This window comes from Arthrobacter sp. NPDC056691, assembly GCF_042791415.1.
Lineage (GTDB): Bacteria > Actinomycetota > Actinomycetes > Actinomycetales > Micrococcaceae > Arthrobacter.
Map to the genome: position 1 here is coordinate 1 of NZ_JBHTXX010000023.1, position 57246 is coordinate 57246.

50 protein-coding genes and 1 tRNA gene (1 of these 51 only partly in view) are annotated in these 57246 nt (G+C 66.6%); 21 read left to right on the top strand and 30 right to left on the bottom strand.

Features of this window, described 5'->3' with window-relative positions; genetic code table 11:
* Window positions 1-53 precede the first annotated feature (53 nt).
* The 18 genes from ACFRAU_RS17070 to ACFRAU_RS17155 form a co-directional block, all read right to left on the bottom strand.
* Entirely contained in the window at window positions 54-791 is a 738-nt protein-coding gene (locus ACFRAU_RS17070; protein ID WP_377997033.1) for a polyprenol monophosphomannose synthase, read from the bottom strand.
* Window positions 792-1282: 491 nt separating this feature from the next.
* Window positions 1283-2944: an amidohydrolase gene (locus tag ACFRAU_RS17075; RefSeq protein ID WP_377997032.1), complete on the bottom strand. Its 1662-nt coding sequence runs from the start codon at window positions 2942-2944 to the stop codon at window positions 1283-1285.
* 78 nt (window positions 2945-3022) lie between these two features.
* Window positions 3023-5917, bottom strand: a complete 2895-nt coding sequence (locus ACFRAU_RS17080) for a DEAD/DEAH box helicase (RefSeq protein WP_378000829.1) — start codon at window positions 5915-5917, stop codon at window positions 3023-3025.
* A 24-nt stretch (window positions 5918-5941) separates the two neighbouring features.
* The gene (tatC, locus tag ACFRAU_RS17085; RefSeq protein WP_377997035.1) at window positions 5942-6736 is read right to left on the bottom strand and encodes a twin-arginine translocase subunit TatC; all 795 of its coding nucleotides are present in this window, start codon (window positions 6734-6736) and stop codon (window positions 5942-5944) included.
* A 48-nt stretch (window positions 6737-6784) separates the two neighbouring features.
* Window positions 6785-7054 carry a Sec-independent protein translocase subunit TatA gene (tatA, locus tag ACFRAU_RS17090; RefSeq protein WP_377951068.1) on the bottom strand — a complete coding sequence of 90 codons (270 nt, stop codon included), beginning with the start codon at window positions 7052-7054 and terminating at the stop codon, window positions 6785-6787.
* A 35-nt stretch (window positions 7055-7089) separates the two neighbouring features.
* On the bottom strand, window positions 7090-7458 hold the full coding sequence (locus ACFRAU_RS17095) for a hypothetical protein (RefSeq protein ID WP_377997030.1): 369 nt from the start codon (window positions 7456-7458) through the stop codon (window positions 7090-7092).
* Window positions 7459-7484: 26 nt separating this feature from the next.
* Window positions 7485-9518, bottom strand: coding sequence for a helix-turn-helix transcriptional regulator (locus ACFRAU_RS17100; RefSeq protein ID WP_377997029.1), 2034 nt, complete (start codon window positions 9516-9518; stop codon window positions 7485-7487).
* Window positions 9519-9720: 202 nt separating this feature from the next.
* Window positions 9721-10116, bottom strand: coding sequence for an FKBP-type peptidyl-prolyl cis-trans isomerase (locus ACFRAU_RS17105; RefSeq protein ID WP_307102959.1), 396 nt, complete (start codon window positions 10114-10116; stop codon window positions 9721-9723).
* 51 nt (window positions 10117-10167) lie between these two features.
* Window positions 10168-11097, bottom strand: coding sequence for an FKBP-type peptidyl-prolyl cis-trans isomerase (locus ACFRAU_RS17110; protein WP_377997028.1), 930 nt, complete (start codon window positions 11095-11097; stop codon window positions 10168-10170).
* Window positions 11098-11210: 113 nt separating this feature from the next.
* Window positions 11211-12575, bottom strand: coding sequence for a Pup--protein ligase (gene pafA, locus ACFRAU_RS17115; RefSeq protein WP_377997027.1), 1365 nt, complete (start codon window positions 12573-12575; stop codon window positions 11211-11213).
* 1 nt (window position 12576) lies between these two features.
* The gene (prcA, locus tag ACFRAU_RS17120; protein WP_377997026.1) at window positions 12577-13284 is read right to left on the bottom strand and encodes a proteasome subunit alpha; all 708 of its coding nucleotides are present in this window, start codon (window positions 13282-13284) and stop codon (window positions 12577-12579) included.
* Between the two features lies 1 nt (window position 13285).
* Window positions 13286-14107, bottom strand: coding sequence for a proteasome subunit beta (gene prcB / locus ACFRAU_RS17125; protein ID WP_377997025.1), 822 nt, complete (start codon window positions 14105-14107; stop codon window positions 13286-13288).
* A gap of 84 nt (window positions 14108-14191) precedes the next feature.
* On the bottom strand, window positions 14192-14392 hold the full coding sequence (locus ACFRAU_RS17130; RefSeq protein ID WP_331568735.1) for a ubiquitin-like protein Pup: 201 nt from the start codon (window positions 14390-14392) through the stop codon (window positions 14192-14194).
* An 85-nt stretch (window positions 14393-14477) separates the two neighbouring features.
* A complete protein-coding gene (dop, locus tag ACFRAU_RS17135; RefSeq protein ID WP_377997034.1) occupies window positions 14478-16097 on the bottom strand; it encodes a depupylase/deamidase Dop in 1620 nt (539 codons plus the stop codon).
* A gap of 50 nt (window positions 16098-16147) precedes the next feature.
* On the bottom strand, window positions 16148-17893 hold the full coding sequence (gene arc / locus ACFRAU_RS17140) for a proteasome ATPase (protein ID WP_378000830.1): 1746 nt from the start codon (window positions 17891-17893) through the stop codon (window positions 16148-16150).
* 81 nt (window positions 17894-17974) lie between these two features.
* Entirely contained in the window at window positions 17975-19042 is a 1068-nt protein-coding gene (locus ACFRAU_RS17145) for a tRNA (adenine-N1)-methyltransferase (RefSeq protein WP_377997023.1), read from the bottom strand.
* A 130-nt stretch (window positions 19043-19172) separates the two neighbouring features.
* The gene (locus ACFRAU_RS17150) at window positions 19173-20339 is read right to left on the bottom strand and encodes a site-2 protease family protein (RefSeq protein WP_378000831.1); all 1167 of its coding nucleotides are present in this window, start codon (window positions 20337-20339) and stop codon (window positions 19173-19175) included.
* Window positions 20340-20351: 12 nt separating this feature from the next.
* The gene (locus ACFRAU_RS17155; protein ID WP_377997021.1) at window positions 20352-21080 is read right to left on the bottom strand and encodes an HAD family hydrolase; all 729 of its coding nucleotides are present in this window, start codon (window positions 21078-21080) and stop codon (window positions 20352-20354) included.
* Between the two features lie 163 nt (window positions 21081-21243).
* Here ACFRAU_RS17155 and ACFRAU_RS17160 point away from each other — a divergent pair, with 163 nt between their 5' ends.
* Window positions 21244-22149, top strand: coding sequence for a PAC2 family protein (locus ACFRAU_RS17160; protein ID WP_377997020.1), 906 nt, complete (start codon window positions 21244-21246; stop codon window positions 22147-22149).
* A 95-nt stretch (window positions 22150-22244) separates the two neighbouring features.
* Here ACFRAU_RS17160 and mshC read toward each other — a convergent pair whose 3' ends face one another.
* Complete coding sequence (mshC, locus tag ACFRAU_RS17165; protein ID WP_378000832.1) at window positions 22245-23552, bottom strand: cysteine--1-D-myo-inosityl 2-amino-2-deoxy-alpha-D-glucopyranoside ligase; 1308 nt, start codon at window positions 23550-23552, stop codon at window positions 22245-22247.
* 15 nt (window positions 23553-23567) lie between these two features.
* Window positions 23568-24398 (bottom strand): undecaprenyl-diphosphate phosphatase, encoded by an 831-nt coding sequence (locus ACFRAU_RS17170; RefSeq protein ID WP_377997018.1) that lies wholly within the window; start codon window positions 24396-24398, stop codon window positions 23568-23570.
* A gap of 50 nt (window positions 24399-24448) precedes the next feature.
* Between ACFRAU_RS17170 and ACFRAU_RS17175 the strand changes: the two genes are divergently transcribed.
* Window positions 24449-25387, top strand: a complete 939-nt coding sequence (locus ACFRAU_RS17175; RefSeq protein ID WP_377997017.1) for an aldo/keto reductase — start codon at window positions 24449-24451, stop codon at window positions 25385-25387.
* 57 nt (window positions 25388-25444) lie between these two features.
* On the opposite strand, the gene ACFRAU_RS17180 is transcribed toward ACFRAU_RS17175, so the two are convergent.
* A complete protein-coding gene (locus tag ACFRAU_RS17180) occupies window positions 25445-25708 on the bottom strand; it encodes a hypothetical protein (protein ID WP_378000833.1) in 264 nt (87 codons plus the stop codon).
* Between the two features lie 39 nt (window positions 25709-25747).
* Here ACFRAU_RS17180 and ACFRAU_RS17185 point away from each other — a divergent pair, with 39 nt between their 5' ends.
* Entirely contained in the window at window positions 25748-25981 is a 234-nt protein-coding gene (locus ACFRAU_RS17185; protein ID WP_102973612.1) for a DUF5703 family protein, read from the top strand.
* Between the two features lie 62 nt (window positions 25982-26043).
* Here the strand turns inward: ACFRAU_RS17185 and ACFRAU_RS17190 are convergent, their stop codons facing one another.
* Both ACFRAU_RS17190 and ACFRAU_RS17195 read right to left on the bottom strand, forming a co-directional pair.
* Window positions 26044-27204 (bottom strand): acyl-CoA dehydrogenase family protein, encoded by a 1161-nt coding sequence (locus ACFRAU_RS17190; protein ID WP_378000834.1) that lies wholly within the window; start codon window positions 27202-27204, stop codon window positions 26044-26046.
* Window positions 27205-27212: 8 nt separating this feature from the next.
* Window positions 27213-28517: a M20/M25/M40 family metallo-hydrolase gene (locus ACFRAU_RS17195; protein WP_378000835.1), complete on the bottom strand. Its 1305-nt coding sequence runs from the start codon at window positions 28515-28517 to the stop codon at window positions 27213-27215.
* 192 nt (window positions 28518-28709) lie between these two features.
* Between ACFRAU_RS17195 and ACFRAU_RS17200 the strand changes: the two genes are divergently transcribed.
* The 7 genes from ACFRAU_RS17200 (at window position 28710) to ACFRAU_RS17230 (ending at window position 39424) form a co-directional block, all read left to right on the top strand.
* Window positions 28710-28792: transfer RNA gene (locus tag ACFRAU_RS17200), tRNA-Leu, on the top strand.
* A gap of 336 nt (window positions 28793-29128) precedes the next feature.
* Window positions 29129-29500: a DUF3311 domain-containing protein gene (locus ACFRAU_RS17205; RefSeq protein ID WP_378000836.1), complete on the top strand. Its 372-nt coding sequence runs from the start codon at window positions 29129-29131 to the stop codon at window positions 29498-29500.
* A complete protein-coding gene (gene mctP / locus ACFRAU_RS17210; RefSeq protein WP_378000837.1) occupies window positions 29497-31173 on the top strand; it encodes a monocarboxylate uptake permease MctP in 1677 nt (558 codons plus the stop codon). The genes ACFRAU_RS17205 and mctP overlap by 4 nt, the downstream gene beginning before the upstream one ends.
* An 18-nt stretch (window positions 31174-31191) precedes the next feature.
* Window positions 31192-32322 carry an aminotransferase class V-fold PLP-dependent enzyme gene (locus tag ACFRAU_RS17215; protein ID WP_378000838.1) on the top strand — a complete coding sequence of 377 codons (1131 nt, stop codon included), beginning with the start codon at window positions 31192-31194 and terminating at the stop codon, window positions 32320-32322.
* A gap of 327 nt (window positions 32323-32649) precedes the next feature.
* Entirely contained in the window at window positions 32650-35805 is a 3156-nt protein-coding gene (locus tag ACFRAU_RS17220) for an efflux RND transporter permease subunit (RefSeq protein WP_378000839.1), read from the top strand.
* Between the two features lie 15 nt (window positions 35806-35820).
* Complete coding sequence (locus tag ACFRAU_RS17225; protein ID WP_378000840.1) at window positions 35821-36276, top strand: hypothetical protein; 456 nt, start codon at window positions 35821-35823, stop codon at window positions 36274-36276.
* A 1-nt stretch (window position 36277) separates the two neighbouring features.
* Window positions 36278-39424 carry an efflux RND transporter permease subunit gene (locus tag ACFRAU_RS17230; RefSeq protein WP_378000841.1) on the top strand — a complete coding sequence of 1049 codons (3147 nt, stop codon included), beginning with the start codon at window positions 36278-36280 and terminating at the stop codon, window positions 39422-39424.
* A gap of 49 nt (window positions 39425-39473) precedes the next feature.
* Here ACFRAU_RS17230 and ACFRAU_RS17235 read toward each other — a convergent pair whose 3' ends face one another.
* On the bottom strand, window positions 39474-39929 hold the full coding sequence (locus tag ACFRAU_RS17235) for an SRPBCC family protein (protein ID WP_378000842.1): 456 nt from the start codon (window positions 39927-39929) through the stop codon (window positions 39474-39476).
* A gap of 175 nt (window positions 39930-40104) precedes the next feature.
* Between ACFRAU_RS17235 and ACFRAU_RS17240 the strand changes: the two genes are divergently transcribed.
* The 4 genes from ACFRAU_RS17240 to ACFRAU_RS17255 all read left to right on the top strand — a co-directional run bounded on the left by ACFRAU_RS17240 (window position 40105) and on the right by ACFRAU_RS17255 (window position 45027).
* Entirely contained in the window at window positions 40105-41016 is a 912-nt protein-coding gene (locus ACFRAU_RS17240; RefSeq protein ID WP_378000843.1) for a LysR family transcriptional regulator, read from the top strand.
* A gap of 116 nt (window positions 41017-41132) precedes the next feature.
* The gene (locus tag ACFRAU_RS17245; protein ID WP_377997005.1) at window positions 41133-42230 is read left to right on the top strand and encodes a tartrate dehydrogenase; all 1098 of its coding nucleotides are present in this window, start codon (window positions 41133-41135) and stop codon (window positions 42228-42230) included.
* Between the two features lie 177 nt (window positions 42231-42407).
* Complete coding sequence (gene dctA / locus ACFRAU_RS17250; protein WP_378000844.1) at window positions 42408-43865, top strand: C4-dicarboxylate transporter DctA; 1458 nt, start codon at window positions 42408-42410, stop codon at window positions 43863-43865.
* Window position 43866: 1 nt separating this feature from the next.
* Window positions 43867-45027: a glycerate kinase gene (locus tag ACFRAU_RS17255; RefSeq protein ID WP_378000845.1), complete on the top strand. Its 1161-nt coding sequence runs from the start codon at window positions 43867-43869 to the stop codon at window positions 45025-45027.
* 66 nt (window positions 45028-45093) lie between these two features.
* On the opposite strand, the gene ACFRAU_RS17260 is transcribed toward ACFRAU_RS17255, so the two are convergent.
* Both ACFRAU_RS17260 and ACFRAU_RS17265 read right to left on the bottom strand, forming a co-directional pair.
* A complete protein-coding gene (locus tag ACFRAU_RS17260) occupies window positions 45094-45291 on the bottom strand; it encodes a hypothetical protein (protein WP_378000846.1) in 198 nt (65 codons plus the stop codon).
* Window positions 45292-45374: 83 nt separating this feature from the next.
* Window positions 45375-45839, bottom strand: a complete 465-nt coding sequence (locus ACFRAU_RS17265; RefSeq protein WP_378000847.1) for a GatB/YqeY domain-containing protein — start codon at window positions 45837-45839, stop codon at window positions 45375-45377.
* A gap of 141 nt (window positions 45840-45980) precedes the next feature.
* Here ACFRAU_RS17265 and ACFRAU_RS17270 point away from each other — a divergent pair, with 141 nt between their 5' ends.
* From ACFRAU_RS17270 to ACFRAU_RS17285, 4 genes are read left to right on the top strand one after another with little or no spacing between them, the layout of a single operon-like run.
* Complete coding sequence (locus tag ACFRAU_RS17270; RefSeq protein ID WP_214854297.1) at window positions 45981-46139, top strand: hypothetical protein; 159 nt, start codon at window positions 45981-45983, stop codon at window positions 46137-46139.
* Between the two features lie 36 nt (window positions 46140-46175).
* Window positions 46176-46940 carry a M50 family metallopeptidase gene (locus tag ACFRAU_RS17275; protein ID WP_378000848.1) on the top strand — a complete coding sequence of 255 codons (765 nt, stop codon included), beginning with the start codon at window positions 46176-46178 and terminating at the stop codon, window positions 46938-46940.
* A 9-nt stretch (window positions 46941-46949) separates the two neighbouring features.
* Window positions 46950-48143, top strand: coding sequence for a glutathione S-transferase family protein (locus tag ACFRAU_RS17280; protein WP_378000849.1), 1194 nt, complete (start codon window positions 46950-46952; stop codon window positions 48141-48143).
* 17 nt (window positions 48144-48160) lie between these two features.
* Window positions 48161-49279: an aromatic acid exporter family protein gene (locus tag ACFRAU_RS17285; RefSeq protein WP_378000850.1), complete on the top strand. Its 1119-nt coding sequence runs from the start codon at window positions 48161-48163 to the stop codon at window positions 49277-49279.
* Between the two features lie 58 nt (window positions 49280-49337).
* Here ACFRAU_RS17285 and ACFRAU_RS17290 read toward each other — a convergent pair whose 3' ends face one another.
* From ACFRAU_RS17290 to ACFRAU_RS17300, 3 genes are read right to left on the bottom strand one after another with little or no spacing between them, the layout of a single operon-like run.
* A complete protein-coding gene (locus tag ACFRAU_RS17290) occupies window positions 49338-50249 on the bottom strand; it encodes a MaoC family dehydratase (RefSeq protein WP_378000851.1) in 912 nt (303 codons plus the stop codon).
* Window positions 50246-51580 (bottom strand): 3-oxoacyl-ACP reductase, encoded by a 1335-nt coding sequence (locus ACFRAU_RS17295; protein WP_378000852.1) that lies wholly within the window; start codon window positions 51578-51580, stop codon window positions 50246-50248. The genes ACFRAU_RS17290 and ACFRAU_RS17295 overlap by 4 nt, the downstream gene beginning before the upstream one ends.
* The gene (locus ACFRAU_RS17300) at window positions 51552-52925 is read right to left on the bottom strand and encodes an acetyl-CoA C-acetyltransferase (protein ID WP_378000853.1); all 1374 of its coding nucleotides are present in this window, start codon (window positions 52923-52925) and stop codon (window positions 51552-51554) included. Before ACFRAU_RS17300 ends, ACFRAU_RS17295 begins: the two co-directional genes overlap by 29 nt.
* A 61-nt stretch (window positions 52926-52986) precedes the next feature.
* Between ACFRAU_RS17300 and ACFRAU_RS17305 the strand changes: the two genes are divergently transcribed.
* The gene (locus tag ACFRAU_RS17305) at window positions 52987-53673 is read left to right on the top strand and encodes a TetR family transcriptional regulator (RefSeq protein ID WP_378000854.1); all 687 of its coding nucleotides are present in this window, start codon (window positions 52987-52989) and stop codon (window positions 53671-53673) included.
* Between the two features lie 35 nt (window positions 53674-53708).
* A complete protein-coding gene (locus ACFRAU_RS17310; protein WP_378000855.1) occupies window positions 53709-55817 on the top strand; it encodes an acyl-CoA dehydrogenase in 2109 nt (702 codons plus the stop codon).
* Between the two features lie 78 nt (window positions 55818-55895).
* Here the strand turns inward: ACFRAU_RS17310 and glgA are convergent, their stop codons facing one another.
* A complete protein-coding gene (gene glgA, locus ACFRAU_RS17315) occupies window positions 55896-57092 on the bottom strand; it encodes a glycogen synthase (RefSeq protein ID WP_377997173.1) in 1197 nt (398 codons plus the stop codon).
* A 99-nt stretch (window positions 57093-57191) separates the two neighbouring features.
* Here glgA and glgC point away from each other — a divergent pair, with 99 nt between their 5' ends.
* On the top strand, window positions 57192-57246 hold the beginning of the coding sequence (gene glgC, locus ACFRAU_RS17320) for a glucose-1-phosphate adenylyltransferase (protein ID WP_377997174.1). It continues 1361 nt past the right edge of the window; 55 of the gene's 1416 nt are visible here — the first part of the coding sequence; it begins with the start codon at window positions 57192-57194; its stop codon lies beyond the right edge, outside the window.

Genomic DNA, 57246 nt, shown 5'->3' on the forward strand with positions numbered 1-57246 from the left:
GCATCCATGGATGCAGCGGAACCGGCCTTTCGTGTTTTCGGCTTTATGTCCCGCTAGACGCGGGAGCTCCTGCCGGTCAGCTTCTTCCAGCGGGCGGTGAGGCCCCACTTCGTCACGTTAATCATGGCCTCCACCACGATGTTGCCGCTCATCTTGGAAGCCCCTAGTTCGCGCTCCACGAAGGTGATGGGCCGCTCCACGATGTTCAGCCCCATCTTCGCGACGCGCCATGCAAGGTCCACCTGGAAGCCGTAACCCACGGAATCGACCTGGTCCAGGTTCAGCTTCTCCAGCGTCGTCCGCCGGAACGCGCGATAACCGCCGGTCACGTCCTTGATCTTGAGGCCGAGCATGATGCGCGCGTACGTGCTTCCGGTCCGGGAAATCGCCTGCCGGTACAGTGGCCAGTTCACGACGCTTCCGCCCTTCACCCAGCGGGAACCCATGGCGAGGTCTGCGCCCTGGTCCACGGCCTCCAGGAGGGAGGGCAGCTGCTCGGGCTGGTGCGATCCGTCGGCGTCCATTTCCACCAGGACGTCGTAGCCCGCGTCCAGGCCCCACCTGAAGCCCGCGATGTAGGCGGCACCCAGGCCTTCCTTGCCCTTCCGGTGCAGGACGTGGACCTGGCTGTCCCCGGCAGCAATGCTGTCCGCCAGCTGCCCGGTGCCGTCAGGGCTGTTGTCGTCCACAACGAGGACGTCTGAAGCCGGCACGGCGGCGCGGAGGCGTCCCAGAGTCTTGGGAAGCGACTCCAGCTCGTTGTATGTGGGGATGATGGTGAGGACACGCACAGGGAGGCCTTTCCTGGATGGGAGCGGTCAGCACGCGGGAGCCTGACGAGAACGCCGGCTCGCAAAGCGCAACTCCCTATTATACGGGGCCCGCGGAGCGCTTGCGTCCGCGCAGCTTCCTCTCCGCGCAGCAGGCGGCGCGGACCCCAGTGCCGGGTCGGGCTGTGTTGCCCGGCGGCAGAGGCGGTGCCGGGGCCGCACATTTCCGTTCGCGCCTGGCTGGCGGCAAGCGGTGGCCGGGATCCGGCTCCGCCACGGGCGGGTCCACGCGCCACGGGCCAGTTCCTGATGCCGCGATAAGCGGATGGAGGAACTGTTTTCTGCTGCGCTTTGGACCCGCCCCCGGAAGCTCAATGCTACGGACTGGCTGGGGGCTGTCAACAGCCCCCTGACCTGCCCGTTCACGTATCGTCGCAGGTCAGGGGCGTGTTTTCGCACTTAATCCCGGCATGGCCGGGCGCTATGTGTCGCCGAATTAAGCCTGTTGAAGGTCAGGCCCGGAGGGCATCTGCGGAGAACAGCTCCAGCCCGTTCCTCACGGTCTGCAGGCACCGGGGATCATTGCCGGTGTCCAGCGCGGGCAGCAGCGGCGTGCGGGCTCGGGGGTCCGTGCTCCAGGACTGGACCCTGTTGTCGGCCACCTGGACCATGAGCTCATCCACCTCCCAGACGGCGAAGGTTGCGGGTGCGCCCGGTACCAGCTGGCCCGCCATGGGGTTTTCGTAGCGGGCGGCGCGCCAGCCGGCCCGCGTGTGTCCGAGGAATGCTGCGCGGGCAGAGATCCGCTGGTCAATATTGTGGTGCTCTAGGCACGCCCGCACGCTGGACCAGGGACGGAGCGGCGTCACCGGGCTGTCGCTGCCGAAACAGATGGGCACGCCGGCCGAATAGAACGAGGCAAACGGGTTCATGCCCCGGCTGCGGGAACCGAGGCGCTGCTCGTACAGCCGGCCCGGGCCGCCCCACGCGGCGTCGAACGCAGGCTGCGCGCTGACCGTCACTGAGTACTTCGCCAAGCGGGCGATGGCCTCGGCGTCGGCCATTTCTACGTGCTCCAAGCGGTGCCCGGCGGCCCGGACCCGCTGCTCCCCCACCTCAGCGGCCGCTTCCTCGAGGGCCTGCAGGGCCGCATCGAGGCCGGCGTCGCCAATGACGTGGAATCCGCCCTGGATGCCCAGCTCGGAGCACGCTGCCAGATGCGCGGCTGCCTCGGCTACGGAAAGATAGGCAGTGCCGGTTTCCCCCGGGGCATCCGCATAGGGTTCCCGCAGGGACGCCGTGCGCGAGCCGATCGATCCGTCAATGTTCAGGTCCCCGGCAAATCCGCGGACGCGGACCCCTAGCTCTGCGAGCAGCGCCTCGGCATCGGCGGCCGTCGGCGTCAATTGCCCCCAGTACGGCAACACCTCCGGCGCGGGGCGGGAGCCTGCCGCGTCATTCCATCCGGCGGCCAGCCGGAGGTCGTCGACGCTGCTGATTTTCGGGGCGCCCATTTCGGCCAGCGCCACATATCCGTTGGCCGCAGCCTCATCCAGCGCACGCCTCTGGTATTCCTTGAGCGCTCCGGCCGGCAGCCGGCGGGTGGCCTGCCGGGCAGCAGTGTGAGCCTGGCGCCTGACATGGCCGCCAGGCGCGTAGCCGTCCAGCTCCGCCAGCCCGGCACTGGCCACGAGTGACGGCGATACGAGGGCTGAATGCACATCAACCCGGGAAAGATATACCGGACGGCCGGCGGCTGCCCGCTCCAGCTCTCCGGCGTCCGGGAGCGTGGGATCGTCCCAGAGCGACTCATCCCAGCCGTGCCCCAGCACCGGGCCGCCTCCGCCCGAGGCCGCGACGGCGTCCAGCAGCTCGCGCGCCGACCGGACACCGCCCAGCTGCAGCGAGTCCAAGGCGATGCCGGTCTCGGTCAGGTGGGCGTGGGAATCAACAAAACCCGGGGCCACGAGGGCGCCGCGAAGGTCGATGACGTCCATGGAGCTGTCGGCGATCGAGGTGGCAGCCTGTTCCGAGCCAACCCACGCGATCGTGTCGCCGTCCACGAGCATGGCCGTGGCGAAGGGATCAGCCGCGGTGTAGACGGAACCGTTGCGGTACAGCGTGACCTTTGACGGTCGGGTTCCTTCCTGCGGGCGGGCGGGGGCATCGGCCATGGAGGCGCTCCTTGGAGATTTCAAACGGGGTATTGGGTACTGACATGTTCAATGCGGAGGGGCGTGGACGACGGGCGGTCAGCCCACGGTGGAGTAGGCGACGACGCCCCGCCTGATCAGCCTGATGGCTTCGGCGCAGAGCCGGGCCAGCCGGGGGTCCAGGCCGGGAATCTTGGCCAGCTGGTCCAGCAGGTCGATCACCTGCTTCACCCAGCGGACAAAGTCGCCAGCCGCAAGATCGGAACCGCTGAGCACCTCCTGCAGATGCCGGCCGCGGGCCCACTTGTACATGGGCCAGACCAGACCCAGCTCAGGCTCGCCGGTGAGCGGGAGCTTGTTCTGTTCCTCCACGTCCTCCAGTGCCGACCACTCGCGGACCACGATATCCACGGCGGTCTCCAGCGAAACGCTGGGCATGCGGGGCCGCAGGCCGCGGTCCTCCCGTTTGGCCTGGTACACCAGCACGCTGGCGAACGACGCCACCTCCACCGCATCCAGGTCATCGAAGGCGCCTTGCCGCAGGGCCTGCGAAATCAGCAGATCCTTCTCGCCGTAGATCCGGCGCAGCCGCTGGCCGTCGGTGCTGATGCGGTGCTGCCCGTCCTCCGTGGATTCAAGGTAGCCATAGGCCGAAAGGACATCGCAGACCCGGTCGAAGGTCTTGGCAATGGTGTTGGTGCGGCCCTGGATCTGGCGGACCAGACCATCGGTTTCCTTGCGGAGCTTCCACCAGCGTTCGGACCACCGGGCGTGGTCCTCGCGTTCGCTGCAGCCGTGGCAGGGGTGGGCTCGCAGGTCACGCCGCAGGTCGGCGATTTTCTTCTCCTGGTTTTGCGAGGCAGAGCCCAGCCCGAAGTCGTTGTTGCGGCTGCTTCCCCGCGCCGGCGGCCGGTTCTCCCGCAGTGCGTTCCGGACGGACGAAGCCAGGTCCCGCCGCGACTTGGGGACCTTGGCGTTGAAGGACTTGGGGATCCTGATCCGGGTCAGCGGCGCAATGGGCCCCTCAAGGTCGTCGACGCCTATCCGGCGCAGCTGGCTTTCCAGCGTCAGGACCGCAGGCCGGGGTTCGCGGGAGCTGTGGTCTGAGCTCAGCACCACGGCAAAACCAGGGGCCCTGCCTGCCGGGACATCCACAACGTCGCCCGGCAGGAGACGGCTCAGGGAGTCTTCGTTGAGCGACTTGCGGGCCCGTGACTTGCTGCGCGAACTGAAATTCTCGGCGTCGGAAAGTTCCCGCCGCAGCCGGGCGTACTCGGTGAAGTCGCCCAGATGGCACGTCATCGACGTGGCGTAGCCGGCCAGCGATTCCTCGCGGCCGCGGACCTGCCGGGCCAGCCCCACCACGGACCGGTCAGCCTGGAACTGGGCGAAGGAGGACTCCAGGATTTCCCGGGCCCTGGGCCGGCCGAACTGGGCGAGCAGGTTGATGCTCATGTTGTAGGTTGGCTGGAAGCTCGAATTCAGCGGATATGTCCGGCGGGAGGCCAGGCCGGCCACCGCAGCCGGATCCGTGCCCGGCTGCCACAGGACCACGGCATGGCCTTCGACGTCGATGCCGCGCCGGCCCGCCCTGCCGGTGAGCTGGGTGTACTCCCCCGCCGTGATATCCACGTGGGCTTCGCCGTTGAACTTGTCCAGCTTCTCCAGCACCACGGAACGGGCCGGCATGTTGACGCCGAGGGCCAGCGTCTCGGTGGCGAAGACCGCCTTCACCAGGCCGTCGGCAAAAAGCTTTTCAACCACTTCCTTGAACGTGGGAAGCATGCCGGCGTGGTGGGCAGCGATGCCGCGCAGGAGCCCGTCGCGCCAGGTCCAGAAGCCCAGTACTTCGAGGTCGTCGGACGGGATGTCCTGGCCCGCCTCGTCCACCCGCTGGGCGATGATGTGCTGCTCCCGCTCAGTGGTGAGCCATAGCCCGGACGCCACGCACTGGGCGACGGCGGCGTCACAGCCGGCCCGGGAGAAGATGAAAGTGATGGCGGGCAGCAGGTCCTGCCGGTCCAGGCTGGCAATGACCTGCGGCCTGCTTGCCCGCCGCACCGCGGTGCGGGTTTCCTGCTGTGGCCTGTCGCCGTAGCGCTGGCGCTGCTGCCGCCGCTGGCTCCGGCCGCCGTGGCCGAAGCGGCCCTGGAAATTGAGCTGGCTTTCTGACCTGGAGAGCGTCAGCAGCTCCGGGTTGACCTCGAAGCCCCGCTGGACGGCGTCCACCGGCGAAGGCGCAGATGGCACCGCCGAGGCCGTGGCGGAGTTGCCGGCCGGGGCGATTTCGTCGAAGGTGGTCTCGCCCGCGAACAGATCCACGATGTCCCTGCCCACCATGACGTGCTGCCAGAGCGGGACGGGACGGTGTTCGGAGACGATGACATCCGTGTCGCCGCGCACGGTGTCCAGCCAGGCGCCGAACTCCTCTGCGTTGGAGACTGTGGCGCTGAGGGACGCGACCTGCACCTCGCTGGGCAGGTGGATGATGACTTCCTCCCAGACTGCACCGCGGAAGCGGTCGGCCAGGTAGTGGACCTCGTCCATGACCACAAAACCCAGGTCGAACAGGGTGTCGGAGTCGGCGTAGAGCATGTTGCGCAGGACCTCGGTGGTCATGACCACCACGGGCGCGTCGCCGTTGATGCTGGTGTCGCCGGTCAGGAGTCCGACGTTCTGCTCGCCGTACTTCTCCGTCAACTCGGTGAATTTCTGGTTGCTGAGCGCCTTGATGGGCGTGGTGTAGAAGGCCTTCAGCCCGCGCTGAAGCGCCAGGTACACGGCGAACTCGCCCACGATGGTCTTACCGGCGCCGGTGGGCGCGGCCACCAGGACCCCGCGGCCCTCCTGGAGGGATTTGCACGCCTGGCGCTGGAAGTCATCCAGTTCAAAGCTCAGTGTGCGGGCGAATGCGCCCAGGTGGGTCTTTGCTTCCACGGCCCGTTCGGCGCTGGCGCGGTACCGTTCGGAGGGCGACGGAGTGGTGGTGGACATGCCTCAAGCCTAATGGGGGCGTAGCTAGAGATTCTTCAGCTCACTGCCCGGAGTCGCGATATCGGCTGTGGCCTCGGTCTCAGCGGCCCGCTTCTCTGCCCGGCGCGCACGGCGGCGGTCGTTCAGCACGCACAGGCCGATGGCCGCAAAGAAGAGCACCAGCATGGGAGTGGCGAGGTAGAACATGCTCATGGCGTCAGCGCCGGGGGCCGCCATGGCGGCAAACAGGCAGACGAGGAACACCGTGACGCGCCAGCTCTTGAGGAGCTGGTCCCCCCGCAGGAGCCCGGCGAGGTTCAGCCCGACCAGGACCACCGGGAGCAGGAAGGCGATGCCGAAGGCCAGCAGCAGCCGCAAGACAAAGGACAGGTAGACCTGGGCGCTGATGAAGTTGGACCCGCCGGACGGGGTGAATTCTGTGAGGACCCGGACGGCGTTGGGCAGGACGAGCCAGGCCATCGTGACGCCGCCGACAAAGAGCGGTACGGCGGCCGCCACGAAGGACAATGCCAGCCGGCGCTCCTTCTTGTGCAGGCCTGGCACGATGAAGGCCCAGAGCTGGTACAGCCACACCGGACTGGCCAGGATGACGCCCAGGAAGACGGACACCTGGATCATGAGGTCGAACGAGCTCGCCACGCCGTCGAAGTTGAGGGACGCCTGGCGGCCCGCATTGTTGTTCAGGTCCCGGATCGGCTTGATCAGGGCAGTGAGCATGGGCTGGTAGACCATGAAACCCGCAACGGTGGCGAGCACAACGGCAATAGCGGACTTGAACAGCCTGTTCCTGAGTTCGCGCAGATGGTCCAGCAGAGCCATCCGTCCCTCAGGATTGGAGCGACGACTCATGGTTAGTGCCACGTAATCTTAGGCGCGGTTGGGGGGCGGAACGTCGTTTCCGTCGGCAGGACGGTTTTCCGTCGTGGCGGAACGCGGGTGGTTGACGACGGTGCCTTCAACAGGATCGGAGCCGTCCTTGGCTTCCGGGGCGCCGTCCTTCTTCATCTCGCGGACCTCCGACTTGAAAATGCGCATCGACTGGCCGAGGCTCCGGGCCATGCCGGGGAGCTTCGGTGCAGCGAAGAGCACCAAAGCCAGGACGATGATGATGATGAGATGCCAGCCTTCAAGCCTCATGGTGGGTGTTCCTTTCGTTTAGTAACATCCTACGTTTATCTGAATTCGATGTCGCGCAGCGACTGGGGCTGGCCCCGTTCGGCCTTCCGGCGGACCCGGCGCTGACGCCGGGCCTCCCTGCGGGCCTCTTTGGATGCGTGGTAATCATGGCGCATCTGGTGCGGCGAGGCAAAAGGGGCCGTTCCCGGTGCAACCCCGACGACGGCGGAATGAGTCGCCGCCTCATGGGCGCCTGCGAACGCTGCAGCGGAAACCGGAAGGCTGGTGAGCTTGTCCCCCGCTTCACCGAGCTCCTTGACCGTCGCCATGAACTGGCGGAACAGGCGGACACCCATGAGCACGAAGAACAACAGGGACAGCGACACAAGTGCCACCCAAATAAGGATCCAGGACCACCAAGGCATGCTGAGTAGTCTAGCTGGCGTATTGGCTAGCCGTTGTACAGCGCCAGGGCCGCCTCGATCCAGTCCCGCGAGGCACGGGCCAGCCCCTCAGGTTCCAGGATCCGTGCCGTTCCGCCGTGCTGGGCAACAAACATGGGCAGCCATGCCGTATTGCCGAACCGGATATCCGCCACCAGGCCGCCGTCGGGCAGCGGTGCCGTCCGCTCGGCATAGTAGTCGTCCGCGAGCCCGGCACCGCGGGCGGTGAGCTGGACGGTGACCAGAGTGTCGTCGTCGTTGGCGGTGAACAGCTTTGCCGGGAACCCGCCGTCGGGCTTTATTGCGGACGAGACCGGCTTGCCGGTCGGGGTGAGGTCCTCGATCCGGTCCAGCCGGAAATTCCGGAGCCCGGCCGCCGAATGGCAGTAGGCCTCGAAGTACCACGTGTTGTCCATGGAATAGAGGCGGAGCGGATCCACGTCCCGCTCCGAATAGGTGTCCTTCTGCGCGGAAAGGTAGACGAGGTGCAGCTGGGACCCGGATTCAATCGCGTCGCGGATGACCTCGAGGTTGGCCGAGTTGGCAGGTCCCACCTCCGGCCCGGACAGGGCAGCGGCACGGAGCCCCTCCTCCCCCGCAGCAGCCATCAGCTTGAGCGTCACCGAGTCCAGGGCACTTCCCTCAGCCAGTTCCGGGAGGCCGTTCAGGGTCTCGAGGCCCGTGAGCAGGGCGCAGGCCTCGTCCACGGTGAAACGGACCGGCCGGTTCAGCTCCATGGACTGGCTGATGAAAACGTGGCCTTCCTCCCACTGGATGTCCAGCAGCTCGTCCGGGTACCCCTGCGGGAGGCCGGAACAGATCAGGATCAGCAGATCGCCCTCCAGCTCCTGCCGGGTCACCCCGAACCGGTCGGCGACCTCCTCGATGGGCAGGCCCTGGTTGCGGACCAGGAACGGCACCAGCTGCAGCATCCGCTTGAGCTGGTCCTCCGAGGTACGTTTCCGGGTCCGCTTTCCCGTCCCTGCATGCGCAAACGAATAGCGCGGCACCGGAGCGTCAACGAAGGCGGCGGCAGAAGCCAGGCGGCGCTGCACGGCAGCGGAAAGCTCCGCGGGGCCCACCACCCTGACGTTCGGCCCGTAGGAGGCGAGTTCCTCCCCGAGCACCTCGGCGTCACGGTAGGGAACGGTGAGCCGGTCCCAGCCGGCGTCGGCCTCCGCGGCCGTGTCTTCTTCCGAGTCCGTGGCCGGATCCGAGCCGGCGGACGTAGGGTCGGCCGTAGCGGCCCCGGCGGCGCGCTTGCGCAGCCCCAGCAGCTTGCCGCTGCGGACGTCCACGACGGCGGTGCTGAGCGGAAGCTCCGGCAGGCTGTTCAGCTCGGCACGGACGTTGAAGCCGGCGGGCGGCGTGAAGGGCTCCCTGTCCAGAATGGTGACGGCCGACGTGAAGCGTGACAGCCGGAAGAAGCGTTTGGCGCCGCGGCTCCGGTCGAACCCGACGAGGTACCACTGGCCGAAGCGGCTGCCCAGGCCCCACGGTTCAACGGTGCGTTCCTCTTCCCGGCCCGTGCTGCCGGCGAGGTAGTGGAAGCGGACGGCGTGCTCGGCGTGCATGGCGGCCACCAGGTCCTCAAACGCCTGGCCGGCGGGCTTGATGCGCGGCTGCACGCCGGCGGGAAGTTCGACGTCGGCCAGGCCGCCCGCCGCCTGGAGCTTGCGGAGTGCGTTGCCCGCGGCCGTGCCCAGTGCCGCCTGCTCCCAGAGCTGGGAAGCCAGCAGCAGGACTGTCCACTCGTCCGGGCTCAGCTCCACGTCCGGCAGGCGGTTGGATTCCTTGCCGATCCGGTACCGGGTGGTGCCGGGATCGTCCGAACTCCAGCCCAGGTCCGTGACCGTCTCGACGTCGAAACCGAAGTCGCGAAGGTCGTTCTTGTCACGTTCGAACATCCGGCCGAAGGCCGCGTCGCTGGCCGCACCGCCCGCGTAGATCTTTTCCCGCAGCTCACTGCGGCGCAGGCCGTACCGCGAGTTCAGCAGTGCGATCAGGAGGTTCAGCAGGCGTTCAGTACGTTGGGCGGACACCCTCGTTACGTTACTAAAGCCGTTCCGGCAAAAACGCGAAAGCGCGGCAACAATCCGGAAAATGCTTCCGATTGTTACCGCGCTTGCGCAGTTTTAGTGGCCGGGGCAGCCGGTGGTGGGCCCACGCCGGCGAGGGCCCCAGCCCGAGCTTGCGAGGGCAGGGAGCCGGTGCGGACTTGCGAGGGCAGGGAGCCGGTGGGGACTAGCGGACGCCCACCAGGTCCACGACGAAGATGAGTGCCTCGTTCGGGCCGATGGCCCCACCGGCACCGCGTGAGCCGTAGGCCAGCTCCGAGGGGATCTCCAGGCGGCGGCGTCCGCCCACCTTCATGCCGAGCAGCCCCTGGTCCCAGCCCTGGATGACCTGGCCGACGCCGACCCGGAAGTCCAGCGGTGCGCCGCGGCCCCAGGAGGCGTCGAACTCTTCGCCGGTGGACCAGGCCACGCCGACGTAGTGCGTGGACACGGTGTCGCCGGCCTTGGCCTCGGGGCCGTCGCCCTCAATGATGTCCGTGATAACGAGTTCCGTGGGCACCGGGCCTTCGGGGAAGTCGATTTCCGGCTTTTCGCGGTCGAGCTTGCGCTGGCCAAATGACATGGTTGCTCCTTCTGCTGGTGGAAACTCTGCTTTTGTGCGAATCAGGGGTTGTTACTTGGCGCCGAGGATGTCGACGACGAACACGAGGTCGCCCTTGGCGTCACCCTGGCCGGAGTCGCCATAAGCGAGGTCCTTGGGGATTACGAGCAGGACGCGCGATCCGACGGTCTTGCCCGTCAGGCCCTGGGTCCAGCCCTTGATGACCTGGTTCAGCGCGAACGATGCCGGCTCCTTGCGGTCAAAGCTGGAGTCGAACTTCTTGCCGCTGGCAAGGGCCACGCCGACGTAGTTGACGGTCAGGGTGTTGGTCGCCTTGACGGCGGCACCCTTGCCCTTAATCAGGTCCTGGGCAATGAGCTTCTTGGGGGCTGCAACGCCCTTCACCGAGATCTCCGGGATGCCGTCCTTCTCGGTGACGGTCGGCAGGCCTGCCGGCGGAGTGACGGGATCGCCTTCGGGCTTGTCCAGGGCCTTGGGTGCATCCTTGGCCGAAAGCACCTTGATGATCAGGAGCTGGGACGGCTGGGCGGCGGCACCTTGGGTGGCGGCTTGCCCCGGAGCGACCAGGGCGAGCTGGGAGCCCACCTTGGCGCCCACGAATGCGTTGTAAATTATGGGACTGCTGGTTTTGACTTCATCGCTCAGCTCGAAGGACTGTGGGTCCTTGGCGAAGCCGTCGTCGATGGTGGAGCCGTCCTTGGCATTTATTCTCAGAACCGAGATCTCGGCGATCTGGTTGGCCTTCACACGGTCGCCGCTGCCTTCGGTGACAACCTTGACGGTGGGTTCGGTAACCTCGAGGGGCTTGGTGAACTCGACGCCCGGGGCTTTCTTGTCCCCCTTGTCCGTCAGCTTGAGCGAGTCGAGCTTGGCGGTCTCACCCGCGGACTGGCTGGTCGGTTCCGGGGCTGCCGGCTCCTGGCCACCACAGGCGGTCAGCAGAAGCAGCGCGGGAAGAAGGATTGCTAGTAGTCGGCGCACGTAAGAACTTTCGTCGGGGCAAGATGGATGCCCTGCCGGTGGCGGTGCTGCACACGGCAAGGCAGTCAGGGCCGCAGAACGGCCTCTTCCAGAGTAACGCGAAAAGCTGGGTATCAGCCCATAGAGTCCAGCAGGGCATCAACCCGCTCGTCAACGTTGCGGAACGGGTCTTTGCACAGAATGGTCTGGTGGGCGCGGTCGTTGAGCTTGAGATGGACCCAGTCCACCGTGTAGTCACGGCCCAATTCCTGCGCCTTGCGGACGAAGTCGCCCCGCAGTTTGGCCCGGGTGGTCTGCGGCGGCGCGTCCACGGCGTCCTTGATGGCGGTCTCGTCGGTGACGCGGCGGACAGCGCCACGGGACTGGAGCAGGTAGTACAGGCCGCGGGAGCGGGAGATGTCGTGGTAGGTGAGGTCCAGCTGCGCGATCCGCGGGGCGTCCAGGCCCAGGCCGTGGCGCCTGCGGTAGCTGTCCATCAGCTTCTTCTTGATGGCCCAGTCAATCTCGGTGTCGATGGTGCTGGCGTCGCCGCTTTCGATGGCGCGCAGCGTCCGCCCCCACAGGTCCAGGATCAGCGGGACGTGCGGATTGTGGGCGCCGTTTTCCTCGACGAAGGCAGTGACTTTGGTCAGGTACTCCTGCTGGATCTCCAGCGCGGTGAGCTGGCGGCCGTTGGCGAGCCGGACCAGTGCGCGGCCGCTCAGGTCATGGGAGATCTCCCGGATGCTGCGGATGGGGTTCTCCATCCGCATGTCCCGCATGATCACGCCTGCCTCGATCATCCGCAGGATGAGGTCTACGGTGCCCACCTTGAGTAACGCCGTGGTCTCGGACATGTTCGAGTCGCCGACGATCACATGCAGCCGGCGGTAGAACTCGGCATCGGCATGCGGCTCGTCGCGGGTGTTGATGATGGGCCGGGAACGGGTGGTGGCCGAGGACACGCCTTCCCAGATGTGGTCCGCCCGCTGTGAAAACGCGTAGGTAGCCCCGTGCGGCGTCTTCAGGATCTTGCCCGCGCCGGCGATGAGCTGGCGTGTAACGAGGAACGGAATGAGGATCTCTGCCAGCCGGGTGAATTCGCCGCGGCGGGGAATGAGATAGTTCTCGTGGCTGCCGTAGGAGTTGCCGGCGGAGTCGGTGTTGTTCTTGAACAGGTACACCGTGCCGTTGAAGCCCTCGGCCGCGAGCCGGGACTGGGCCTCGTCCACGAGGTCATCGAGGATGAGCTCCCCGGCGCGGTCGTGGGCGATCAGCTGGGCGAGGTCGTCGCATTCCGCCGTGGCGTATTCCGGGTGCGAGCCCACGTCGAGGTACAGGCGGGACCCGTTGGTGAGGAACACGTTGGAGGACCGTCCCCAGCTGACCACCTTGCGGAACAGGTAGCGGGCTACTTCCTCCGGGGCGAGGGGCCGGGAGTCCGGGCTCGAATAGGAAATCCCGAATTCGGTTTCAATGCCGAAGATCCTCTTGTCCATGTCAGCTCTCCTCAGCCAGCAGTTCCACAACGTCCTGGTCGGACAATCTGCGGAAAGCCCTCCGCGTCCCCCTGTTGCTTTCCGAACTGCGGTCCAGCACCGCCACTTCCAAGGCCTTGGCGGGCAGGTCGGCTGCCTCGTTGTCGGTCACGAGTCCCCTGGCGGCGAGCCGGATCGCCGCCGCGAACGACAGGTCGCGCTGCCAGCCGCCTTCGATCGCCCCGGACACCTTGTCCGCCTGGCCGCCCATCACAATGAAGTTATGCTCGTCCGCGATCGAGCCGTCGAACGTGAGGCGGTAGAGGTGGTCGAGGTCCTGGCTGGCCCCGACTTCGGCCACAGCCAATTCCACCTCGAACGGCTTCTGCTCCGCGGTGAAGACGGCGCCCAGGCTCTGGGCGTACACGCTTGCCAGTCCCCTGGCCGTGACGTCCTCGCGGTCGTACGAGTAGCCGCGGACGTCGGCGTAGCGCACCCCGGCCTGGCGGAGGCTCTCGAATTCGTTGTACTTCCCGACGGCGGCGAAGGCGATCTTGTCGTAGATTTCGCCGATCTTGTGCAGCGACGGTGACGGGTTCTCCGCCACCAGCGCGATCCCGTCCTCGCAGCTGACCACAATCACGGACCGGCCGCGGGCGATGCCTTTCCGTGCGAAATCCGCACGGTCCTTCATCAGCTGTTCGGGAGAGACATAGAACTGCTGTGTCATATCAGGCCTCCCGCCGGGCAGCTGCCCTGGACTCGATGATGTTTCCGGCCATGGCGGCGAGTTCCCGTTCGGAGACCCGCCGGGCTCCTGCCCGGTTGACGGCGTACACCACGGGCCACAGCTGCCGCACGGGGTCGGGGCCGCCGGTGGCGGAGTCGTCGTCGGCTGCGTCATAGAGGGATTCGACGGCCACGGCTATGGCTTCGTCCTCGGGCAGGTTGGGCCGCCAAAGCTTCTTCAGTGCGCCGCGGGCGAACATTGACCCGGAGCCTACGGCATGGTGTTCCTGTTCCTCGTAGCGGCCGCCGGTCACATCGTAGGAGAAGAGCCGCCCCGCTCCGGCGGCAGCGTCAAAGCCTGCGAACAGCGGCACCACGGCCAGGCCCTGCAGTGCCATCGGCAGGTTGCCCCGGATCATGGCGCCGAGACGGTTCGCCTTGCCCTCCAGGCTCAGCGGGGTTCCCTCGATCTTCTCGTAGTGTTCCAGCTCCACCTGGAACAGGCGGGTCAGGTCAATCGCGATGCCTGCAGTGCCGGCGATGCCGACTACTGAGTACTGGTCGGCGGGAAAGACTTTTTCGATGTGCCGGCTGGCGATGATGTTGCCCATGGTGGCCCGGCGGTCACCGGCCATGACGATGCCGCCGGCGTAGGTCATGGCCACAATGGTGGTGGCGTGGGGCACGGCGGGCGGCTGGCCGGCGGACATGCCCGTAGCCAATGGCGCGTATTGGGGAAGCAGTTCCGGACGGTCGCGTTGGAGATGCTCAGTGAACGACGACGTCGCGTGGGCGGCTACCTTGTTGGCTGTTGTCTCCTGCACTGGTGCACTCCTTCAACGTGATAATTCAGCGGCTGTCCGGTACCTCTGGCCTCCGTGCCCGGTGCGGGTGGTGTCGCTGCCGGTCTACTGGCCGCCCTTTTGCACGAATGCCCGGACGAATTCCTCCGCGTTGGACTCCAGGACGCCGTCGATCTCGTCAAGGAGATCGTCAACACCCTGCGTCGAGGCGGATGCCTGACCATCTGCGGGCGCCGGCGGTACGGGGACCTCTTCCTCGACCTCGGTGTCGCGTGGCTGCGGCTGCTGCTGCTCCTGGCCTGCCATGTCCTTCTCCTTTATCCAGTCCCCCATTTCCGGGAGGACATCTTGTATGCCCATATTGCCACGCAAAGGGGCTTTGCGGGGTGCATTATGCCGGTGGCGGAGCCGGTGCCGATCCGAGGAGTTCGGCAAGGAAAGGTCCGGCGTCACGGTGCCTCTCAAACAGCCCTCCGGTCAGTGCCTTGGTGCCGCGCAGCGGCTCCCTGGTGGGGACGCGCTGCAGCCGTCCGTAGCCCGGCACGTCGAAGATCACCGAGTCCCAACTGGCCCCCACAACGTCCTTGCTGAAGCTGCTGACGCAGCGTCCGCGGAAGTACGCCCGGGTGTCCGACGGCGGTGCCGTCACCGCGGCGGCGATGTCGGCGTCGTCCACGATCCGCTGCATCCGGTTCCGGGACAGCAGCCGGTAGTAGAGCCCCTTTTCGGGCCGGAGGTCGGCCCACTGCAGATCCACCAGGCCGAGCCGGGCGTCATTCCACTGGAGCCCGTCGCGCTGGCGGTAGCCCTCCAGGATGGACAGCTTGGCCAGCCACTCCACCGAGGTTGCGGCGGCGGCCCGGTCGCTGTCCAGCTGGGTCAGGGTGGTGGCCCACCGCTCCAGCACGGCGTGGGTGTGGCCGTCGCCGTCAACGGCGTCCCCTACCCCGGTGTCCTGTGCCAGCTTGGCGGCGGCCTCGTGGTACATCCACTGCAGATCCAGGGCCGTCACCCGGCGGCCGTCCAGCAGCCTGACCTTGGCGGCCAGGGTGGTGTCGTGGCTGATGGCCTGCAGCGCGGCCACCGGTTCGTGGACCTCGATCCGCGGTGCGAGGCCCGCCTCGATCAGGCTCAGCACCATGGCGGTGGTCCCGAACTTCAGGTAGTTCGACACCTGGCTCAGGTTGGCGTCGCCGATGATGACGTGCAGCCGCCGGTACTTGTCCGCCGTCGCGTGCGGCTCGTCGCGGGTGTTGATGATGGGACGCCGGATGGTGGTCTCAAGTCCCACCTCCGCCTCGAAGAAGTCCGCCCGCTGGCTGATCTGGTAGCCGGACCGGGAGCTGTCCTGGCCCTGGCCCACCCGCCCCGAACCGCAGATGACCTGCCGCGACACGAAGAACGGGGTCAGCCCCCGAACGATGTCGCCGAACGGCACGGACCGCGGCATGAGGTAGTTCTCGTGCGACCCGTAGGACACGGACTTGTTGTCGGTGTTGTTCTTGTAGAGGTTGACGGCGGGCAGTTCCGTGTCGCTGGCGAGCCTGCGGACCGCAGCCAGGCCTACTAGGTCCCCGGCCGCGTCCCAGGCAACCGCCGCCGCGGGGTTGGTGACCTCCGGGCTCGAGTACTCGGGGTGGGCGTGGTCCACGTAGAGCCGTGCCCCGTTGCCGAGCACCATGTTCATCAGCAGCGAGCCCGACTCGTCCTCGCCGTCGAGCTCAAGCTCTTCCCGGCCGTAGGCAAGCGCCACGGCCTCGGCGTCCAGGACCGGCGGCTGGTCCGTCAGCTGGCTCGGGTGGGCCTGGCCGCGTTCAAGCGTCCAGCCCCGGGCGTCGTGCAGCGGTTCCTCGTCCGTGTAGTCCCAGCGGGTTTCGGCGCCGCCGGCGGCCCGGAGCCGGGTGACCTGGGCGTACGCCTGGACCACCCGGGCGGACATCATGGTGGCATTGGCGCCCGGCGCGGCCGGCGCGTGAATCCCGTATTCGGTTTCGGACCCCATGACCCGCATGGCGCCGCCGGCCGGCAGGCCACCTCCCAGCGCTGATTCGGAGCCGGCCGTCACAGGTACTGGCCCGTGTTGGGCATGGTCTCGATAGACTTGCCGGGCTCCTGGCCGGCCTTGCCCTGCACGATGGTACGGATGTACGTGATGCGCTCACCCTTCTTGCCGGAGATGCGTGCCCAGTCATCCGGGTTGGTGGTGTTGGGCATGTCCTCGTGTTCGCGGAACTCATCGACGACGGCCCGCAGCAGGTGGTCGATGCGCAGGCCCTTCTGCTGGGTGGTCAGGAGGTCCTTGATGGCGTACTTCTTGGCCCGGTCCACGACGTTCTGGACCACGGCTCCGGAGTTGAAGTCCTTGAAGTACAGCATCTCGGTGTCGCCGTTGGCGTAGGTGACCTCAAGGTACTCGTTGGACTTCTCGGTGGAGTACATGGCTTCCACGGTCCGCTGGATCATGGCGTCCACCGTCTCGTGGACATCGCCGTCGTGTTCCACGAGGTCGTCCTCGTGGAACGGCAGGTCCGGGGTGATGTACTTCTTGAAGATGTCCGCCGCGGCTTCGGCGTCGGGGCGCTGGATCTTGACCTTCACGTCCAAGCGGCCGGGGCGCAGGATGGCGGGATCGATCATGTCCTCGCGGTTGGAGGCGCCGATGACAATCACGTTGTCGAGCCGCTCCACGCCGTCGATCTCGCTCAGCAGCTGCGGCACGATCGTGGTTTCGACGTCGGAGGAGATGCCCGTGCCCCGGGTGCGGAAGAGCGAGTCCATCTCGTCGAAGAAGACCACTACGGGGCTGCCGTCCGAGGCCTTTTCGCGGGCACGGGAGAAGATCAGCCGGATGTGGCGTTCGGTTTCGCCGACGTACTTGTCGAGGAGCTCGGGGCCCTTGATGTTGAGGAAGTAGCTCTTCAGGTCGATGTTTCCGCTGCGTTCCGCGGCGCGCGCGGCCAGGGAGTTTGCGACCGCCTTGGCGATGAGGGTCTTGCCGCAGCCCGGAGGGCCGTAAAGCAGGATGCCCTTGGGCGCCTTGAGTCCGTGCTCCCGGTACAGGTCCGGGTGCAGGAACGGCAGCTCGATGGCGTCCCGGATCTGTTCGATCTGCGGGCCCAGGCCGCCGATGTCCTCGTAGGTAATGTCCGGGACTTCCTCCAGGACAAGGTTCTCGACCTCGGACCGCGGCACCTTTTCGAGGGCATACCCGGTGCGTGAATCGATGGAGAGGGCGTCGCCCACCCGCAGCTTCTCGCTTAGGAGCGGGCCGGCGAGTCGGATGACGCGCTCCTCATCGGCACGTCCCAGCACCAGGGCACGGTCCGGGCCGAGCAGTTCCTTGAGCGTGACGAGTTCGCCCGCGCGCTCGTAGCCGAGACCGGCCACCACCAGGAGAGCCTCGTTAAGGAGGACCTCCTGGCCGGCGGCCAGCTGGTTGATGTTGACCAGGGGGCTGATGCCAACCCGCATTTTGCGCCCGGCGTTGAAGATGTCCACCGATTCCTCGGTGGCCGCCTGGCCGCTGCCGGCGCCCTGGCGCCGCGGGTTCAGCTGGAGGATGGTGCCGAAGCTGTACGGAGGCTGCCCCTCCTGGTCCAGGGCGTTCTTCAGCCGGAGTATTTCGGCCTTGGCTGTTTCCAGCATCGCCACGAGTTTGGTGTTGTTCTGCGTGGCAGCTGCCAGTTGGCGGTCGATATGCCTCAGTTTGTCCCTGAGGATATTGACCTGCCGGTCCGCGACAGACAGTTCGTTGGCGCCGGCCTGTTCAGCCGGCGTTGGCACGGAGTCATTGTTTGGCGTCTCCATGATCATCAGCCCCTTCCTGCGCTTCTCTTAAGACCATAGCCCCAAGTTGGCTGGTAGAGCCGACGACATCCGAAATACGGACTAGTTTGTGATCTCCGGGTCGTCCTTCACATTGGTGCCGGCTATCGCGTCCCGCGCGGCCCGGCGGAGCTTCTTGTCCGAGACCAGGCGTTCGCCCACAGCGCCGGGCGTCCAGGCGTTGACGTCCTCTTCGGCGAATTCGGTCTTGGAGGGGCGCCGCTTGACGGAGATGCCGGTGACGCCGTCAGCGAGCCGCCGCGTGACCAGCAGGAATCCGGTGTGGGCGACCATCCTGTGGTCGGGGCGCACGGCGAGTCCTTCAAGGTGCCAGCCGCGGACCATGGATTCCCAGGCGTCCGGTTCGGTGAAGCGGCCGTCGGCGCGGATGGCCTCAGCGGTGCGTGAGAGCTGGGTGACGGTGGCGACGTAGTTGATCCACACGCCGCCAGGTGCCAGGACGGTGGCCACGGCGTCGAGGCATTCCCAGGGTGCCAGCATGTCCAGGACCACGCGGTCCACGGAGCCGGGCTCTTCGGCGCGGACCACTTCCTCCTGGAAGTCCCCGAGGGAGATCTGCCAGGCCGGGTGCGGGCCGCCGAAGATCGTCTCCACGTTGCCGCGGGCGATGGCCGCGAATTCCTCGCGGCGTTCGAAGGAGTGAAGGTAACCCTGGTCCCCTACTGCACGCAGCAGCGAGATGGAGAGTGCGCCTGAGCCCACGCCCGCTTCCACCACGCGCGCTCCCGGGAAGATGTCAGCCATGGTGATGATCTGGCCGGCGTCCTTGGGGTAGACCACGGCAGCGCCGCGGGGCATGGACAGGACGAAGTCGGAGAGCAGCGGGCGGAGCGTCTGGTACTGCTGGCCGACGTTGTTGACCACCACCGAGCCGTCCACTTTGCCGATGATTTCATCGTGGTTGAGGAAGCCGCGGTGGGTGTGGAAGGCTCCGCCGGCCTCGAGGCTGATGGTGTTCATGCGCCCGCGCTCGTCCGTCAGCTGGACCCGTTCGCCCTCGCGGAAGGGGCCGCGCCGCCGGGCAGCACCGACCGGCTGGTCCGCGGTCCCGGCTGCAGTGCCGGAGGAAAGGCCCGTGCTGGTTCCGTTGGCGGCAGATTCGCTGCTCATGACTGTGTCCTCGCTCCTGTGAAAGCTTTCTTGGCGTGCACCGTGACGGCCCGGCGGGGCGCCGTGCGCCCGCTGCCGATTTCACGACCGGCACGTAACTCTACCGGTTCCGGCCGTGCCGGCGCGTGTTTTAGCGGGGGGCCTTGCCTGTTATGGCCGTCACCACGGTGGACTGGCGCAGCAGTCCGGTGACCCGGCCGTTGTGGTCAACCACCGCGTAGTCGTGTCCTTCGAGCTGCGCCAGGTATTGCAGCAGTTCCTGGCCCTTGGACCATTCCGGCACGTAGGCGCCGGCGCCGAGCGGGTGGGCCACCGCACCGGCGGGGGTGGTGCCGGCGACCGCTGCGGGAACCGCGGCCAGGGCCGCGGGGTCCACCACGCTGTTGGGCCTGCCATCCGGGGCGCAGAGCACGACGGCGGTCCGCCCGCCTGCCGACACGTGCAGGACGTCGCTGACGCTCCCGGTTTCGGGAAGGCCGACGGCGGGTTCGGCCAGGGCGGCGGCGCTCACCAGGTGGAGCCGGCTGCGCAGGCGGCCCTGCTGGATTGACGCTGACGCGCCCATCCACAGGAAACCGCCGACCAGGATGGTGATGAGCAGCATGCTGGTGTCCGGGACGTCCCCGCCGAGCAATGGACGGACAACGAACCAGAGGCCGAGGGCGATGACGATGATGCGGCCGCCCCAGCCCGCCGCGACGGTGCCCTTGGCGTGGCTTCCGGTGGCCTTCCAGACCGCGGATTCCACCAGGCGGCCGCCGTCCAGCGGCAGCCCGGGCAGCACGTTGAAGATGCCGATCACGAGGTTGGCCCAGAAGAAGATGTTCAGGAGGGTGTCCGCCACGCCGGTCAGACCGCCCGAGGAGATCACCAGCCAGGCCGCCCCGGCGAGCACAAAGTTGGCGGCGGGACCGGCCATGGCCACGAGCACTGACCGTCCGGGGGTGGCGGTGAAGCTTTCGAACTGGGTGTGGCCGCCCCAAAGGTTGAGCACAATTTTCTCGCTGGGCCAGCCATAGATCTTGGCCGTCAGCGCGTGCGCGAGCTCATGGACGAGCACCGACAGCAGGAGCAGCAGCGCGTAGGCGAAGGCCACCCAGTACGCCCCGATGCCCAGTGAAGGCGTGCCATGCTGCAGCACCGGTCCGTACACGATCACCGTGAAGCCGGCGATGATGAACCAGGAGTAGGCCAGGATGATGGGAATGCCGGCGATCCTGCCGAGCGGGATGCCCTCCCGGCGGCTGGGCGGCTGTACGTTCGGGGGCTGCTGACCGGATCCCGCGGGATCAGACACGTTCCAGTCTCCTTAGTTGACGTTCTCGAAAGCTGCCGCGGGTTCGCGCGAACCGAGGCGGAGCCTGACCAGCTCCTCGAGTTCGGACACCGAGCGGTCCGCGAGCGTATCCCAGGTGGTCCTCCGGGCGTCGTCAGGCAGCGGCACCAGGTGCGGAACGGCAACCGTCACGGCGCCAGATGCCACGGCCGCAGCAGCACCGGGGGCTGAGTCCTCAAGGGCTATGCAGTGGTCAGCGGTGAGCTGCGGATCCTGCTGTCGCAGCAGGTCCATTGCCTTCAGGTAGGCCTCAGGGTGCGGCTTGCCGTTGGTTACGGCGTCGCCGGTAACGACGAACTCGAAGTAGGGCCGGGGAAGGCTCGCCACAATCTCGCGGGCCAGCGGTGCCTCTGACATGGTCACAAGGGCACAACGCACGCCGGCGTGGAAAAGTTCGTCCAGCAGCTCCCGGGCCCCCGGACGCCACGGCACGCTCTCCCGGACCCTCGCGATGACCTGGCCCATCAGGGTGTCAATGATTTCCCGCTTCTCCAGGCGCACGCCGGCCCGCTGGAGGATGCCTGCCGAGTGAACCAGGGACTGCCCCACGAGCTGCATGGCCTGCTCGTGCGACCACGTCCCCCCGTGCGCTTCAACAAGGTTGTGTTCGGCCTCGATCCAATACGGTTCTGTGTCAACGATGGTGCCGTCCATGTCCCATAAAACGGCTTTGAGCGAGGGGTGAGCGGCGGCAGATTCCATGCTTTCCACTGTACCGGGCCGCCCGGCGGCGCCCCGCCGCGGACCCCGGGCGTACGCCGTCGGCGAATATCCGCTACCCCGCACGGCGGGGATGAGGGGTTTGTCGGTATCTGCGGCGGTTCGTTCTATGCAACAGCAATGCTTGTGGACGTAGGGTGAAGGGATGAACAGCTTCGACGGAGACACCAACGAACCGGGCACCGCGCCTGAGACGGAGCAGCTGCTGCAGCCTGTTCCCGAAGGTCAGCGCATTACTGTGATGCTGGCTGCGTTCGAGGGATGGAATGACGCGGGGGAAGCCGCCAGTGATGCGCTCCGTTACCTGAATAAGCTCTGGGGCGGAAAGAAGGTCGCGTCGATCGACGCTGACGAGTACTACGACTTCCAGTTCACCCGGCCCACCGTCCGCCGCACTGCCTCCGGTGAACGCAAGATCAAGTGGCCGTCCACGCGCATTTACAAGGCCAGTGCCCCCGGCACCAACGTGGATGTGATTTTCATCCAGGGCACCGAACCGTCCTATAAGTGGCGCGCGTACACTGCGGAACTGCTGGTCCACGCTGAGGCGCTTCACGTGGACTACGTGGTCCTGGTGGGAGCGCTGCTGGCGGATGTGCCGCACAGCCGCCCCATTCCGGTCAGCACCTCCACCGACGATGGCGCGCTGCGGGAGCGGCTCAACCTCGAAGCCTCGCAGTATGAAGGCCCCGTGGGCATCGTCGGTGTTTTGTCGGAGGTGTCCCTGCTCGCCGGCATCCCCACCGTCTCCCTCTGGGCTGCGGTGCCGCACTACGTGGCCCAGGCGCCGTCCCCCAAGGCACAGCTGGCGCTGCTGCACCGCATCGAGGAGCTGGTCCAGGTTCCGCTGGACACCCATGAGCTGGCCGAGGAGGCCGAGGCGTGGGAGCGCGGCGTCAACGAACTGGCCACCGAGGATCCCGAAATTGCCGCGTACGTCCGGCAACTGGAGGAGGCGAAGGACACCGCTGACCTGCCCGAGGCCAGCGGCGAATCCATAGCGCGCGAGTTTGAGCGCTACCTGAAGCGGCGGGGCAAAGACAAGCCCTAGGGCTTAGTACGCCCGCGGCTCAGCCGTTTCGACGGTTCCCTGCCCGCCAGACGTTGCGGAACGTCTAACTGGCAGGGAACCGTCGAAACGGACTATTAAAGTTCGACGCCGAGAAGTGCGTTGACGGCGTCGCGCACCAAAGCCCGGTCTGCTTCAGACGCGCTGCCTGTGTTGTTAACGGCGGCGTTGTTAAGGGCTTCCCTGTTAAGGGCAGCGTCTGCCCACCGGTCAACGGCGGCCAGGGCTGACGGGGCGTCCAGATCGTTGGCCAGCGCCTCGCGGATCTGCCCGATCAGTTCCGTGGCGGTCCCGGCCGGCGCGGCGGCCAGCGCTGAGCGCCAGCGTTCCAGGCGTGCCTTGGCGTCCTCGAAGCCGTCCGCCGTCCAGGACCAGTCGGACCGGTAGTGGTGCGCCAGGATGGCCAGCCGGATGGCCGCGGGTTCTTCGCCAGCAGCGCGCAGCTTGGAGACGAGGACCAGGTTGCCCTTGGACTTGGACATCTTTTCGCCGTCGAGGCCCACCATGCCGGCGTGCGCGAAATGCTCGGCGAGCGGAACACCGGACAGCGAGTAGGCGTGCCCGGCACCCATCTCATGGTGCGGGAAGACCAGGTCCGAGCCGCCGCCCTGCACGGTGAAGGGAGCGGGGAGATACCTCTGCGCGATGACGGTGCACTCGATGTGCCAGCCGGGGCGGCCCTCCCCCAGCTCGCCGCCGGGCCAGCTGGGCTCGCCGTCGCGGGCCACGCGCCACAGCAGCGGGTCGAGGGCCTGGCGCTTTCCTGCCCGGCCGGGGTCGCCGCCCCGTTCGGCAAACAGTTCCAGCATCTCGGCTTCCGGCAGTCCGGAGACTGCGCCGAGCGTCCAGGCGTCCACGCCGACGGCGTGTTTGCTGGCAGCCTCGACGTCGTAGTAGACGTCGCCGTCGGGCTCGCCCGGGGTGCCGCTGACGCGGTAGGCCAGTCCCTGGTGCAGGAGCCGCTCAATCGCAGGGACAATCAGCGGCATGGCCTCCACGGCGCCCACGTAATGGTCGGGGGCAATGACGTTGAGGGCTTCCATGTCAGTGCGGAAAAGCTCGATCTGGCTCTCAGCCAGCTCGCGCCAGTCGACTCCGGTAGCCTCTGCGCGCTCCAGCAGCGGGTCGTCGACGTCGGTGACGTTCTGGACGTACGCAACCTGCTGGCCGCCATCGCGCCAGGCGCGGTTCAGAAGGTCGAACGCGACGTAGCTGGCGGCGTGACCCATGTGGGTCGCGTCATACGGGGTGATCCCGCAGACATACATCGACTTTTCGCCATCGGCGTTAAGCGTCACGGCACGGCCTGAGGTTGTGTCAAACAAGCGGAGCGCGGGCATTTCCCCCGGCAGGACAGGCACGGGGCGGGAGATCCAGGACTTCACAGACCAAGCCTAGTGCTAGGCGCTGATGACATTGAAACCGAGCAGCAGGTACAGGGCGAGGCCCAGGAAGATGCGGTACCAGACAAACAGCCGGTAGCTGCGCGTTGAGATGAACTTCAGGAACCAGCCGATGATGAAGTAGCCCACAACGAATGCGATCACCGTTGCCAGGGCCGTCTCCCCCAGGCCGTACGGGCCGGTCACACCCTCCTTGCTGACCACCTTGAACAGCTGGTACAGGCCGCTGCCGAAAACCGCAGGGATGGCGAGGAGGAATGAGTACCGGGCTGCGGCTTCGCGTGTGTAGCCCATGAGGAGACCCGCGGTGATGGTGCCGCCGGAGCGCGAAACCCCGGGAATCAGGGCCATGGCCTGGGCGAAGCCGTACAGGATGCCGTGCTTGTAGGTGAGCCGGGAGAGGTCGCGGTCCTGCTTGGCGACGGCGTCGGCAACCGCCAGGATGAGGCCGAAGACGATGAGCATGGTGGCCACGATCCAGAGGCTCCGCAGGACGGACTCGATCTGGTCCTGGAACAGCAGGCCCAGGACGATGATGGGCAGGCTGCCAAGGATCACCAGCCAGCCCATCCGGGCGTCGGGGTCCTGGCGGGAGACGCGGCCTGACAGCGATCCGAACCAGGCCTTCATGATCCGCACGATGTCACGCCAGAAGTAAACGATCACGGCCGTCTCGGTGCCCAGCTGGGTGATGGCCGTGAAGGCCGCCCCGGGGTCCTCAGTCGGCAGGAACGAGCCCACAATCCGGAGGTGGGCGCTTGATGAAATAGGGAGGAATTCGGTCAGGCCCTGCACAAGACCCAGCAGGGCCGCTTCAATCCAGTTCACGGTAAGACCCTACGTCATGATGCGGGTGGTTTCCCCGTAAGCTAGCTGCTATGCAGCAGCGTTACATCGGCAACAGCGGGCTCCGCGCCTCGTCCCTGTCCCTGGGCACCATGTCCTGGTCCCGTGAAACGGACGAGCAGGATGCCTCGGAACTGCTGCGCACCTTCGTGGACGCGGGCGGAACCCTCGTGGACACTGCGGCCTCCTACGCGGACGGCCAGGCCGAAGCCATGCTCGGGGCCATGCTGGGTGACGTCGTCTCCCGCACGGAAGTGGTCATCTGCACCAAAGCGGGCGTGTCGCCGTCGGACGGGCGGCAGCGGGTGGACGCGTCGCGGAACGCGATGCTGTCCGGCCTCGACGCAAGCCTGGCGCGGCTCGGCACCGACTACGTTGACCTCTGGCTCGCCCAGGCGTGGGACCCCAACGTCCCGCTCGAGGAAACGTTGTCCGCCCTTGACTTCGCCGTGCGCAGCGGAAGGGCACGCTACGCGGGCATCTCCAACTTCAACGGCTGGCAGACCGCCAAGGCCGCCGCGATCGCCGGGTTCCCGCTCGTGGCCAACCAGTCCGAGTATTCGCTGCTGCGGCGCAAGCCCGAAGCGGAGCTGGTGCCGGCCATCGAAGATGCGGGCCTGGGGCTGATGGCGTGGGCGCCGCTGGGCCGCGGCGTCCTCACCGGCAAGTACCGCGGTCATGTGCCCGCCGATTCCAGGGCGGCGGGCACGCGGCTGGCCACGTACGTGGAGCCCTACCTTGAGCAGCCCGCGTCGCAGGTGGTCGAGGCTGTTGCCATGGCGGCCCGCGGCCTGGGGCGATCTTCCCTGGATGTTGCGCTCAGCTGGCTGCTGTCCCGGCACGGAGTGGCCACCGCCATCGTGGGCGCACGCACGCCGGTCCAGCTCAAGGAAATCCTGGACGCCCAGCTCACGCCGCTGCCGGCCGAAATAGCACGAGCCCTCGAGGACGTCTCCAGCAGCCTGGCCTAGCCGGGCCCTCGCTCCGACCGCGCCGGATCTTATCGGGCCGGGTCTAATCGCGTCGGGCTACTCCTCAACGATTTCGAGATCCTCGTCGTCGACTTCGCTGTCTTCCTCTTCGTCTTCCTCGTCATCGAACACCTGGAGCGGCGTCACTTCGTTGTAGGCCTCGTAGAGGGCGTCCTCATAGACTTCGAAAGCATCGGCAACTGCAAAGAATGCCGCCTCCACTGAGGGGTCACCATCCCCGCGCCGGGCCGAGGCGGCTGCAAGGTGCTCTTCCAAAGCGGCAGTCAAAGACTGAAGCGCGACACGCGGATCGATGCTCATGCCTTCACGTTAGCGGGAAAAGGACGAAAATGGAGAGCAATGAAGGAACATTTTCTGACCAGCTCGGTCCTGCGGGAACGGGACTATGCCCGTCAATACGAGTACCTCGTATTGACCGTCGGTCCTGAGGATTCCCTGCCCGAAGCCCGGCGCCGGCTCGTGGAACACTCCGAGTACGGCAAGTGGGAACTCGAGCGCAGCAGGCTGTACGTGGGCGGCGGCAGGCGTTTCTGGCTTCGCCGCCGGGTCACGCAGGTGCAGCGAACCGTCTAGGCCGCTCCGGCCCTCCGGGCGCGCACCGCGATGGTGCGCGCCCGCTTTATGCTGCTGCGCGGCTAGTCTTCGAGCGGGCCCAGCCAGGCGTTGGCCACGGTGTTGTGCGCCGATTCGTCGTCGGACGGGTGGAACATGCCGGCCAGGACATCACGGTACAGCCGCTCCAGCTCCGAACCCCGGAAGTAGCTGGAGCCGCCGGAGACCCGGATGGCAAGGTCCACCGCTGTCCGCGCGGTTTCCGTGGCCCGGACCTTGACGCCAACGAGCTTGGGAAACCACTGGCTGCCGTGGTCCGCCAGCCGGTCCACGTCCCCGGCCACCACCGAAAGCTGGGGGTAAAGGGCGTCCATGGCCAGGGCGGCCTCGGCCACCTTCCAGCGGATATCGGGATCCTGGGCCAGGCTCCGGCCGCCGTTCTTTAATGATGTCCTGCGCCTGGCAGCTTCCACTGACAGCACCAGGGCCCGCTCCCCGATGCCCGCATAGACACCCGCGAGCAGGGTCTCGAAGCACGCGAAGATCGCGAAGATCAGCGGATCCGCGTTGGGACCCACCGGCAGCTTCCGGAAGATGCGGCCCGGCGGGACAACGGCACCGTCCAGGATAGTGGTGTTGGACTGGCTGGCGCGCATGCCCAGCGTGTTCCAGTCCTCCAGGATCCGGTAGCCGGCTGTGTCCCGGCCGATGAACCCGTGTACCAGCTCACCTTCGCCGTCCCGTGCGGCAGGGTCCTTGCCGAAGATGCCCAGGCGCGTCCAGGCCGGCGAGAGGCTCGTGAAGATCTTGGTGCCCGTGAATGAGTACCCGCCGTCCGGCAGCGGCCTGGCCTCGGTCAGCGAATCGAAAAGAACGGAGTCGTTGCCGGCCTCTGAATTGCCGAAGGCGAAGAGCTCCCCAGCCGCTGCCTCCTGCAGCACGAAGTCCAGGGAGGAGTCGCCGCGCTCGGCGAGGACCCGCGCCACCCCTGTCCAGACGAGGTGCATGTTGACGGCCAGCGCGGTGGCGGGGGCCGCAGTCGCCAGCCGCCGCTGGCAACGGACCGCAGCCTCCAGGCCGAGGCCCGCCCCGCCGTCGGACTCCGGCACGAAGAGCTTGAGGTACCCGGCGGCGGCGAGTTCCTCAAGATCCTCGGTGAAAAAGCGGTTCTGTTCGTCGTACTCCGCAGCCCGTCCCCGGATCCGTTCGAGCAGGCTGTCAGGCAGCAGCTGTTCCGGTTCCACCGCAATCCTCAGTAGTTGGTGAGCAGCGTGTTCAGGACGCGGGCGCCGAACTTCAGCGAATCCGCCGGGACCCGTTCGTCAACTCCGTGGAACATGCCGGTGAAGTCCAGGTCGTCCGGCAGCTGCAGGGGCGCGAAGCCGTAGCCGGTAATGCCGAGCTTGGAGAGCGACTTGTTGTCGGTGCCGCCGGACAGGGTGTACGGGAGAACCTTCGCGCCCGGGTCTTCAGAGTGGAGGGCATCAATCATCGAGTCGACCAGGTTGCCGGCGAACGGCACCTCGAGGGAGACGTCGTTGTGCACGTAGCTGACGTCAACGCCGCTGCCAGCCAGCTCCCGGACGATCTCCAGAACCTGGTCCTGCTGGCCCGGGAGGGTACGGCAGTCCACCAGTGCCTCGGCGGACTCGGGGATGACGTTGTGCTTGTAGCCGCCGCCCAGGAGCGTCGGGTTGGACGTGTTCTGCAGCGTCGCCCCTACGAAGCGGGCCACCGTGCCCAGCTCCTTCAGCAGCAGCTCCGGGTTGTCGGGATCGAATTCGACGCCGGTCAGTTCCGTCACGCCGTCCAGGAACTGGCGCGTGGTGGCGGTCAGCTCGATGGGCCACTGGTACTCGCCGATGCGGGTCACGGCGCCGGCGAGCCGGGTGATGGCATTGTCGGTGTTGATCTGAGAGCCGTGGCCGGCGCGGCCATGCGCCACGAGCCGCAGCCAGGAGATGCCCTTTTCCGCCGTCTGCAGCAGGTAGGCGCGCTGGCCGCCAATGGTGGTCGAGAAGCCGCCCACTTCCGAGATGGCCTCGGTTGCACCCTCGAACAGCTCAGGCCGGTGCTTCACCGCGTACTGGGCGCCGTGTACGCCACCGGCCTCCTCGTCGGCGAAGAATGCGAAGACTATGTCCCGCTTCGGCTTGCGCCCGGTGCGGGCGAAGTTGCGCAGCACGGACAGGATCATCGCATCCATGTCCTTCATGTCCACCGCGCCGCGCCCCCAGATCAATCCATCCTTGAGCTCACCGCTGAACGGGTCCACAGACCACTGCTCACGGAGGGCGGGCACCACGTCCAGGTGGCCGTGGACCACCAGGGCGCTTGCGGAGGGGTCCTCCCCGGCCATGCGGGTCACCACGCTGGCGCGGCCTGGCTCGGATTCGAAGATTTCCACGTCCATCCCCACCTCGGTGATCAGGCCCGCGGTGTATTCGGCCGCTGCGCGTTCGCCGGGCCCGGAGCCGTCCCCGTAATTGGATGAGTCGATGCGGATGAGCTCCTGGCAGATGGTGACGACTTCATCCTCTGGCCGAACGTGTGTCATTGATCACTCCTTGTAGCGGGGAAAGGCGGAAACATGCGGCTTTGGGCGGCTTTTGGCTGCCGGAACACCCGGGATCAGCCTACCCAGTCGACTCGATTCCATCTTTCCGGAAAGTTCGTGTTAGAGTTTTTCTCGCTGCTTCGGAGAGAAGCGAACCGCTGAAAGGCGGAGAGAGTCCTCCGGAATCCACCTGCGCGGGTGGCGGAATGGCAGACGCGCTAGCTTGAGGTGCTAGTCCTCGAAAGGGGGTGGGGGTTCAAGTCCCCCTCCGCGCACAAACGGAAAACCCCGGGAATCCAATGGATTCCCGGGGTTTTTTCGTTTCTCTGCAAACCCCGTAAACGTAGCCCCCAGCGTAACCCCGCACTTGGGTCCGGCGACGCGGATTGCGGCAGGGCGCCTGTGCAGGCGCAAGGAGCTCAGGCCGGGAAACGCGTTGATGATGACCAAGAAAGACAGCCGCGTTACTGACTGTTACGGCACCGTCGGCGCTCTTCCCGAGCGCCGCTGACCGGCGTACAAAGGAACTGGGGGGCAACATTTGTAACCTCCGCCTCACCGCGCCCCGGGGAACCGGAGTCCGGGAGACGGGCTGACAAGGAGGTCGTCGGGTGTCCCATCAAGATCGTCCTGACCCGAAGCAGCGCCGCGTCCAAGGAGCTCCCCCGGGCGCCGGACTGCCAACCCGCAACACTGCAACCCGCGGCCCCGCGCGGCGCGGGCGGTACGTTGTCGCCGGCATATTGCTTTCGGCGGCGATCCTGTTCCCGCTCATGCCGCAGACCTACTCCTTCAATGCGCCGGCACTGGGGGGCCTTCCGTTCTTTTACTGGTACCAGCTGCTCTGGGTTCCCATTTCCGCTGCCTTGAGCGGTGTGGCGTACTGGCTCGTGAACACGGAGGACCGACGACGGCGGGCAGCGGCCCGCGCGGGCGTTGCCGACCTCGACGGCGACGAAATGGACGGGGATGAGCGGCCATGAACGGGCGAGAGATCAACTGGGTCGCCCTCATCATCGTGGTGCTGCTGTTTGTGGTTGTCGCCGTCATGGGCTTCCTGGCCGCCCGGTGGCGCCGGACGGCAGAGACTGAGGGACTGCACAGCCTCGACGAATGGGGTCTGGGCGGACGCGGCTTCGGGACATGGATCACGTGGTTCCTGCTGGGCGGCGACCTCTACACCGCGTACACGTTTGTTGCGGTTCCTGCCGCGATGTGGGCCACGGGCGCCGTCAGCGGTTTCTTCGCGGTCCCCTACACGATCGTCCTCTACCCGATCATCTTCATCATCATGAGCCGGCTCTGGTCGGTGTCCCACCGGCACGGCTACGTCACGTCCGCGGACTTCGTGGGCGGCCGATACGGGAGCCGGTGGCTGTCCCTCGCCGTCGCGGTCACCGGCATTGTGGCAACCATGCCTTACATCGCCCTCCAGCTCGTGGGCATCAAGGCCGTCCTCACTGTGCTCGGCCTGGGCAGCTCCGAGAACGTGCTGCTGACGGACCTGCCGCTCATTCTGGCGTTCATCGTGCTGGCCGCATACACCTACACGTCGGGGCTGCGGGCGCCGGCGATGATCGCCGTCGTCAAGGACCTGCTCATCTATCTGGCGGTGATCGTCGCGGTCATCTACCTGCCGATCAAGTTTGGCGGGTGGGACGCGATCTTCGGGGCGGCGAAGACGAAGCTGGACACCGTGAACGAAGCAACGGGGAAACCCAACGGGGTGTTCATCCCGTCCGGCGCGAATCACTCGGCGTACTGGACACTGGCGCTCGGGTCGGCCATGGCGCTGTTCATGTACCCGCACTCCATCACCGGCGTACTCGCGTCCAAGGGCCGCAACACGATCCGGCGCAACGCCGCTATTCTGCCGCTGTACTCCCTCATGCTCGGCTTCCTCGCGCTGCTGGGTTTTGTGGCCATCAAGGCCGGCACCAGGCCGATCGACCTGAACGGGTCGGTTAATCCCCAGCTCGTGGTGCCGCAGCTGTTCCTGGACCACTTCCCCGCGTGGTTCGCGGGGGTGGCCCTGGCAGCTATCGCCATCGGGGCGCTGGTACCCGCCGCGATCATGTCCATTGCCGCGGCGAACATGTTCACCCGAAACATATACCGGGACTTCCTCCGGCCTGAGGCCGACCCCAAAACTGAGGCGAAGGTATCCAAGATTGTCTCGCTTGTGGTGAAGATCGGTGCGCTTGTTTTCGTCATGGCCATGGACCAGTCCGCGGCCATCAACATGCAGCTGCTCGGCGGCATTTGGATTCTGCAAACGTTCCCCGCCGTCGTCGGGGGCCTCTACACGCGGTGGTTTGACCGATGGGCGCTGCTGGCTGGGTGGGTTGTGGGCATAGCCTTCGGCACCGCCTCGGCGTACAACGTCATCAATCCCGTCACGCACGCACACTTCGGCGGCTCCATTGCTCCCGTCCCTGGGACCGGCTTCACCGTGTACATCGCCGTGTCAGCGTTCGTGCTCAACCTGCTTGTCGCCGTCGTACTTACCCTGGTGCTCCGCGCGCTGAAGGTGCCCCAGGGAGAAGACAAGACGCGCCGGTCGGACTATGGCGCTGATGAAACCGATCCCAAGGTTGCCGAGATCGAACGGACCCAGCGTTTCGTGGAACCCGGCGGTGCGTCGCCGGTGGCGTAGCTGAATCGAGGTGGCACGGTGATCCACGCATTGAACGTCAGTGACATCCGCGGGCTTTTCCCCGGGCTCAAAGACACCATCTACCTCAACACTGCCACCATGTGCGTCGGCTGCACGCCCGCCAGGGAGGCCTACGAACTCGCCCTCGAGCGCTGGTCCACCGGGCGGTTCGACTGGATGGAAGCCGAGCAGGCCGGCGAGGACGCCCGCGGCATGTTCGCGGCGATCATCGGGGCCACAGCGGCAGACATCGCCATCGTCCCCGCCGTCAGCACTGCCGCCGGGATTGTGGCGGCAAATCTGCCACCCGCCCGAAGCGGCGAGAACATCGTTGTGGCCGAGAATGAATTCGCGTCGAACTACTATGCCTGGCTCCTGCTCCGGGAACGAGGCTACGATGTGCGTGCCGTCGCCGCGGAGGGGGATGTGGTGACGGCCGGGGCCCTCAGCCAGGCGGCCGACGGCGGAACCCGCCTCATCGCCGTCAGCGCCGTGCATCCTGTCACCGGATTCCGGGCGGATCTGGCCTCAATCGGCCGCACTGCAGCCCGCTCTGGCGCGTGGTTTTTCGTTGATGCGTGCCAGGCGGCTGGTGCCGTGCCCCTGGACGTGGTGCGCGACGGTGTGGACTTCCTGGCCACTGCCAGCCACAAGTTTCTGCTCGGGTCGCGGGGCATGGGCTACCTGTACGTCCGCCCCGGGCTGATTGACCGCCTTCACCCCATCGTGCCGGGCTGGAAGGCTGCCCGGCTGCCGCTCGAAAGCTTCCTTGGCCCGGACATGGACCTGTCGCCGACGGCGTCGAAGCTGGACGCGTCCCTGGCGTGGTTTCCGGCGCTGGCCGATCAGGCGGCGCTTGCTGTCCTGCACCAGTTCGGGATTGGCGCTGTCCTCGAACGCAACGTACAACTTGCCCTTGACCTGCGGAACGCGCTGGAGGCGGAGGGCGTCAGCTTCCGGTCCTTCCCCGAAGCGCACCGATCCACCATCATCTCCGTTCCGGTGCACGATCCGGACGCCGTCATGGCCCGCCTGCGCCATGCGAACGTGATTGTGTCCATCCGGGCCGGAAGGATCCGGCTGGCGACCCATTTCTACAATCTCCAGGAAGAGCTGGTCCGGGTCGCAGAGCTCATTGCCGGCCACTGAGCCTGCCGGAAAAACGGCTCCGATGCCATTGACGTGGCCCCTCGCGAGGACCATCATTCTGCTAGACGTTTGGGGGGCGCGAAGGCAGTAGCAATGGAGCCGCGCCGTGAACATTTATTCTGCAGTAAAGACTTCCGTCCCCGGTCACCTCAGAGTAGATCTGATCGTGAACCCCCAACAATGGCTTCCTGAAAGGCAAAAAACCGCCGGACTGCCCGGCAAACACCGACACCGCCGTCGGCCTGGACCCGCTGCCAGCCTGGGTTTGACCCTCAGCCTCCCGTTGCCCGTGAAATCAGCGGGGATGGCTTTGGCGGTGAACAGGCCATGATGCGCGCGGTTTTGGGTTGGGTTCTGCAGTTCAGGATCCTTGTCCTGGTAGTGGCTGCCGGCATCCTCGGGTACGGCTTCACCGCACTGCCCAGCATGCCGGTTGACGCCTTCCCCGAGTTCGCACCGCCGCAGGTCGAAATACAGACCGAGGCCCTGGGGCTCTCCGCTGCCGAAGTCGAACAGCTCGTCACGTCCCCCATGGAGGCAGACCTGCTGAACGGCGTGGCGTGGGTGGAGGCGATCCGTTCCAAGTCGCTTCCCGGCCTGTCCTCGATCCAGCTGGTCTTCCAGCCGGGGACGGACATGTTCCGGGCACGCCAGCTCGTCGCCGAGCGCCTGACCCAGGCGAGGGCGCTGCCCAACGTGTCCGCAGCGCCCGTGCTCATGCAGCCGCTGTCCTCCACGAGCCGGGTGATGATGGTCAGGCTCACGTCGAAGGACATGTCCCCCATCGACATGTCCGTGCTGGCGCGTTGGACCATGAAGCCAGCACTTTTGGCGGTTCCCGGTGTGGCGAACATTTCCATCTGGGGCCAGCGCGACCAGCAGCTGCAGGTGCTCGTGGACCCCAAGCAGCTGGAAGCCAAGGGCGTGACGCTGGACCAGGTCATCAGGACCACCGGCAACTCCGTCTGGGTGTCGCCGCTGAGCTACCTTGAGGCCTCAACGCCGGGCACGGGCGGCTTCCTGGAGACGGGACATCAGCGGCTTGGAGTCCAGCACGTTCTTCCCATCACCACCCCCGAGGACCTGGGCAAAGTCAGCCTCCAGGGCACGTCCAGCAAACTGCTCCTGGGGGATGTCGCCCAGGTCCAGACGGATCATCAGCCGTTGATCGGAGACGCACAGCCCGGCCGGGACGCCGAGCTGTTGGTCGTGATTGAGAAGTTCCCGGAAACAAACACCGCGGATGTTACGCGTGGGCTCGACGAAACCATACGCGAGCTTCAGGCAGGGTTGCCCGGCGTAGCTGTCGACACCACCGTGTACCGGCAGGAGTCGTTTGTAGAGCAGGAAACGGGAACCCTGGCCGTGGCCTTGCTCGTCACGCTGCTGCTGGTCGCAGCGGCGATCGGAGTGGTTTTCCGGTCCTGGCGGAGTGCCCTCATCAGCCTGATCAGCATTTCGCTGTCGCTCATTGCGGCAGCCGTGTTGCTCTCGGTGCGCGGTGCCGGACTAAACACCATGGTCTTCACCGGCATGGTCCTTGCCCTCGCCGTCATCATCGGCGACGTCATGGAAGACGTGAACTGCACCGTCCGGGCATACCGTACTGCGCGGGAGACAGGCGCAGGGGATGCCAGGAGCGCCCTTGTTGCCGGGGCACTGCGGCCAGTCCGCACCTCCCTCTTCTACTCCCTGCTGATCATGGCGCTGAGCGTGCTCCCCTTGCTCTTTGTGCCCGGCGAAAACGGTGCAATGTTCGGACCCCTGGTGCTCAGCTACCTGCTCGCGCTGGCGGTTGCCATGGTCGTGGCGCTGACAGCGACCGCGGCCCTGGTGTACTTCCTGCCTCCGGCTTCCACGTCCCGCGGGCGTGAGGGCCAGGCAATGCAACGCCTCCGGATCCGGTACGGGCGGGCCCTTTCCGGCAACCGCGGCAGGCCGGTAGCCGTCTTCGCCGCGACGGCAGTCATGGCACTCGCAGCACTGGCGCTGGCTCCGCAGCTTGTGCCTGGCAGCCCTGTGGTGCCCGTTCTGGCGGACGACACGCTGGTGGTCCAGTGGAGCGCCGCACCCGGCACGTCCGACCAGGAAATGGTCAGGATCACCAATGCGGCTGCCGATGAACTGCGCGCGGTGTCCGGCGTTTCCAGTGTCGCCTCCGAGGTTGGCCGTGCGGTTACCTCCGACCGGGTGGGAGACGTAAGTTCCGGCGAGCTGTGGGTGAGCGTGTCCAAGGACACCTCATACGCCAGCACCGTGGATGATGTGCAGAGAGTCGTGGCCGGATACCCGGGGCTGCGTGCAACAGTTTCGACCTACCCGCAGCAGAAGATCGACCAGATCCGGGCTGCTGCCGATGCCGGCTTTGGCGTGCGGGTCTACGGCATTGACACGGCCACGCTCCGCGCGAAGGCCGAGGAAGTGCGTCAGGTCCTGGCCCACACGGCCGGGATCGTGAATCCCCGCGTCGATGCCCCCGTCGAACAGCCCACCGTCCAGGTCAAGGTTGACCTGGAGAGAGCCCAGAAAGCCGGAGTCATCCCGGGCGAAGTCCGTCGTGCTGCGGCCGCTTTGCTGCAGGGCATCGAAGTGGGCAACGTCTACGAACAGCAGAAGGTCTTCTCCGTGGTCGTCAAGGGACAGCCGTCCACCAGGAACAGCCTCACCAGTGTCCGTGAACTCCTGATCGACACTCCCAAAGGCGGCCATGTGCGCCTCGGCGACGTGGCCGACGTCAGCATCGTTCCCAACGACGCCGTCATTCTGCACGACGACACCTCGCGGCGCGTGGATGTGAAAGCTGACATTCAGGGACGTGGATTGGCTGAGGTGCAGCAGGACATCGAAAAGGGCCTGCAGCAGATCCAGTTCCCGGTGGCTTACCACGCTGAGGTCCTCACCCAGTACGCGCAGCAGCAATCGAGCATCCAGTGGCTGTGGCTGCTGACCGGGGTAGCTGCCTTCGGCATCCTGGTGCTCCTGCAAACAGCACTGGGCGGTTGGCGGATCGCAGCCGCTGTGTTCCTCGGGTTGCTCGCTTCTTTGTCGGGCGGCGTCCTCACCGCCCTGGCAGACGGAGGAGCCAATTATCTGGCGGCGTTTGTCGCCTTCTCGGCAGTCTTGGGCATCGCGGTCCGGAACTGCCTGCTGCTCGCCGCCGAGGTCAGGAACCTGCGCGCCGGGGAAAGCGAAGCCGGGGGGCCCGCCCTCGTGATCCGGGCCGCACGCGACAGGCTGAAGCCGGCCCTCGGGTCCACCGTGATCACCGCCATCGCCCTCCTTCCGCTGGTTCTGCTCGGCGGAGTGACGGGCACGGAGATCATTCAGCCGGTCGCCGTCATTGTCTGGGGCGGTCTGCTGACAACCACCCTCTTCGTCCTGTTCGTGCTCCCGGCAATCCTGATCCGCTTCGAACGCGGCCAGGCAGGATCACAAACAGCAACGACACAAGCCGAAGCTACTGAAGCCCCGATGGGCGCCTGAAAGCCGGGATGCATCATGACAACGACCTCGCCGCGGATGCGCGGCCTGCTGGTTCTTACCGTCCTGGGTCTTCTGACACAGGCATTGCCAGCCTGCAGCCAGCTCGCAGCCGAGCCGGTGGCAGCAGGCGACGTCGCAGCCAGCCTTGAAGAGGTTCCAGGCAGCGACCTGAAGCGCATCACGCTGAACGAACACGCCGCCGCGAACATCGGCCTCCAGACCTCGACGACGTCCCGGGATCCCAAGAGCGGGAAACTCATGGTTCCCTACCTGGCGATCCTCTACGACAGCGAAGGAAAGACGTGGGTCTATACTATTGCCGCCCCGCGCGTCTACGTCCGCCAGCCCATCACGGTGGAGCGGATCGACGACACAACGGCTACGCTGACCAACGGTCCGAAGCCGGGCACGACCGTGGTCACCACAGGGGCCGAAGAGCTCTTCGGCGCTGAACTGGACGTAGCGAGCTGACATGCGCTGGATTGTCGGAATCAGCCTCAGGTTCAGGACGATTGTCGTCGCCCTCGCCTGCGTGGTCATGCTGCTGGGATCGGTCCAGCTCAGCAAGGCATCCCTGGATGTCTTTCCGGAATTCGCGCCCCCGCAGGTCGAGATCCAGACTGCGTGCCTGGGTCTAACGGCCCAGGAAGTGGAGGAACTCGTCTCCGTGCCAATCGAGGCGTCCCTGTCCGGAATGCCCGGACTGGACGAGCTGAGGTCAAAATCAGTGCCCCAGCTGTCCTCGATCATCCTGATCTTCAAACAGGGCACGGACCTGCTCAACGCGCGTCAGCAGGTATCGGAGCGGATGGCCGCCGTGACTGCGGCATTGCCCACCTGGGCTGCGCCCCCGGTAATGCTGCAGCCGCTGTCCTCCACCAGCCGCGTCATGAAGATCGGCATGACATCCGCGAATCGGTCCATGATCGAGATGTCCATGCTGTCCTACTGGACCATTCGGGCCCGGTTGCTCCGGGTTCCAGGCGTGGCCAACGTCGCGATCTGGGGCGAGAGGCTCCAGATGCTGCAGGTCCAGGTTCAGCCTGAGAAGCTCAAGGCCAAGAATGTCTCGCTGAACCAGGTGATGGAGGTGACGGCCGGGGCTGTTGACGCCGGCCTGCTCCAGTACTCCCCCGGGAAATTCATTGGCACGGGCGGCTTTATCGACAGCCCGAACCAGCGGATGAGCGTCCGGCACGTCCAACCGATCACCAGCCCCGCAGATCTGGCCAAGGTGACAATCCGTGAAGACCACGGCACCGCCCTCCACCTGGGCGACGTCGCGCGCGTGGTCGAGGACCATCAGCCGCTGATCGGCGACGCCGTCATCAACAACGGCCACGGACTGATGCTCATTGTCGAGAAGCTCCCGTGGGGCAATACGCTCGAGGTGACCCGGGGCGTCGAGGAAGCCCTGCACCAACTCCAGCCGGGCCTGAGCGGCGTCACCTTCGACACCACCATCTTCCGGCCGGCGAGCTTCATCGAGGAGGCCATTTCCAACCTCAGCCTTGCCCTCCTGCTGGGTTGCCTGCTGGTGGTCATGATCCTGAGCGCGTTCCTCTTCCAGTGGCGGACAGCACTCATCAGCCTGATCGCCATTCCGCTTTCCCTCCTCACCGCCATCATGGTGCTGTACCTCACCGGCAGTTCGGTCAACACCATGATTCTGGCCGGGCTGGTCATCGCGGTGGGGGTCGTCGTTGACGACGCGATCATCGACGTCGAAAACATCATGCGCCGGTTGCGGCAGCACCGCAGCCGCGGCGGCGGTGAATCGACGGCGTCCGTCGTCCTGAAGGCCTCGCTGGAAATGCGAAGCCCCATTGTCTACGCCACGATCATCATCGTGGTGGCCGCCCTTCCCGTCTTTTTCGTGAACGGGCTCACGGGAGTGTTCTTCAGGCCGCTTGCTGTGGCGTACACGCTCGCGGTGCTGGCCTCGATGCTCGTGGCGCTGACGGTGACGCCTGCCCTTGCCCTGATCCTGTTGGCCCGGGCGAAGCTGGAGCAACTGGACCCGCCGCTGGTCCGGGTGCTTAAACGCGGGTACCACGCGGTCCTGTCCCGCATCATGAACCGGCCGCGCTATGGCTACGCCGGCTTCGGGGCCCTTGCGCTGGTTGGTCTGGCGATCGCCCCGTTGCTGGGGCAGTCCCTGTTCCCCACGTTCAAGGAACGCGACTTCCTGATGCACTGGGTATCGGAACCCGGCACCTCGGCAGCAGAGGAATACCGCATCGCCCAACGGGGCTGCGCCGCGTTCCTCAAGGTGCCCGGCGTGCTCAATTGCGGAACGCACATTGGCCAGGCCTTCCAAGCGGACGAAATAGTTGGAGTCAATGCCGGTGAGCACTGGATCAGCATTGACCGCCATGCCAACTATGAGCAGACGGTTGCAGCAGTCCAGGAAGTCGTCGACGGATACCCGGGCCTGCACCGCGACGTGCAGACGTACCTGAAGGAGAGGATCGAAGAGGTCCTGACGGGTGCCAGCGAACCTATCCTTGTGCGGATATACGGCGACGATCTGAATGTGCTGCGTGAACAGGCGCAGCGGGTCAAGCAACTCCTCACCGATGTCAATGGAACCGACGAGCCACATATTTCCCTGGAAGTCGACGTCCCGCAGATCACCGTCAAAGTGAATCTTGCGGAGGCGGAGAAGTACGGCCTTAAGCCCGGGGACGTACGGCGCGCCGCAGCGACGCTGATGGCCGGCGAAGAGGTGGGCGACGTCTACCGTGACGGGCGGGCGTACGACGTCCAGGTGTGGAGCACACCGGAGACGCGGACCAGCGTCACTACCGTCCAGAACCTGCCCATTGACACGCCCAGCGGGCAGCGGGTGCGCCTTGCCGACGTCGCCTCAGTCAGTGTCCAGCCCACTCCGAACCTCATCGACCGGACCAACGGGTCCCGCAGGGTCGAGGTCGGGTCCTTCATCGATCGCGGGGCCGACCTTGGCCGCGTGGTTTCACAGGTGCAGGAACGGCTGGAGTCCCTGAAGCTGCCCGCCGGCTACAGCGTCCAGCTCCTGGGCGAATACACAGAGCGGCAGGCAGCCACGGAGCGCCTCACCATCTTCGCTGTTGCGGCGCTGGTCCTGATCCTCGTACTCCTGCAGGCGTCCTTCCGCAGTTGGCGGCTGGCCATCCTGGCCCTCCTGACCCTGCCCATCGCACTCGTGGGCGGAGTCCTGGCCGCGTACTTCACCGGCGGGGTCCTGTCGCTGGGTTCGCTCGTGGGGTTCCTGACGGTCATGGGGATCGCGGCCCGGAACGGCATCCTGCTCATCAGCCACTGCCAGCACCTGGAAAGGGCTGAGGGGGTTCCGTTCAGCGGTTCGCTCGTGCTGCGGGGCGCCGGTGAACGGCTCTCCCCGATCCTCATGACCACCCTCGCCACCGGGCTCGCTCTGGTGCCGCTGGTCGTCATGGGGGACGTGCCCGGCCATGAGATCGAATACCCGATGGCCGTCGTCATCCTCGGCGGACTCCTGACGTCCACGCTGCTCAACCTGTTCATCGTGCCGTCGCTCTACCTTCGGTTCGCCCGGTCGAGGAAGTCCCGGAAGGCGGCAGAACAGGCGCTCGCCGGTCAGGAAGTGGCCGTTTAGTAGACCCCGTCCCGGCGGGCAGACGCCCTGCGCCTGCCAGCCGGGAACATCACTCAGCCCGTGCTGCCGCGGTCAGGTGCCGGTTGCGCGTCTCGATGAGCCGGCGGAGGTAGCGCGCCAGGAAGAGCTTCTCCGCCAGCCGTCCCAGAGGTCCGAACGGCGCAGCGAAGTCGATCCGGTCCACCATGATGGTTCCGGCCGGGTCCTCGCTGAACTCATGGACGTGCCGGAACCGGCGGAACGGCCCCCGGACTTGTTCATCAACGAAGTAGCGCGGTGCGTCCATCTCGGTGATCCGGCTCGTCATATGTATCGGCAGCCCGAAGTGCCAGGCGCGCCAGGTCACCTCCTGCCCCAGGGTGATCAACCCGGAGGTGATGCCTGCAACAGCTTCCTCCCGGGAACGGGCCATCGAGTCCTTGTGCGCGTCGATGCTTCGGGAGAGGTCAAACAGCTCTGTCATCCCGACGGTTGTGCGTGTGGTGCTTTCGAAGGTGACGGCCATGCTCAGAGTATGCCAGCAGTTTCACCGGGCTGTGTTGGTGCCAGGTTCCAGGACCATGTTCCGCGGCGCTGATAGGCGTAAGCTATCAGGGCCTCGGCAGGCCGCTTCACCGCAGGGGCCATCGCAGGGGCCAGGTCCGGGGCAGACAGCAAAGCGGACCGGGAAAGGAGCCGGCGTGGACACCCGGAAGCTCAAGTATTTCCTGGCGGTGGTTGACCACGACGGGTTCAACCGGGCGGCCGAGCACCTGCTGATCGCACAGCCATCGCTGTCCCAGACCATTGCCAGCCTTGAGAAGGAACTGGGCGTGCCGCTGTTCCACCGGATCGGGCGCCGGGCAGTCCTCAGCGAGGCCGGGAAGGAACTCGTGGGCCCTGCCCGGCTGGTGATGCGCGACCTGGACGCCGCCCAGTCCGCCGTGCAGGCACTCCGCGGTCTGCGCAGCGGCCTCCTGGACATCATCACCATGCCCTCCCCCGGCATCGAGCCGCTGACGTCCATGACCGCCGCCTTCACCAGGCTGCATCCGGAGGTCCGCCTCAACGTCAGCGCCGCCTTCACCCCGGAGGAGGTCATCGAATCTGTCCGCAGCGGGAGCACCGAGATTGGCTTGGCCGGCTCCTCCAACCCCATCAGGGTCCCGGGAGTCAACGTCCTGGACCTGGAACGCCAGCCGCTGATCCTCATCGTCAACCCCCAGGCGGACACATTCCCCGCCGGGAGCACCATCCAGCGGGAGGATCTGGGCGGCCAACGGCTGATCGCCAGCCAGCGCGGATCACTGATGCGCTGGCTCGTGGACGACGCCCTGGCCCACGGCGTCAAAGCCGAAATCGTCATCGAAGTCGCGCACCGCACCTCCATCCTGCCCCTGGTGCTGGCCGGCGTCGGACACGCCGTCATGCCATCGTCCTGGGCGCCCACTGCGCACAAGGCCGGGCTTCGCACCCTGCAGATCGAACCCGTCTCCCACCTGGACGTGGCCATCCTGAGCAGGAAGGAAGGCCTGACGCCCGCTGCCTGCGCGTTCCTGGAGGTTGCGGAACGCCACGTTGCCCGGGAGCACGTGGACACCAACAACTCATAGGCAGAACCTATTTACCGGATCGAATCTTGGTCTTGGACGCGTACAGCCCGCGTGGCCTCTACTTGAAGAGGAAAGGCAGTGTGACCCTGCCAACACACTCAACGAGGAGGAACGCAATGAGCGCCACCCAGACATTCAGCATCGCTTCAATCCCGGCAGACGGCGTCGGCAAGGAAGTCGTTTCGGCCGGCCGCCGCGTCCTGGACGCGCTGGCTGAAAACTCCAGCGGCAAGTTCGCCTTCGACTGGACCGAGTTCCCCTGGGGCTGCGGCTACTACGAGAAGACCGGCCAGATGATGGACCCCAAGGGCCTGGAAGCCCTCAAGGACTTTGACGCCATCTACTTCGGCGCCGTCGGCTGGGAAAACGTCCCGGACCACATCAGCCTGTGGGGCCTGCGCCTGAACATCACCCAGAACTTCGACCAGTGGGCCAACATTCGCCCCGTGAAATTCCTGCCCGGCGTCCAGTCCCCGCTGCGCAAGGCAGACAACACCGAACTCGACTGGGTTGTGGTCCGTGAGAACAGCGAAGGCGAATACGCCGGCCTGGGCGGCCGCAACCTCAGCGGCCGCGGCCCCGGCAACGAGGTGGCCCTGCAGACCGCGCTGTTCACCGAAAAGGGCTGCGAGCGCATCATGCGCTTCGCCTTCGACCTCGCCCGGACCCGCACCGTGAAGAAGGTCTCGTCCGTCACCAAGTCCAACGCCCAGCAGTACGGCATGGTCCTGTGGGACGAAGTCTTCAACCGCGTGGCACTGGACTACCCGGACGTGGCCACCGAAAGCGTCCTGGTCGATGCCATGAGCGCCAAGTTCATCCTCAAGCCCGAGGACCTGTCCGTGGTGGTGGCGTCCAACCTGAACGCCGACATCCTCTCCGACCTCGGCTCAGCACTGGCCGGCAGCCTGGGCCTTGCCGCCAGCGCCAACCTGAACCCGGAACGGCGCTTCCCGTCCATGTTCGAACCGGTCCACGGTTCCGCTCCGGATATCGCCGGCCAGGGCATCAGCAACCCGATCGGCGCCATCGCCAGCGCCGCCCTGATGCTGGACCACTTCGGCCTGCACGGGGAGGCCCGCCGCGTTGAGGCCGCCATCGAAGCGGCCACCGGCTCCGGCCACCTGACCCGGGACGTCGGCGGCGAAGCCAACACGGAGGACGTCACCGAAGCGATCATCAAGGCGCTGACCCTCGCGCCCGCCGCCGTCTAAGACGCGGAGGTCCCAGACCCCGCACCAATGCTGACGTACGACGGCGGCCGGCCGGCCGCCGTCGTCGCGGAGGTCCCTTCCCGACGCTCGCAAGCTCGCGTCGGGGCCCTCAGGACGCCGCTTGTCCCCTTACCCTTCAGACCATCTCCAGCGACATTCCACAACGAGGTAGGAATCATGGATCACATCACCACCGCCGGCGGAGCAGCGGCAGCTAAGAAAGCCCCGAAAACACGTTGGTACCGGCAGCTCTACTTCTGGGTTTTGACAGCCATTGTCATCGGCATCCTTGTCGGGTGGCTGGCACCGTCCGCCGGCATCGCCATGGAGCCCATCGGAACCACCTTTGTGAACTCGATGAAGATGCTCATCGGCCCGATCGTGTTCCTGACCATCGTGGGCGGCATCGCCAGCGTCGCCGACCTGAAAAAGGTGGGGATGACCGGGCTCAAGGCCCTCACCTACTTCCAGATCGGCACCATCTTCGCCATGATCTTCGGCCTGGTTGCCATCAACATCTTCCGCCTTGGCGACGGCGTCAACGCGGATGCCGGCTCGATCAAGACGTCCGACTCCGCAGCCAAGCTCATCGATGCCGGCCAGCACCAGGAGTGGTGGCAGTTCCTCACCCACATCATCCCCAACAGCATCGTGGGACCCTTCGTTGAGGGCGACATCCTGCAGATCATCTTCATCGCCGTCGTCTTCGGCATCGCCCTGAACGCCATGGGCAAGGTGGGCGCACCCGTCCTGGACGGTGTGCAGCGACTGACCGCTGTCATGTTCAAGATCCTGGGCTTCATCATGAAGGCTGCCCCGATCGGCGCCTTCGGGGCGATGGCCTACGCGGTGGGCAAGTTCGGCGTCTCCTCACTCACCAGCATGGGCGGACTCATCGCCCTCTTCTACGCCACGTCGATCCTCTTCGTCATCGTGGTCCTCGGCTCCGTCATGGCCTTCCTGAAGCTGAACATCTTCACCATGATCCGCCACCTCAAAGAGGAATACATGCTCATCCTGGGCACCTCCACCGCAGAACCCGCACTGCCAGGACTGATGCGCAAGCTCGAGCACGCCGGCGTGAAGAAGGAAACCGTGGGCCTCGTTGTCCCCACGGGCTACAGCTTCAACCTCGACGGCGCCGCCATCTACCTGTCCCTCGCTGCGCTCTACATAGCCCAGGCCACCAACACAGACCTGACCATCGGCCAGCAACTTGGCCTGCTCGCGGTCATGCTGCTCACGTCCAAGGGCGCGGCGGGTGTCGCCGGCGGCGGCTTCATCGCGCTCACCGCCACCCTGACCACCATCGGCACCATCCCCGCCGCAGGCATCATGCTCATCTTCGGCATCGACAAGTTCATGTCAGAATGCCGGGCCCTGGTGAACTTCACCGGCAATGCCGTCGCCACCCTCTTCATCGCCTGGTGGGACCGCACGCTGGACGCCGACCGGGTCCGCCCGGTATTCGCCGGGGAAGCCGTCGAGCCGATGCCCGCCGAGGACCCCGTCCAAGCCGACGACGCCACCGACATCGACGGGGACCTGACCGAATACGGCCACCACACGCCCAGGCACCACGCTGACCCTTCCACCTCCCAAGACCGCCGCCGCGCCTACTCGGAATCCGTCTGACATGCAGAACGCTACCGCCCCGACGCCCGTACGGGCCCTGATCGCACCCGACAAGTTCAAAGGCAGCCTCACCGCGGGCGAGGTTGCCCACGCCCTGGCAGCGGGGCTCCGCTCCGCCGCCAAGGTGCCCGGCAGAACCGGAGCGGTCCACTGTGAACTGCTTCCGCTGGCCGACGGCGGCGACGGCAGTGTCGATGCCGCCGTCGCCTCCGGCTTCACCCACCGCAGCGTCACCGTCTCTGGCCCCACTGGCCGGCCGGTCCACGCGGGAATAGCGTTCGACGGCGCTACGGCGGTGGTCGAGGTAGCGAACACCTGTGGTCTGGCACAGCTTCCGGATGGCCACCTGCAACCGCTGGATGCCTCGAGCCGCGGGTTTGGCGAAGCGGTGGTGTTCGCGCTCAGTCTTAACCCGGCAAGGGTGGTCCTGGCACTCGGCGGCAGTTCCAGCACCGACGGCGGCATGGGCATGCTCGCCGCCCTGGGCTACCGTTTCCTGGACGCTGCCGGCCGGGAGCTGGCCGGCAGCGGCCGGGACCTCGCCAAGATCCGCTCTGTCCGGCGATCCCCCCTTCCGGAACTTTCCGGCGTCGAACTCGTGGTCGCCAGCGATGTCCGCAACCCGCTGACCGGACCGAACGGCGCACCGGCAGTCTTCGGTCCGCAAAAGGGCGCGGGTCCCCGGGACATCGCGGACCTGGACAGCGGCCTGGAGAACCTCGTCGCCACCATGGAGAACGCCGAGGTGGCCAATGCCCGGGCGCTCGCCGGGCACGAGGGGGCGGGAAGCGCAGGCGGACTCGGCTACGCCTGCCTTCTGCTGGGGGCCGCGCACGTCTCCGGTGCCGACTACTTCCTGGACCTGCTGGACTTCGACAGCCGCAAGGACGCCTGCGACGTCGTCATCACCGGCGAGGGCAGCATCGACGAACAGACGCTCGCAGGCAAACTCCCGGCCGCCGTCGCCCGGCGCTCGGGCGGCCGCCCGATCATCGCGGTGGCCGGCAGGTCCCTGCTCCCGAGGGAGCGCTGGGCCGAGATGTCGTTGAGCCGGATTTACACGCTGGCGGAGTACACCGACCAGGACTCGTCCAGGGACCCCGGACTGTCAGCGGCCCTGCTGAGCCGGATCGGGCAGGACATAGCGGCAGCCCTCCCGTAGCAGAAGACAGAAACAGCAGAAGTCGCAACGAAAGGCCCCGCACCAGCAGGGCCTTTCTTTGTGTGCCTACGCGTTCTCGCGGATGCGGTCAGGCTCACGGTCAGCGGTTTCCTCCAGCCTGGCGAGGTAGGCCCACATCCTGCTTTCCTCTGCCTGCACCTGGGGTTCGGGGGTCTCGGCCGGCCTTGCTTCCGGGCGTCCCTCGGCCTCCTGGGCCGCTTCCTTCCTGTAATTCCGCCATCCCTCACACGATGAATAGCACATCACCGACCTCCTAACAGTTGGTGTACCTTTATCGTCCTCCCATTGCCGGACTGTGTCGATTAGAGGAAGGGTCGATTGGCTGCTCAGGCCAGCCGCTGGCGGACGATGTCGCTCACGGCCTTTCCATCGAAGCGGCCGGCCACCCGGGCCGTAACGGGCTTCATCACGGCGCCCATGTGCCGCACGGACAGTTCCGTGCCCTCCGCCCGCAAACTCTGGATGACATCGTCGACGATGCCCTCCACCTCGGCGGCGGAGAGGGCTTGGGGCAGGTACGCCTCGATAACCTCCGCCTCGGCAATCTCCGCAGCCGCACGCTCCGGCTCCCCCGCTTCGGCATAGATGCGGGCGGTGTCGTGCCGCTTTGCCGCCTCCTTCTGCAGCAATGCAGTCACCTGCGCGTCGTCCAGTTCCACCGGCGTCTTGCCGGACTTCTCCCGGGTCTCGATTTCGCCCAGGACGCTGCGGACGGTGCCCAGGGCCACCTTGTTGTGCTCCTTCAGATGTGCAACAACGTCGGCGTGCAGGCGTTCCTTCAGCGTGGCCATGGTGTCCTTCTCTCGGCATCAGCGTGTACCTTAATCGTGGACCAGCCCGTGCGGTGCTGCCTAGGCCCGGTACTGCCCCGGATCAGGTGTTGCCGCGTGTCCTTCGCCGTTGCCGGCGCCGTTCGCACATATGTTCTATGTATGGAAGAGGAACATCCCGGTGAACTTGCCGGGCAGATGTCAATCAACGAGCTCCTTGTCGCGATGGGCGAAGCCCCCGTCGAAAGCATGCTGCATCTGGTGGTTCCGGACGACGCCTCATCGCTGATGGAGGATCCGCCCACTCTGCCCGGGCTGTGAGCCGCCGTTAAGGTGCTGCCTGTAGGCTTGATCCCCATGGTTTACCTGCAAGTCCCCGGCCCGTCCCTGCCCGAACAATGGTGGGACCGGGTGGCCGCCGGATTCACCCAGACCGCCGTTCCCGCAGTCTCCGTCACCGAGCTTCTGGCCGTCGTGCTCATCGCGGCGGTGCTCTCTGTCCCCCGTGTCACCTGGCGCTACTTCGGTCTGCTCGCCACGGTGACCCATGAACTGGGGCACGCCTTTGCGGCCCTGACCAGCGGCCAGCGGCTGGGCGGCATCAGGCTGCAGCTCAATCACGGCGGCACCACCACGTCCTACACAAGGGGGCGCGCCGCCGCAGTCTGGTCTGGTTTCTGGGGCTATCCCGTTCCCGGCGTGACCGGGGCCGCGCTGGTGTGGGCGGGCTTCAGCGGCTGGGGTCCGGCCGCGCTGTCTGCCGGACTGCTGGTCCTGCTGGCTTCGCTGATCTTCATCCGGAATGCCGCCGGCGTGTTGATCCTGCTTGGGGCCGTGGTGGCGGTGGCTGCGATGATCATCAATGTGCCCGCCGCATTCACCGGCCACGTGGCCATCATCCTGGGCGTGGCGCTCCTGGTTGCCGCTGTCCGGGACCTGTTCAAGCTGACCAATGTCCACCTCCGGCGCCGCGACCAGCTGCGGTCCTCCGACGCCTACATCCTGTACCGCGCCACCGCCGTGCCGTCGGGCATCTGGATCGCACTGTTCTCCCTGGTGGTGGCGGCGTGCTGGGTGCTTGCCTGGCTACCGATGTCGCGGGTCTTTGGGGCGGCAACATAGTCTGGTGCCATGAGTGAGAAGACCAGCACAGTCGAAGCACACAAAGGACGCCATGCAGGGGAAGCGCGAAGCAGCGAGCTGCACGCCGCGGAGCCACAGAGCAGGGAACCGCGCAGCCCGGATCAGCAAGGTACTGACCAGCAAGGTACTGACCAACAGGGCACGGATGAACACACCACAAAGGGCGCCTACGTCACCGGCGGCGAATTCAACCGGGACACCAACTACATCGAGGACCGCATCACGCGGAGCGGCACGCCCGGGCCGAATGGTGAACCAGGCTGGCCGGCGGTGCCGGGACGCTACCGGCTGATTGCCGCACGGGCATGCCCGTGGGCCAACCGCACCGTCATTGTCCGCCGGCTCCTGGGGCTCGAGGACGTCATCAGCCTCGGCCAGCCCGGCCCCACCCACGATGCCCGGTCATGGACCTTCGACCTGGACGCGGACGGCAAGGACCCGGTGCTGGGTATCGAGCGCGTGCAGGAGGCCTACTTCCGCCGTTTCCCGGATTACCCCCGCGGCATTACGGTCCCTGCTGTCGTGGATATCGCCACCGGCGCGGTGGTGACCAACAACTACCCCCAGATCACGCTGGACTTCTCCACGGAATGGACCGACTTCCACCGCCCAGGGGCGCCGCAGCTGTACCCGGAGCACCTGCGTGCGGAAATCGACGGCGTCAACAGGCGCGTTTTCACCGAGGTCAACAACGGCGTCTACAGGTGCGGGTTCGCAGGTTCCCAGGAGGCCTACGATGCTGCCTACAACCGGCTGTGGAACGCGATGGACTGGCTCGAGGAACGGCTTACCGGCCAACGGTACCTGGTGGGCGACTCCATCACCGAGGCGGACGTCCGGCTCTTCACCACGCTCGCGCGCTTCGACGCCGTCTACCACGGCCACTTCAAGTGCAACCGGAACAAGCTCAGCGAAATGCCTGCGCTGTGGGGTTATGCCAGGGACCTGTTCCAGACCCCCGGCTTCGGGGACACCATCGACTTCGTGCAGATCAAACAGCACTACTACATAGTGCACGAGGACATCAATCCCACGCAGATCGTCCCAGCCGGCCCGGAACTGTCCGGATGGCTAACGGCACACGGACGGGAGTCCCTGGGCGGCAGCCCCTTCGGCGACGGCACTCCTCCAGGTCCGGTCACGGCGGGCGAGGAAGTGGCCGCCGGCCACGGAGCCGGCTAGCACCGCCGGGGGCCCCGATGAGCACCTCGAATCAGCACGAGGCAGGCCGTGACCCGCTGCCGCGCAGGATCTGGCGGTCAGTATCCACCAGAATTGCCCGGGCCCTCGCCGCACCGCGCCTTCAACTTGCCGCCAAGGCGGGACTGGCGGCAGGCATTGCCTTTTGGGTGGCCCCTCTCATGCCCGGGGGCGCCGCCCACTACGCGTACTACGCCCCCCTCGGGGCGCTGGTTGCCATGTACGAGAACGTGTCGGGTTCCATCCGCCAGGGCTTCCAGACCCTGGTGGGACTGGGGGCCGGCATCGGCCTGGCCTTCCTCCTCTTCAGTTTCGGGGCCACACCGGTCAGCGTCGCAGCGGTCATGGCCTTGGGCGTGCTGCTCGCGGGGCTCCCGCGCCTGGGCGCCGGCCGGGACTGGATTCCGACGGCGGCTCTGTTGGTGCTGGTGGTAGGCAGGCAGAACCCGGACGACTTCTCCTTCGGCTACCTGCTGCAGATGGGCGTGGGCGTGGTGGTGGGCGTCGCCGTCAACCTGCTGGTGTTTCCGCCGCTGCACTTCAACGCAGCCGCCCTCAGCCTCGCGGAGCTGCGGCTGTCGCTGGCCCGCCAGCTGTCGGACATGGGCGCGGCGATGCACGAAAAATGGCCGCCCGAACACGAGGACTGGTCGCGCCGGTCCGAGGACCTGGCCGAGTCGGCCCGCTCGGTTCGTGCAGCTGTCCAGAAGGCTGATGCGAGCAGGGCGGCAAACCCGCGGCGCCGTTTCCATCCGCGTGACGTGGATAAGGATTACCGGAGCGTGCGCGATCTTGAGCACATTACCTTCCACATCCAGGACATGACCGAGGTGCTGGCCGACGTCATCTGGAGCGAGGATATGCCCTTCACCATTCCCCTCCCCTACAGCGAGCCGCTCGCTGAGGCACTGTCTGCCGTGGGTGAGGTGCTCCGCTCAGCGGAGGAGGACGACGCCGAACGGCAGGCAGAACTCTTCCACGCGGCCCATGCGGCGGTCGCCTCCCTCGAGGACCGCACCGCCGCCGACGGAAACGGGGCCGGCACGCCGAGCGCCGCAGGCTCAATCCTGCTGAGCCTGCACCGCATCCTGCGGGTCGCCAACCCAAACGGCAAGTAGCCCGTCCGCATTCTGCCGGGCTGCAGCTGTGCCCGCGTGCCGCAGCACACCCCCAGTGCTACAGGGCAGCCACCGATCCGCTGAAGTGCTTCCGGCCGGACCGCGGACTCCATGCCACGTAGTCCGACCGCAGCCACCCGCCTTCCCCGGATTCCGCCGTCGAAATGTCCAGCGCCACCCGTGCGGGAAGGAAAACGGGTGCCTCAAACCCCACGTCCCAGCGGAAGGCCTCGCCTTTCGCCGCGCCCACATCCGCCAGCGCCCTCGACGCCAGGTACATGCCGTGGGCGATGGACCGGCGCAGGCCCATGGCCTTGGCGGACAGAATACTGAGGTGGATCGGGTTGAAGTCCCCGGACACGGCAGCGTAGGCGCGGCCCGTGTCCACGCCAAGCTGCCAGAGCCCTGTGGGGTCCGGTGCCGAGAAGCCCTGCGGTGCGGCTGCCGCCGAGGCCTTGTCGATGCCGGGCAGGAAAACACCCTTGGCGAGATAGGTGGACACGCCGCACCAGCACGCAGCGCTGTCACCGGCGGCGCGTACCTCTACGGCGATATCCACCTGGGTTCCGGCGCGGTGCGCCCGGAGCGTCTCCGCCCTGGCCACAATGTCCAGCGGTTCGTTGAACCTGACCGGCCCGCGGTACTCAATCACGTTCCGCAGATGGATCATCCCCAGCAGGGGCAGCGGAAAATCGTCGCGGTTCATGACGCTCATCGCCACAGGGAACGCCAGCGCATGGATGAACCCTGCCGGCAGAATGTCACTGGCAGTCTCACCGAGCAGGTGCTGGAAGGCCGTGAGGTTTTCGACGTCGGGCAGGACATCCCGGACTTCGTGGCTCACGGCGGGCAGCACGCCGTCGGCATGCGAGCCCAGGATCCTGCGGCGGGCGGCCGCGGCCGCCGCGTTCACGTACAGCTTTGAGAGGGACGGCATCTCCCCCAGGATGAGGGGCTGGCTGCCGGTCATGCCCCCACCAGGTTTTGTCCGCACACCCTCAGCACCTCTCCGGAAATGCCGCCGGCGGAATCGCCCGCGAGGAAGGAAATGGCCTCGGCAACGTCCCCTGGCTGCCCGCCCTGCTGCAGCGAATTCAGGCGCCGGGCGATCTCCCTGGTGGCGAACGGGATCCGGGCCGTCATCTCTGTCTCGATGAATCCCGGTGCCACCGCGTTGATCGAACCGCCGTACTGCGCCAGGAGCGGTGCGGTGGCCCGGACCATGCCCATGACCCCGCCCTTTGACGCCGCATAGTTGGTTTGTCCGCGGTTGCCTGCGATTCCGCTCGTGGAGGCAACAGAAACGATGCGTGGCGCGGAACGGAAGTGTTCAGAGCCAAGAAGGGCCTCATTGATGCGAAGCTGGGCCGCGATGTTCACATCAATAACCGACCCCCAGCGGGACGGGTCCATGTTGACCAACAGTTTGTCCCGGGTGATGCCGGCATTGTGGACCATGATGTCGAGCCGGCCGTGGCGGTGCGCGGCGTGGTCGATGATCCTTTGCCCGGCATCGTCCCGCGTGATGTCCAGCTGCAGCGCGGTGCCGCGGATTCCGTTGGCAACATCCGCCAGGTGATCCCCGGCCGCGGGGACGTCCACAGCCACTACGGTGGCGCCGTCACGGTGCAGTGTCCGGGCGATGGCCGCGCCGATGCCGCGGGCCGCTCCGGTCACAACGGCGACCTTTCCCGCGAGCGGTGCGCCGGCGTCGCCGGGCAGGCTGCCTTCCGCGGACGTGACGCGGACAAACTGGCCGTCCACGAACGCTGACCGGCCGGAGAGGAAGAAGCGCAGCGCACCCAGGGCCGACGGGGCACTGGGGCTCACGCCCTCGGCAAGGAGGATGCCGTTTCCGGTGGCGCCCGCGCGCAGTTCCTTGGCCAGTGAACGCAGCAGCCCATCCACGCCCTGGCGGGCGGCGGCCGTGGCTGGCGTTCCGCCGGGCACTCGCGAGATGGTCACCACCCGCCCGCCGGGGGCAAGGTCCCGCAGTGACGGTGCCGCCGCCAGGACCGGGCGCTCCAGGTCGCCGGGCGTATCGAGGGTGTCGAGGACCAGCACGATTCCGCCGAGCTTTTCCTTGGGAACAGCGTGGCGGCGGACATCGAGTCCCCACGAAAGCAGCGCCGCCGCGATTCCGTCCGCACCGGGTCCGGCACCGCCAACCAGCACAGGTCCCTCGATCAGTGGCTGGCCGGGCCGGTAGCGCCGCAGTTCGGCCGGCTGCGGCAGACCGAGCTTCCGGGCGAGATCCCGTCCGAGGCCGTGCTTAACGAGCTTTGCGTAGGTGCCAGTCATGGACTTCCCCCGGGGTGTTGCCTTCCGTGTACGCTTCGAGCAGCGCGACGACGCCCTGGCCGCCTGCAGCGCAGACGGACACGAGCCCCAGAGCGGGGCGTCCTCCGGCATTGCCTTTCTCATACAGCATCTTTGCCAGGGTGGCCACGATGCGTCCGCCCGTGGCAGCGAACGGGTGCCCGGCTGCAAGCGACGATCCGTTGACGTTCAGCTTGGACCGGTCGACCTTCCCGAAGGCACCATCCAGTCCGAGGCGCTCGCGGCCGAACTTTTCGTCCTCCCAGGCGGCGAGGGTGCTCAGCACCGTCCCGGCGAAGGCTTCGTGGATCTCGAAGTAGTCGATGTCGTCCAGCGTGAGGCCGTTGCGTGCCAGCAGCCGGGGGACGGCGAATGCCGGCGCCATGAGCAGCCCGTCCTTGCCATGGACAAAATCCACGGCGGCTGCCTCGCCGTCCAGAACGGTGGCGAGCTTGGGCAGGTCATGCTGGTCGGCCCAGTCCTCCGAGGCAAGCAGCACCGTGGAGGCGCCGTCCGTCAGCGGCGTGGAGTTGCCGGCCGTCATGGTGGCTTCGGAGCCGAGGTTCCGGCCGAACACGGGCTTGAGGGATGCCAGCTTTTCGCGACTCGTGTCGGGCCTGAGGTTCGAGTCCCGGGTGAGCCCCCGGTAGGGAGTGAGGAGATCGTCGAAGAATCCGGCGTCATAGGCGGCGGCGAGGTTCCGGTGGCTGTTGAGGGCAACCTCGTCCTGGGCCTCGCGGGAGATGTTCCACTGGGCCGTGGTCAGGGCCTGGTGCTCGCCCATCGAGAGCCCGGTCCTGGGCTCTCCGGTGTTCGGCGCGTCCGGGGCGAGGTCCTTGGGGCGCAGCCGGGCCAGGATCTGAAGCCGCTGCGGAAGCGTCTTGGCGCGGCTGAGGTCCAGCAGCACCTCGCGGAGGCCTTCGCTGACGGCAATCGGAGCGTCCGAGGCAGAGTCCACGCCGCCCGCGATGGCGGAGTCCAGCTGGCCGAGCCTGATCTTGTTGGCCAGGCCCAGCACCGTTTCCAGGCCCGTGGCGCAGGCTTGCTGCAGGTCATAGGCGGGAGTCTCGGGCGACAGCGCCGAGCCCAGGACTGCCTCGCGGGTCAGGTTGAAGTCCCGGGAGTGCTTGAGGACGGCGCCCGCGGCAACTTCGCCGATGCGCTCCTCCTGCAGGCCAAAGCGGGCGATCAGGCCGTCCAGGGCTGCGGTGAGCATGTCCTGGTTGGACGACTTGGTGTACGCGCCGCCTGTCCGGGCGAACGGGATCCTGTTGCCGCCGACCACCACGGCTTTCCGCACGGTTTGAGGCTGACGATCCACGGGCATGTGCTATCTCCTTTGATCCGGCTGGTTATCGATACCCAGCGTACCTGATACGCTGGGTATCGTGAACCAAACCCCTCCTTCCCCGCCCGTTGGCTCCGCGTCAGAAGCCGTGGACGGCCGCGCCTCGCGGTGGCAGGGGCACCGGGAGGAACGCAGGCGCCAACTCATCAAGGCAGCCCGGCGTGCTGTGCACACACTCGGCAGCGACGCGTCGATGGAGGACATTGCCACCGCGGCCGGCACGTCCAAGTCCGTGTTCTACCGGTACTTCGGCGACAAGGCCGGGCTGCAGCAGGCGGTGGGGGAAGTGGTGCTGGGACAGATGCAGCAGCGCATCAGGGAGGCGGCGCAAAGCGCGCAGACTCCTCGGGAAGGCCTGTTCGCCATGGTCTCCGCCTACCTCCAGATGGCTGAAACCAGCCCCAACGTCTACACCTTTGTCACCAGGTACTCTGCTGCGGAGTCCGACGGGGGTCCCACCCCCATCACGACGGCCGGCGCCCTGGGCCATTTCTTTGACGCCATCGCAGACATGATCGCCACGCCCATGCGGGCCCACCTCGGCGAAGGCAAGGAATCCGTCATCGGCTACTGGCCCAACGCCGCCATCGGACTGGTCCGCAACGCCGGCGAGCAGTGGCTGGCCAGCCCGGACTCCCCCGCCAGGCCGGACCAGGAAACCATGGCACGCCAGATCACGGACTGGCTGTGTGTCGGCATCGCGCCGGCGCTCACGGACATTCAATAGCACCGGAACCTGTCAATACCAACGGAGGAATCGACATGACTGAAGTAGCTGACCGCACGGCAGGCGCAACCGCCCCAACAGCGTCCGGTCGTCGGGAGGTCCCAGCGACGGCAAGCCCGCTGCCCGCCGTCGACGTCGCCGCCCTGGGTGAGCTGCTGCTGGGCAAGTGGGCCGACGTCCGCCGGCAGGCGCGGAACCTGGCAGCACGCGAGGAGCTCCACAAGGTGGAAGGGCTTACGCCCACGGAGCATCGCCTGCGCACCTTTGGGCAGCTGCGGCACCTGGTGGACAGCGGCGGCGTCCACCGCGCCTTCCCGGCTGCCTTCGGCGGGTCCGACGACCACGGCGGCAACATCGCAGGTTTCGAGGAACTGGTCACCGCAGACCCGTCCCTGCAGATCAAGGCCGGTGTGCAGTGGGGCCTGTTCGGCTCGGCCGTGATGCATCTGGGCACGGCGGAACACCACGAGAAGTGGCTGCCGGGCATCATGAACCTTGACATTCCGGGCTGCTTCGCCATGACCGAAACCGGACACGGCTCCGACGTCGCCAGCATCGCCACCACAGCAACCTACGATCCGGACGCCCAGGAGTTCGTGATCCACACCCCTTTCCGCGCCGCGTGGAAGGACTACATCGGCAACGCAGCCATCGACGGCCTCGGCGCCGTGGTCTTCGCCCAGCTCGTGACGAACGGCGTCAACCACGGCGTGCACGCGTTCTACGTTGATCTGCGCGACCCCGCCACCGGGGCATTCCTGCCCGGGATCGGCGGCGAGGACGACGGCGTGAAAGGCGGACTCAACGGCATCGACAACGGCCGGCTGCACTTCGACCACGTACGCGTTCCCCGCACCAACCTGCTCAACCGCTACGGCGACGTCGACGCCGGCGGCAACTACACCTCCTCCATCGCGAGCCCTGGACGGCGGTTCTTCACCATGCTCGGCACGCTGGTGCAGGGCCGCGTGAGCCTCGACGGTGCCGCCGTCGCAGCCTCCAAGCTCGCACTGAAGACGGCCATTACCTACGCAACCGAGCGGCGGCAGTTCAACGCCTCGTCCCCCGTCGAGGAAGAGGTGCTGCTGGACTACCAGCGGCATCAGCGGCGGCTCTTTACCCGGCTGGCCACGACGTACGCCGCGGGCTTTGCCCATGAGCAGCTGCTGGAAAAGCTGGACGATGTCTTCTCCGGCGCCCACGATTCCGACGAGGACCGCCAGGACCTGGAAACCCTGGCTGCCGCGCTGAAGCCGCTGAGCACGTGGCACGCACTGGACACCCTGCAGGAATGCCGCGAAGCCTGCGGCGGGGCCGGTTTCCTGATCGAGAACCGCTTCGCCTCGCTCCGCGCCGACCTCGACGTCTATGTCACCTTCGAGGGCGACAACACCGTCCTGCTGCAGCTCGTGGCCAAGCGGCTGCTGGCCGACTACGCCAAGGAATTCCGCAGCGCCACGTTCGGCGTGCTGGCGAGGTATGTGGTCAACCAGGCCGCCGGGACCGCCGTCCACCGCACGGGGCTGCGCCAGGTGGCACAGTTCGTGGCGGACAACGGGTCCGTCCAGAAGGCCGCCATTGCCCTCCGCGACGAGGAAAGCCAGCGCGCGCTGCTCACCGACCGCGTCCAGACCATGGTTGCCGAGGCAGCCACTGCACTCAGGGGTGCCAACAGGCTGCCGCAGCGCGAAGCGTCAGCCCTGTTCAACCAGCACCAGGACGAGCTCATCGACGCCGCCCGCGCGCACGCCGAGCTCCTGCAGTGGGAGGCCTTCACCGAGGCGCTGGGCAAGGTCGCCGACCCGGGAACCAGGACCGTGCTGACCTGGCTCCGGGACCTCTTCGGCCTGTCCCTCATCGAGAACAACCTCTCGTGGTACCTGATGAACGGCAGGCTCTCGATGCAGCGCGCACGGACCGTGGGCGGGTACATCAACCGGCTGCTGGTCAAGCTGCGCCCCCATGCGCTGGATCTCGTGGACGCCTTCGGCTACGGCCCGGCCCACCTCCGCGCCGCCATCGCCACCGGCGCTGAAAAGGTCCGCCAGGACGAGGCGCGCCATTACTACCGCGTGCAGCGCGCCAGCGGGTCAGCTCCCGTGCCGGAGAAGTCACTAGCGCCCCGCTCCACAACCGCTCCCTAACCTTAAAATGCCCGACGGCGGGGACCCGCCAAAGGAGGTCCCCGCCGTCGGGCGTTTTATGGCGTTTATTCGGTGGCGCTAGCTGAGAACCGAGCGGTACACGTCCAGCGTGGTCTGGGTGATCGACTCCCAGGAGAAGTGCTCCTCGGCACGCTTCCGGCCGGCCTGGCCCATGGCCCGGGCACGGTCCGGGTCCGACACAACCTCGGTCAGGGCCGCGGCGAACTCGCTGACGAACTTCTCCGGATCCAAAGGCGTGCCGGTTCCGTCGGTCACCTGTTCGAGTTCCACCAGCAGGCCGGTCTCGCCGTGGTTGACCACCTCGGGGATGCCGCCGGTTGCGCTGGCGACCACGGCAGCGCCGCAGGCCATCGCTTCGAGGTTCACAATGCCCAGCGGTTCGTAGATGGAGGGGCAGGCAAAGGCGGTGGCGTGGCTCAGGACCTGGATCAGCTCGTTGCGGGGCAGCATGCGCTCGATCAGCACAACGCCGCTGCGCTGGCCCTGCAGCTCCTCGATCAGCCGGGCGGTCTCCGCAGCGAGTTCCGGCGTGTCCGCCGCGCCGAGGCACAGCACCAGCTGCACGTCCGCGGGGAGCTTGGCGGCCGCCCGCAGCAGGTAAGGGACGCCCTTCTGCCGGGTGTTGCGGCCAACAAACACCACGCTCGGGCGGGCGGGGTCGATGCCCAGGGTGCGGATGACGTCGTCGTTTTCGTCGCGGTTCCACAGGCTGACGTCGATGCCGTTGTGCACCACCTTGACCTTGGCAGGGTCAACCTCCGGGTAGCTGCGCAGGATGTCCTGGCGCATGCCCTCGGACACGGCAATGATCGCTGCCGCCGCCTCGTACGCGGTCTTCTCCACCCATGAGGACAGCGCGTAGCCGCCGCCCAGCTGCTCGGCCTTCCACGGCCGCAGCGGCTCCAGGCTGTGGGCGCTGAGCACGTGCGGGATGCCGTGCAGCAGCGATGCCAGGTGGCCGGCCATGTTCGCGTACCACGTGTGCGAATGCACCAGATCCGCGCCGGCAATGTCCGGGACGATGCGCAGGTCCACGCCCAGGGTCTGCACGGCGGCGTTCGCATCCCCCAGATCCCCGGGCACCGAGTAGGAGGTCACGGTGGCGCCATGGTAGTCGGCGTCCCGGGGCGCGCCAAAGGCACGCACCTGAAGGTCGACATGATTGGCCAGCACCCGGCTCAGCTCGGCAACGTGGACGCCCGCGCCGCCATAGATTTCCGGCGGAAATTCTTTAGTCACAATGTCTATTCGCACGTTACCCAAGGTAGTCGTTACGGTTGAACTGTTCTAGTGTGAAGAAAGTCCGGACAAACCGGATTTTTTGGGGAGTTACGAAGGCGTACAGGAGCGACCATGCCGTTAACGAAGAAAGTCCTGGCCATTGTCCTCGCGGGAGGCGAGGGAAACC

Coding starts and splice junctions, on each gene's coding strand:
- ACFRAU_RS17280 (WP_378000849.1), top strand. CDS start 46,950: ATGAGTGAGAAGACCAGCACAGTCGAAGCACACAAAGGACGCCATGCA.
- ACFRAU_RS17075 (WP_377997032.1), bottom strand. CDS start 2,944: ATGGCCGATGCCCCCGCCCGCCCGCAGGAAGGAACCCGACCGTCAAAG.
- pafA (WP_377997027.1), bottom strand. CDS start 12,575: ATGGACAAGAGGATCTTCGGCATTGAAACCGAATTCGGGATTTCCTAT.
- tatA (WP_377951068.1), bottom strand. CDS start 7,054: ATGAGGCTTGAAGGCTGGCATCTCATCATCATCATCGTCCTGGCTTTG.
- ACFRAU_RS17180 (WP_378000833.1), bottom strand. CDS start 25,708: ATGAGCATCGATCCGCGTGTCGCGCTTCAGTCTTTGACTGCCGCTTTG.
- ACFRAU_RS17220 (WP_378000839.1), top strand. CDS start 32,650: ATGATGCGCGCGGTTTTGGGTTGGGTTCTGCAGTTCAGGATCCTTGTC.
- ACFRAU_RS17300 (WP_378000853.1), bottom strand. CDS start 52,925: ATGCCCGTGGATCGTCAGCCTCAAACCGTGCGGAAAGCCGTGGTGGTC.
- ACFRAU_RS17295 (WP_378000852.1), bottom strand. CDS start 51,580: ATGACTGGCACCTACGCAAAGCTCGTTAAGCACGGCCTCGGACGGGAT.
- ACFRAU_RS17225 (WP_378000840.1), top strand. CDS start 35,821: ATGACAACGACCTCGCCGCGGATGCGCGGCCTGCTGGTTCTTACCGTC.
- mctP (WP_378000837.1), top strand. CDS start 29,497: ATGAACGGGCGAGAGATCAACTGGGTCGCCCTCATCATCGTGGTGCTG.
- ACFRAU_RS17160 (WP_377997020.1), top strand. CDS start 21,244: ATGAACAGCTTCGACGGAGACACCAACGAACCGGGCACCGCGCCTGAG.
- ACFRAU_RS17095 (WP_377997030.1), bottom strand. CDS start 7,458: ATGCCTTGGTGGTCCTGGATCCTTATTTGGGTGGCACTTGTGTCGCTG.
- ACFRAU_RS17285 (WP_378000850.1), top strand. CDS start 48,161: ATGAGCACCTCGAATCAGCACGAGGCAGGCCGTGACCCGCTGCCGCGC.
- ACFRAU_RS17235 (WP_378000842.1), bottom strand. CDS start 39,929: ATGGCCGTCACCTTCGAAAGCACCACACGCACAACCGTCGGGATGACA.
- arc (WP_378000830.1), bottom strand. CDS start 17,893: ATGGAGACGCCAAACAATGACTCCGTGCCAACGCCGGCTGAACAGGCC.
- ACFRAU_RS17265 (WP_378000847.1), bottom strand. CDS start 45,839: ATGGCCACGCTGAAGGAACGCCTGCACGCCGACGTTGTTGCACATCTG.
- ACFRAU_RS17310 (WP_378000855.1), top strand. CDS start 53,709: ATGACTGAAGTAGCTGACCGCACGGCAGGCGCAACCGCCCCAACAGCG.
- tatC (WP_377997035.1), bottom strand. CDS start 6,736: ATGGCTCTGCTGGACCATCTGCGCGAACTCAGGAACAGGCTGTTCAAG.
- ACFRAU_RS17155 (WP_377997021.1), bottom strand. CDS start 21,080: ATGGAATCTGCCGCCGCTCACCCCTCGCTCAAAGCCGTTTTATGGGAC.
- ACFRAU_RS17185 (WP_102973612.1), top strand. CDS start 25,748: ATGAAGGAACATTTTCTGACCAGCTCGGTCCTGCGGGAACGGGACTAT.
- ACFRAU_RS17195 (WP_378000835.1), bottom strand. CDS start 28,517: ATGACACACGTTCGGCCAGAGGATGAAGTCGTCACCATCTGCCAGGAG.
- ACFRAU_RS17230 (WP_378000841.1), top strand. CDS start 36,278: ATGCGCTGGATTGTCGGAATCAGCCTCAGGTTCAGGACGATTGTCGTC.
- ACFRAU_RS17130 (WP_331568735.1), bottom strand. CDS start 14,392: ATGGCAGGCCAGGAGCAGCAGCAGCCGCAGCCACGCGACACCGAGGTC.
- ACFRAU_RS17145 (WP_377997023.1), bottom strand. CDS start 19,042: ATGAGCAGCGAATCTGCCGCCAACGGAACCAGCACGGGCCTTTCCTCC.
- prcA (WP_377997026.1), bottom strand. CDS start 13,284: ATGACACAGCAGTTCTATGTCTCTCCCGAACAGCTGATGAAGGACCGT.
- ACFRAU_RS17105 (WP_307102959.1), bottom strand. CDS start 10,116: ATGTCATTTGGCCAGCGCAAGCTCGACCGCGAAAAGCCGGAAATCGAC.
- ACFRAU_RS17260 (WP_378000846.1), bottom strand. CDS start 45,291: ATGTGCTATTCATCGTGTGAGGGATGGCGGAATTACAGGAAGGAAGCG.
- ACFRAU_RS17175 (WP_377997017.1), top strand. CDS start 24,449: ATGCAGCAGCGTTACATCGGCAACAGCGGGCTCCGCGCCTCGTCCCTG.
- dctA (WP_378000844.1), top strand. CDS start 42,408: ATGGATCACATCACCACCGCCGGCGGAGCAGCGGCAGCTAAGAAAGCC.
- ACFRAU_RS17270 (WP_214854297.1), top strand. CDS start 45,981: ATGGAAGAGGAACATCCCGGTGAACTTGCCGGGCAGATGTCAATCAAC.
- ACFRAU_RS17080 (WP_378000829.1), bottom strand. CDS start 5,917: ATGTCCACCACCACTCCGTCGCCCTCCGAACGGTACCGCGCCAGCGCC.
- ACFRAU_RS17255 (WP_378000845.1), top strand. CDS start 43,867: ATGCAGAACGCTACCGCCCCGACGCCCGTACGGGCCCTGATCGCACCC.
- dop (WP_377997034.1), bottom strand. CDS start 16,097: ATGCGGGTCATGGGGTCCGAAACCGAATACGGGATTCACGCGCCGGCC.
- ACFRAU_RS17290 (WP_378000851.1), bottom strand. CDS start 50,249: ATGACCGGCAGCCAGCCCCTCATCCTGGGGGAGATGCCGTCCCTCTCA.
- ACFRAU_RS17275 (WP_378000848.1), top strand. CDS start 46,176: ATGGTTTACCTGCAAGTCCCCGGCCCGTCCCTGCCCGAACAATGGTGG.
- ACFRAU_RS17245 (WP_377997005.1), top strand. CDS start 41,133: ATGAGCGCCACCCAGACATTCAGCATCGCTTCAATCCCGGCAGACGGC.